Origin of the sequence: Oscillatoria nigro-viridis PCC 7112, assembly GCF_000317475.1 — a bacterium.
Lineage (GTDB): Bacteria > Cyanobacteriota > Cyanobacteriia > Cyanobacteriales > Microcoleaceae > Microcoleus > Microcoleus nigroviridis.
This window is the reverse complement of record NC_019763.1, coordinates 115,344-173,014: the sequence shown is the minus strand read 5'-3', so window position 1 is coordinate 173,014 and position 57,671 is coordinate 115,344. Positions and strand designations below refer to the sequence as shown.

At 45.7% G+C, this 57,671-nt stretch carries 33 protein-coding genes and 2 pseudogenes (2 of these 35 cut by a window edge); 11 read left to right on the top strand and 24 right to left on the bottom strand.

Features of this window, described 5'->3' with window-relative positions; genetic code table 11:
• The 3 genes from drmD to OSC7112_RS31650 form a co-directional block, all read left to right on the top strand.
• Nucleotides 1-1,658, top strand: the 3' portion of a protein-coding gene (drmD, locus tag OSC7112_RS31660; RefSeq protein WP_015211716.1) for a DISARM system SNF2-like helicase DrmD. The gene continues 1,495 nt to the left of window position 1, outside the view; 1,658 of the gene's 3,153 nt are visible here — the last part of the coding sequence; the start codon falls outside the window, past its left edge; the stop codon is at nt 1,656-1,658.
• A gap of 51 nt (nt 1,659-1,709) precedes the next feature.
• Nucleotides 1,710-2,312: a hypothetical protein gene (locus OSC7112_RS31655; protein WP_041623850.1), complete on the top strand. Its 603-nt coding sequence runs from the start codon at nt 1,710-1,712 to the stop codon at nt 2,310-2,312.
• 194 nt (nt 2,313-2,506) lie between these two features.
• A complete protein-coding gene (locus OSC7112_RS31650; protein ID WP_015211714.1) occupies nt 2,507-6,709 on the top strand; it encodes an Eco57I restriction-modification methylase domain-containing protein in 4,203 nt (1,400 codons plus the stop codon).
• Nucleotides 6,710-6,790: 81 nt separating this feature from the next.
• On the opposite strand, the gene OSC7112_RS31645 is transcribed toward OSC7112_RS31650, so the two are convergent.
• Nucleotides 6,791-7,138: a XisI protein gene (locus tag OSC7112_RS31645; RefSeq protein WP_015211713.1), complete on the bottom strand. Its 348-nt coding sequence runs from the start codon at nt 7,136-7,138 to the stop codon at nt 6,791-6,793.
• A complete protein-coding gene (locus OSC7112_RS31640; RefSeq protein ID WP_015211712.1) occupies nt 7,126-7,542 on the bottom strand; it encodes an element excision factor XisH family protein in 417 nt (138 codons plus the stop codon). The genes OSC7112_RS31645 and OSC7112_RS31640 overlap by 13 nt, the downstream gene beginning before the upstream one ends.
• A gap of 158 nt (nt 7,543-7,700) precedes the next feature.
• Here OSC7112_RS31640 and drmA point away from each other — a divergent pair, with 158 nt between their 5' ends.
• The 6 genes from drmA to OSC7112_RS31610 all read left to right on the top strand — a co-directional run bounded on the left by drmA (nt 7,701) and on the right by OSC7112_RS31610 (nt 19,486).
• Nucleotides 7,701-11,525, top strand: a complete 3,825-nt coding sequence (gene drmA, locus OSC7112_RS31635) for a DISARM system helicase DrmA (protein ID WP_041623848.1) — start codon at nt 7,701-7,703, stop codon at nt 11,523-11,525.
• Between the two features lie 118 nt (nt 11,526-11,643).
• On the top strand, nt 11,644-13,512 hold the full coding sequence (gene drmB / locus OSC7112_RS31630; RefSeq protein WP_015211710.1) for an MrfA Zn-binding domain-containing protein: 1,869 nt from the start codon (nt 11,644-11,646) through the stop codon (nt 13,510-13,512).
• A 96-nt stretch (nt 13,513-13,608) separates the two neighbouring features.
• Nucleotides 13,609-15,045 (top strand): DNA polymerase III subunit beta, encoded by a 1,437-nt coding sequence (gene dnaN, locus OSC7112_RS31625; protein WP_015211709.1) that lies wholly within the window; start codon nt 13,609-13,611, stop codon nt 15,043-15,045.
• Entirely contained in the window at nt 15,042-16,586 is a 1,545-nt protein-coding gene (dnaX, locus tag OSC7112_RS31620; RefSeq protein ID WP_015211708.1) for a DNA polymerase III subunit gamma/tau, read from the top strand. The genes dnaN and dnaX overlap by 4 nt, the downstream gene beginning before the upstream one ends.
• A complete protein-coding gene (gene holA / locus OSC7112_RS31615) occupies nt 16,583-17,569 on the top strand; it encodes a DNA polymerase III subunit delta (protein WP_015211707.1) in 987 nt (328 codons plus the stop codon). Before dnaX ends, holA begins: the two co-directional genes overlap by 4 nt.
• A gap of 618 nt (nt 17,570-18,187) precedes the next feature.
• Nucleotides 18,188-19,486 carry a ParB/RepB/Spo0J family partition protein gene (locus OSC7112_RS31610; protein WP_015211706.1) on the top strand — a complete coding sequence of 433 codons (1,299 nt, stop codon included), beginning with the start codon at nt 18,188-18,190 and terminating at the stop codon, nt 19,484-19,486.
• A 175-nt stretch (nt 19,487-19,661) separates the two neighbouring features.
• Here OSC7112_RS31610 and OSC7112_RS31605 read toward each other — a convergent pair whose 3' ends face one another.
• The 11 genes and pseudogenes from OSC7112_RS31605 to OSC7112_RS31560 all read right to left on the bottom strand — a co-directional run bounded on the left by OSC7112_RS31605 (nt 19,662) and on the right by OSC7112_RS31560 (nt 47,815).
• Nucleotides 19,662-20,369, bottom strand: a complete 708-nt coding sequence (locus OSC7112_RS31605) for a hypothetical protein (protein WP_015211705.1) — start codon at nt 20,367-20,369, stop codon at nt 19,662-19,664.
• 198 nt (nt 20,370-20,567) lie between these two features.
• A complete protein-coding gene (locus OSC7112_RS31600; RefSeq protein WP_015211704.1) occupies nt 20,568-21,032 on the bottom strand; it encodes a hypothetical protein in 465 nt (154 codons plus the stop codon).
• 14 nt (nt 21,033-21,046) lie between these two features.
• Nucleotides 21,047-21,733, bottom strand: coding sequence for a polymorphic toxin-type HINT domain-containing protein (locus tag OSC7112_RS41405; RefSeq protein WP_263053640.1), 687 nt, complete (start codon nt 21,731-21,733; stop codon nt 21,047-21,049).
• Between the two features lie 109 nt (nt 21,734-21,842).
• On the bottom strand, nt 21,843-22,442 hold the full coding sequence (locus OSC7112_RS31590; RefSeq protein ID WP_015211702.1) for an imm11 family protein: 600 nt from the start codon (nt 22,440-22,442) through the stop codon (nt 21,843-21,845).
• Nucleotides 22,443-22,655: 213 nt separating this feature from the next.
• Nucleotides 22,656-23,027, bottom strand: coding sequence for an AHH domain-containing protein (locus tag OSC7112_RS42035; RefSeq protein WP_263053639.1), 372 nt, complete (start codon nt 23,025-23,027; stop codon nt 22,656-22,658).
• Between the two features lie 51 nt (nt 23,028-23,078).
• Nucleotides 23,079-23,435: pseudogene (locus OSC7112_RS42030) on the bottom strand (polymorphic toxin-type HINT domain-containing protein); the annotation flags it as partial.
• Nucleotides 23,436-23,526: 91 nt separating this feature from the next.
• Nucleotides 23,527-24,129: an Imm5 family immunity protein gene (locus OSC7112_RS31580; RefSeq protein WP_015211700.1), complete on the bottom strand. Its 603-nt coding sequence runs from the start codon at nt 24,127-24,129 to the stop codon at nt 23,527-23,529.
• Between the two features lie 19 nt (nt 24,130-24,148).
• Nucleotides 24,149-24,952 (bottom strand): polymorphic toxin-type HINT domain-containing protein, encoded by an 804-nt coding sequence (locus OSC7112_RS41395; RefSeq protein WP_051041627.1) that lies wholly within the window; start codon nt 24,950-24,952, stop codon nt 24,149-24,151.
• A gap of 63 nt (nt 24,953-25,015) precedes the next feature.
• Complete coding sequence (locus OSC7112_RS31570; protein ID WP_150111727.1) at nt 25,016-25,234, bottom strand: hypothetical protein; 219 nt, start codon at nt 25,232-25,234, stop codon at nt 25,016-25,018.
• Between the two features lie 41 nt (nt 25,235-25,275).
• Nucleotides 25,276-25,653: a hypothetical protein gene (locus OSC7112_RS31565; RefSeq protein WP_015211698.1), complete on the bottom strand. Its 378-nt coding sequence runs from the start codon at nt 25,651-25,653 to the stop codon at nt 25,276-25,278.
• 19 nt (nt 25,654-25,672) lie between these two features.
• Nucleotides 25,673-47,815, bottom strand: a complete 22,143-nt coding sequence (locus OSC7112_RS31560; protein WP_015211697.1) for a putative Ig domain-containing protein — start codon at nt 47,813-47,815, stop codon at nt 25,673-25,675.
• 325 nt (nt 47,816-48,140) lie between these two features.
• Here OSC7112_RS31560 and OSC7112_RS38900 point away from each other — a divergent pair, with 325 nt between their 5' ends.
• A complete protein-coding gene (locus OSC7112_RS38900) occupies nt 48,141-48,320 on the top strand; it encodes a hypothetical protein (RefSeq protein ID WP_041623812.1) in 180 nt (59 codons plus the stop codon).
• Between the two features lie 304 nt (nt 48,321-48,624).
• Nucleotides 48,625-48,840, top strand: a complete 216-nt coding sequence (locus OSC7112_RS40450; RefSeq protein ID WP_190274466.1) for a hypothetical protein — start codon at nt 48,625-48,627, stop codon at nt 48,838-48,840.
• Between the two features lie 48 nt (nt 48,841-48,888).
• Here the strand turns inward: OSC7112_RS40450 and OSC7112_RS38895 are convergent, their stop codons facing one another.
• The 11 genes and pseudogenes from OSC7112_RS38895 to OSC7112_RS31520 form a co-directional block, all read right to left on the bottom strand.
• Nucleotides 48,889-49,092 (bottom strand): hypothetical protein, encoded by a 204-nt coding sequence (locus OSC7112_RS38895; RefSeq protein ID WP_150111726.1) that lies wholly within the window; start codon nt 49,090-49,092, stop codon nt 48,889-48,891.
• Nucleotides 49,093-49,769: 677 nt separating this feature from the next.
• Nucleotides 49,770-49,895, bottom strand: coding sequence for a hypothetical protein (locus tag OSC7112_RS42025; RefSeq protein WP_015211696.1), 126 nt, complete (start codon nt 49,893-49,895; stop codon nt 49,770-49,772).
• Nucleotides 49,896-50,041: 146 nt separating this feature from the next.
• Nucleotides 50,042-50,288, bottom strand: a pseudogene (locus OSC7112_RS31545) (hypothetical protein); the annotation flags it as partial.
• A 5-nt stretch (nt 50,289-50,293) separates the two neighbouring features.
• The gene (locus tag OSC7112_RS37445; RefSeq protein WP_190274465.1) at nt 50,294-50,578 is read right to left on the bottom strand and encodes a hypothetical protein; all 285 of its coding nucleotides are present in this window, start codon (nt 50,576-50,578) and stop codon (nt 50,294-50,296) included.
• Between the two features lie 70 nt (nt 50,579-50,648).
• Nucleotides 50,649-50,789, bottom strand: coding sequence for a hypothetical protein (locus OSC7112_RS40445; protein WP_015211694.1), 141 nt, complete (start codon nt 50,787-50,789; stop codon nt 50,649-50,651).
• Between the two features lie 1,069 nt (nt 50,790-51,858).
• Nucleotides 51,859-52,065: a hypothetical protein gene (locus tag OSC7112_RS31540; protein WP_041623820.1), complete on the bottom strand. Its 207-nt coding sequence runs from the start codon at nt 52,063-52,065 to the stop codon at nt 51,859-51,861.
• Nucleotides 52,066-52,684: 619 nt separating this feature from the next.
• The gene (locus tag OSC7112_RS42510; protein ID WP_071884050.1) at nt 52,685-52,795 is read right to left on the bottom strand and encodes a Tn3 family transposase; all 111 of its coding nucleotides are present in this window, start codon (nt 52,793-52,795) and stop codon (nt 52,685-52,687) included.
• Between the two features lie 392 nt (nt 52,796-53,187).
• Nucleotides 53,188-53,322, bottom strand: a complete 135-nt coding sequence (locus tag OSC7112_RS42020; protein ID WP_255513216.1) for a hypothetical protein — start codon at nt 53,320-53,322, stop codon at nt 53,188-53,190.
• Nucleotides 53,316-56,159 (bottom strand): DUF3854 domain-containing protein, encoded by a 2,844-nt coding sequence (locus OSC7112_RS31535; protein WP_015211692.1) that lies wholly within the window; start codon nt 56,157-56,159, stop codon nt 53,316-53,318. Before OSC7112_RS31535 ends, OSC7112_RS42020 begins: the two co-directional genes overlap by 7 nt.
• A gap of 367 nt (nt 56,160-56,526) precedes the next feature.
• Complete coding sequence (locus tag OSC7112_RS31525) at nt 56,527-56,730, bottom strand: ribbon-helix-helix domain-containing protein (RefSeq protein ID WP_015211691.1); 204 nt, start codon at nt 56,728-56,730, stop codon at nt 56,527-56,529.
• A gap of 526 nt (nt 56,731-57,256) precedes the next feature.
• Nucleotides 57,257-57,671 carry the 3' portion of a hypothetical protein gene (locus tag OSC7112_RS31520; RefSeq protein WP_015211690.1) on the bottom strand. It continues 125 nt past the right edge of the window, so the window shows 415 of its 540 coding nt (coding positions 126-540); its start codon lies off the right edge, out of view — the gene reads right to left on this strand; its stop codon occupies nt 57,257-57,259.

The window sequence follows — 57,671 nt, the reverse complement described above, 5'->3', positions numbered from 1 at the left end:
GACCGGATGCCAAAGCTCAAGAGTTATTGAATTGGATTCATACTCAGATCAAACCTAATGGGAAATGGTCAAATCAACGGGTTATTATTTTTACCGAATATCGCGCTACTCAAAAATGGTTGTATAATTTATTAGCAGCCGAAAGATTAATCGAAGGAGACAGATTGATGACTCTTTATGGCGGCATGGTTTCGGAAGATAGGGAAAAAGTCAAAGCAGCTTTTCAAACCGACCCTGATATTTCGCCTGTGCGGATTTTACTCGCAACTGATGCAGCTTCGGAAGGGTTAGATTTACAGAATTATTGTTCTAAGTTGATTCATTATGAAATTCCTTGGAATCCGAATCGGATGGAACAGCGGAATGGCAGAATAGACCGTCACGGACAAAAAGCTCGGGAGGTTTTAGTTTATCATTTTGTCGGCAAAGATTATAAACAAAATTCGGTAACGGGAACTAAACCGGGTGATTTAGAAGGTGATTTAGAATTTTTAATGCGGGCGGCATTAAAAGTTAATAATATCAGAGAAGATTTGGGTAAAGTGGGTATGGTAATTGCCCAGCAAGTAGAAGAAGCAATGTTAGGCTATCGGACTACTTTAGATACTAGCAAATCTGAACGGGAATCGGAACCTGTGCGACGGATGTTAAAGTTTGAGCGCAAAGTGAGAGAACAGATTGATAAATTGCGGGAACAATTAAACGAAACTCGCCAAAATTTGCGGTTGACTCCTGATAATATAGAATCAGTAGTAAAAATTGGGCTAGAGTTAGCAGAACAACCGCCACTGATAGAAACTCAGATAGCAGGTGTAAAGGGAAAAGCTTTTTATTTACCAGCCCTAAAAAGCAGTTGGGCGATGTGTAGCGAAGGGTTAGCCCATCCCCATACCAAGGCGATTCGCCCCATTGTTTTTGACCCGGAATTAGCCCAGGGTAAAGATAATGTGGTGTTAGCACATTTGAATCATCGGTTAGTACAAATGTGTTTGCGCTTGTTGCGGGCTGAGGTGTGGTCTGGGGAGGAAAGAAAATGCTTGCATCGCGTGACGGCGAGGTTAGTTTCTGCTAGTTCGGGGTTGGAAACTCCGGCGGTGGTTGCTTATGGTAGATTGGTGATTTTAGGAACCGACCAACAACGGTTACATGAAGAGGTGATTACGGCGGGGGGAATCTTGAAGGATGGGAAATTTACCCGGTTAAAAGTGATGCAATTGCAAGGGGCGTTAAATGCAGTTTTACCAGACGCAGCGCCAGATAGCGTTCAACAAAAATTAGCAAATTTTTGGCCGAATTATGCCGATGAATTGCTGAAAACTTTGCAGGCGCGGATGAATGATAGAACTGCTAGTTTACAGCGGGATTTGCAGAACAGGGCTGATAAAGAGGTGGCGGATATTACGGCTATTTTAACTGAGTTAAAGCTTAGTATTGAAAAAGAGTTTGTTGAACCGGAGTTTAAGCAATTGGAGTTATTTAATACGGAGGAAAAGGCACAGTTTGAGCGAAATGTCAATAGTTTAAAGTTGAGAATTGAGCAAATTCCTCGCGAGATTGAACAGGAAACGGATCTGATTAGGGCGAGGTTTGCTAATCCAACGCCGCGATTGTTTCCTTTGGCGGTTACTTATTTAGTTCCGCAGAAACTTGTGAGGTAAATTATCATGTTGATTGAGACAATTTATCATCAATTTTTAGGAGTGAGGCAAATGGCGTACAGCGATTTTAAGTTAAATGAAGTAAGTCAACGGTTTGGATTGACGGTGAATGAAGCGTCGGGAATGTTTGCGGATGTACCGGAAGCAGAATGTAGCGATTTACTGGCGACAATTCTCGGTGAAAATGTTGATTTGGCGGTGGCGATTAATACGGAAAAAGCCCGTTCAGAAATGATTATTAGTCCTGTTTTGTTAGAGATTAGGCGCAAATTTAAGGGTCAAATTAGCTTATTTTCGGGGGTGGACTTTACGGTTGATGTCCAACAAGGTTTAAATGGCTTTTGTGATTTTATCATTAGTTCATCGAAAGAACAGTTATTTGTTCGCGCCCCGGTAATTACGCTGGTGGAGACGAAGAATGAAAACTTGAAATCGGGGTTGGCGCAGTGTATTGCGGAAATGGTAGCAGCACAGTTATTTAACGAACAACAAGGAAATCAAATTAAAAGTATTTATGGAGTAATCACTATCGGCACGATTTGGCAATTTTTAAAGTTACAGGATAAAGTAATTTCGATCGATTTAAGCGAATATTATATTAAGGATATCAAGAAAATTTTAGGTATCTTAGTCAGTGCCATTCAACAGCAATAAAAACCCCACTTCCTACTCCCCACTCCCTACTCCCGGTAGTCCTGCATAAGTAATGATGAAACTCGATATAACCCTATCTGTGTAGGGATTGAGGGAGCAAAAATCCTAACTCTTGCACCACTACCCCGACTCCCGACTCCCGACTCCCGACTCCCGACTCCCGACTCCCGACTCCCCATTCCCCATTACCCATCATGTCTACCGCACGTCACCACGCTGAATGGTTATCTCTGGTTGAAGCTTCCGGGCCTTTTTTAAGTTTACCGGTATTGCTGAAAGTGTTTCCCAGTGGGTTAGATGCCCATGACTCGGAACATTTTAAGCTGTTACGGTTAGCCTATGAAGAATGGCAGGATAATCAACTGGGGGCGCGTCCTGAAAAAGCGATTCATCGCGCTTGGGTGGAATTTGTTTTGCGGCAGACTTTGGAATTGCCGGAGGAGGTATTGTTAGAAGGGCAGCGCATTCCGCCTGGGTTGCAAACCACTGTTGCACAACAGGGCGAAACTCTCCGGCCAGATTGGGTAATTGTTAATCCTCAAGAAACACCTAATGCAGGGACACCCCGGCTATTAGTTCAGATTGTACCTGCCCAACAGGATTTAGAGAAACCTTTGGCAGGACAACGCTGGAAAGCAAGTCCCGCGACTCGGATGATGGAATTATTGCACGCTGCTAATGTGCGGTTGGGGTTAGTAACTAATGGCGAACATTGGATGTTAGTCAATGCGCCTAGAGGTGAAACCACGGGTTTTATTTCTTGGTATGGGACGCTGTGGTTGGAAGAACATTTGACGTTGCGGGCGTTTCGCAGTTTGTTGGGGGTGAGGCGGTTTTTTGGGGTGGATGACTCCGAAATCTTGGAAACTTTGCTAACTCAAAGTATTAGTGACCAGCAAGAAGTTACTGACCAATTGGGTTATCAGGTACGGCGGGCGGTGGAGGTGCTAGTACAGGCATTAGACCGCATTGACCAAGATAGAAATCGCACTCTTTTGCAAGATATTTCGGAACCTCAGCTTTACGAAGCGGCGCTGACGGTGATGATGCGTCTGGTGTTTCTGTTTTCAGCGGAGGAACGGAAGTTGATTCCTTCGGCGGGGGGAGAAGCGCTTTATCACGAATATTATGCGGTTTCTACCATTTCCGCTAAGTTACGCAGCGATGCAGATAAGTTTGGCGAAGAGGTGTTGGAACGCCGCAGCGATGCCTGGTGTCGGTTGTTGGCGACGTTTCGCGCTGTGCATGGGGGAATTCGCCACGATTTGCTGGATATTCCGGCCTATGGCGGCAGTTTGTTCGACCCGGACAGATTCCCGTTTTTGGAGGGGCGAGGGCAGGGAAGTCGCTGGCAGGAGATTTCTGCTGAACCTATCCCGGTGAACAATCGGATTGTGTTGCATTTGTTGGAAGCGTTGCAAATTTTGCAAATCCGAGTGGGCGGGACGCTGGAACCGCGCCGACTTTCGTTTCGGGCGCTGGATATTGAGCAAATCGGTCATGTCTATGAAGGCTTGCTCGACCATACGGCAGTCCGGGCAACGTCTCCAGTTTTAGGATTGATTGGGACGCGGGAACGGGAACCAGAGGTGGCGCTTTTGGAGTTGGAGCGGCTGCAAGCCAAGGGCGAGGAGGATTTGGTCAAATTTGTCAAAGAACAGTCGAATAAGTCCCCTGCTGCGCTGCGTAAGGCTCTCTCACAGGAGATTTTGCCAAGGGTGCAGGAGCGGTTGCGGGCGGCTTGCAACAATGATGGGGAATTGTATCAGCGCGTTTTGCCGTTTGCTGGATTGATTCGCCTGGACACGCTGGAGTACCCAATGGTGATTCCAGAGGGCAGTGTCTACGTCACCCAAGGTTCAAATCGTCGGGAAACGGGGACGCATTATACACCGCGCAGTTTAACTGAGCCGATCGTGCAATATACCCTGGAACCGTTGGTTTATGAAGGGGTGGCTGAGGGGAAGCCGAAGGAACAGTGGCGGCTCAAGTCAGCGAAGGAGTTACTGCAACTCAAAGTCTGCGATATGGCGATGGGGAGTGGGGCGTTTTTGGTGCAGACTTGTCGCTATTTGGCGGAACGTTTGGTGGAGGCGTGGGAAGCGGCGGAACGGGAAAATCCGGGTCAGGTAGTGATTGCGCCGGAGGGGACTTTATCTAAGTTTCGTCCTGATGAGTGTCCGATTCCGAAAGATAGTGATGAACGGTTGACGGTGGCGCGGCGGATTGTGGCGGAACGCTGTCTTTATGGTGTTGATAAAAATCCTTTGGCGGCGGAGATGGCGAAGTTATCTTTGTGGTTGATAACTTTGGCAAAGGGGCGACCGTTTACGTTTTTAGATCATGCTTTGAAATGGGGTGATTCGCTGTTGGGGGTGACGGATGCCCAACAAATTGAGTTTTTCCACCTTAATCCGAAAGAGGGAAATCAATTACCGATTATTTCGACGATTTGTAGACCTTTGTTGCAAGAAGCTATTGCTAAACGTCAAGAGTTAGAAGGTTTTTCGGTTAATGATATTCTGGATTTGCAGCGGAAGGATGAGTTATTGAAGGAAGCGGAAACAGCTTTAAATCAGGTGCGGTTTATTGGTGATTTGCTGGTTGGAGAAGCGTTGATGCAAGCGGGTAAAACTGGTAATTTGGTGGCTGAGGATTTGGCGGTTTTATCTCAGCAGGTGGCGGGTGTATTGGTGGAGAAGGGCGAGGAGAGAGAGCGACGAATTAAGGTTTTATATGCTAAGGCGCAAAGAATGTTAGATATTGGGAAACCTGTGGAACAACCGCCTAGAAAAACGTTTCATTGGGCGTTGGAGTTTCCAGAAGTGTTTTTGATTGGAGGCACTGAAGTGCCTACTACGATCGAGGGAAAAAATGTTCGTAGTAAGCACTTTAGTGCTTCAAAGTTGGGGTTTGATGCGTTGGTGGGGAATCCACCATTTCAGGGAGGGCAAAAGATTACTGGTGTACTCGGTACGGATTATCGAGATTTTCTAGTAGAAAGGATTGCAGGTGGAAAAAGAGGAAGTGCTGATTTATGTGCTTACTTTTTCTTGAAAGCGCAACAACTACTTAATTCTAATGGTGGATTTGGTTTAGTTGCCACAAACACGATTGCCCAAGGGGATACCCGTGAAGTAGGTTTAGATCAGTTAGTTGGCAGTGGCTGTGTGATTCCCCGTGCTGTCCCTAGTCGCAAATGGGAAGGAACTGCTAGTTTGGAAGTCGCTCATGTTTGGTTACGGAAAGGAAATTGGCAGGGGAAGTTTATTTTAGATGAAAACCCTGTCGCTGGAATTACATCCTTTCTGATAACACCAGGAAAAGCTGTTGGTAAACCTCATCGTTTAGCAGCTAATCAAGATAAATCTTTTCAAGGCTCGATTGTGCTGGGTATGGGTTTTGTCTTGACTCCAGAAGAAGCCCAAGCACTGATTGAAAAAGACCATTGCAATAAAGATGTTTTATTTCCCTATCTAAATGGTCAGGATTTGAATTCTAACCCCGACCAATCACCGAATCGCTGGGTAATTAACTTTAAGGATTGGGCTTTGGATGCTGAACATGACGATCCAAAAAAGCCCAAAGGCGCACCTTATGCTGCTGATTATCCTGATTGTTTGGCAATTGTAGAAGAGAAGGTTAAGCCTGAAAGGGACAAGAATAACCGTAAAGAAAGGCGCGATAAATGGTGGCAATATGCAGAAAAAGCACCTGCACTCTATGATGCGATCGCAAATATGGAGCGGGTGCTAGTCTTTGCCCAGACAAGTAAGACAAAGTATCCCGCTTTTACCTCAACAGGAATCGTTTTTGACCAAAAAGTCGTTATTATTGCATCTGATGATGATGGTTGCTTTAGTATTCTCTGTTCTCACCTTCACTATTGGTGGGTTTTAGTTCAAGGAAGTTCTCTTAGAACAGATGCAGTCTATACACCTACTGATTGTTTTGAAACCTTTCCCTTCCCGTCACCAACCTCAAACCTAGAAGAAATTGGCGAAAAATATCACACCCACCGCCAAACCATCATGCAAACTCGCCAAGAAGGATTAACCAAAACCTACAACCGCTTCCACAACCCCGACGAAACCGCCGCCGATATTCAACAACTGCGAGAATTGCACCTAGAAATGGATAACGCCGTTGCCGCCGCTTATGGTTGGCAAGACATAGACTTAGGGCATGACTTTCACGAAACCAAACAAGGATTGCGCTACACCATCAGCGAAACCGCACGGCGGGAAGTGCTAGATAGACTCTTGTTGCTGAATCACGAACGCTACGACGAAGAAGAGGCCCAAGGGTTGCACGATAAAGGGAAGAAAAAGGGGAAAAGTGGAGGTAAAAATGCGAAAAAACAGGTATCATCTGAGGGACAGTTAAGCTTATTTTGATTAGCAAATGAAACAAATGTTCGTAGTAGGGACTTCAGTCCCTTTAGCACTAAAGTGCTTACTACGAAATTTATTCTACTTTTAGCCCACTGCATAATCACTCATTTCCCGCATGAAAGGAGGATAGAAACCTAACACAATATCTTGTTTTGGTACACCCAAATTGACTAAATCTGCTGCAATATCATGTTCTGTTGAATTGTAAAAAATCCAGATTTTCTCATTGCGAATATCAAGATGTATTATACAATCATGTACCCAGCGTTTATGCTGCCAACCCAGATGCACAATTTGATAGTGATTTCGCTGTGTATCAAAGATAGTTTCAACTTCAATATCACCATAAGCTGGCTTAATTTCTGCGTAATCCATCAATAATTGCTGTACAATTTGCTGATAGTTGGTTAATTGATCCGTTAGTTTTTCCATTGTGAAATTTGCTCCAGTTCAAGGTCGTAAATAATCAATTTTACGGAATTTTCTTGCAGCATTGATGCTGGAAAATCACGTTGAAAGAAGCTGTTATAGATTAAATCGGGTATGGCTAAATAGAGAATGCGATCGGGTTCTTCACGACGCAATGCAGCCCGATAGTTAATAAACTGCCCCAGTGCTGTATGAAACTCAGAAATTGCCGATGCACTAGCTAAAAAACTTTTGACTTCCACCGCAATTTTCTCATTTCCTCGCTCTGCTGCCAGTAATCGTTCTGCCCCCAAGTCAATTTCCATATCTACACCGCCCACTTTAATTTTAAGTGGATCGTGAGTAACATTCCACCCATCCTTAGTAAGAGCAGTCTTAACAACTTGATGAAAACGATCCTTAGCCACAATAGACGATTTGATATAAAGGTGCAATTTAAAACTATCACATTTAGTGAAAGATGGTGCGTTAAGCGTAGCCGTGACGCACCCTATGTATTTAAATGTGGTATTATGCTAAAATGCTAAATTGCTAATTTATGAATATTACGAAATATTGCAATATTATGAATATTATCCAACTCCCTGCTATACTACCTGGCAACTTAGACCTCGCAGCGATTAACGAACAGTTAAAAAATCGCGCCGCCCAACTAGATTGGAGTAGCGTCATTTCGGCCAACGAACAACATTTAGCAGTTTTATTAAAGGGCCTTAGCTTAGATGATAGCGATGTCATTGACTTAGAAAATCCTACAATGTCCGATAACATTGCTCAAAAAGTTGTACATTATTTCAATACCCATCCAAATATTGAAAACAATACCCATCCAAATATTGAAGACAATACCCATCCAAATATTGAAGACAATCCTCCTTCTATTTTACCAACCATAAGTTATTATCAAATTCGGGAAAAATTAGAAAAAGCAATATTAAATGATTTACTCGGCCCAGCGGGGGGAGACTATGAAGAAATAGACGAAATGCGAGTTAGCGATCGCTATCTCGTCGGATTAATCGCACCTAGCGATCGGCATATTGTACCCGAAGAACTCGAAGAAACCCCCGAACAAATGGATGAATTAGCCATTTCCGGTAGCGGTACTTTAGAAGAAGGCACAACCGAAAGTAACATTCTCCCCGCCGAAAAAATGTTTCCCTCGGCAATTGGCATGACTTTTTGTGTTGATGGAAAAGCCAAAGCAATTAAAGTAAAAGCAGGGTGGGGACAATACGAAAAAGGGAAAAGCGAAAGCGCCCAAACTTCGACTGGCGAAGCAAAAACCTTGTGGCGGCGCTACCCGATTCGAGGAACCTCACCGGATATTATCTTAAAAGTAGGTACGATTAATCCTTGGCAAATCGATCCAGAAAAAGCAGTATTTGTTCAAGGTCAAATTCGCCAACAGCATCAAGATTGGATTGTGACTCTCTTCCTAGTTAACGGACAAAAAGAACCGAAAATGAGACGCGATAGCGCTTGGTTATTTCAACCAGAATTAAGCGTAGAATCTGCCGACCCCAAATATCCCGATATTTTCATTAAACGGCGACTGAAACGCCAACTCGGTAAACTCAACCCCGTCTTATTTGCCGAAGAACAAGCAATGGCGATGCAGTACCGCGACTGCATAGAATTTGCCGTCGGACACGGGACAGGCGTACACGCGGAACTTTTAGGCGGAAAGTGCGATCGCGAAGCCAGCCAAAGGCATCGGGCTATCCGCCTTGCTACTAAAGTCGTTCCCGCTTACGAAATACCCCAAACTACGCCGCCAACTATTGAGGAAATACCGGGACTGGCGGGATTAATTTTAGATATGAAAGAACTAGCAGAAATTCCCGATTTATCAACTGCTTTAAGTTCTTTAACTATTGCTTATAGTGAATGGATTACCCAACAAACTGCAAAAATTACCGACCCCGCAGCCGATTTAGCCGATTATCAGGATGCGGCAAAATCTGCCTTGGCAAATTGTCAAATAACTTGCGATCGTATTCAAGCAGGAATCACATTATTACAAACAGATTCTCAGGCTGCTGAAGCGTTCCAATTTATGAATCTCGCCATGTGGAAGCAGCGGATTCACTCAATTCATGCAGAAAATAAACGGCGCGGCGAAGCCAGCGAATGGGATAATATTGATATTCCCAAGAATCGCACCTGGCGACCGTTTCAGTTAGCTTTTATCCTGCTAAATCTTCCCAGTATCACCGAATTAGACCACCCAGATCGATGTCATCCCACAGATGCGATCGCAGATTTACTTTGGTTCCCCACCGGCGGCGGTAAAACCGAAGCCTATCTAGGATTAACAGCCTACACCATTGGACTGAGAAGATTGCAAGGAGATATTGCCGGACGTTCCGGCGCAGCAGGGGTTGCTGTCCTCATGCGCTACACCCTCCGCCTCTTAACATTACAACAATTTCAACGCGCCACAACCTTAATTTGTGCCTGCGAAGAAATCCGCCGCCAAGATGAAAATAAATGGGGAAAAGAACCGTTTAGAATTGGGTTATGGGTAGGGATGAAAACCACACCAAACCGAACCGAACAAAGCAATGAATTTCTCAAACAAAAACTCGGACAATACCAACCCACTAGCAGCGGTTCCCCCCATCAATTAACTAACTGTCCTTGGTGTGGTTCTCAAATTGACCCCGGCAAACAACATATTAAAGTAGAATCCTTTGCCAAAGGACAAGGACGCACTTTAATTTACTGTGGTGATGCTTTAGGCAAATGTTTATTTACCCAAAAACAATCTCCCACCGAAGGTTTACCCATTGTAGTTGTAGATGAAGAAATCTATCGTCGTTTGCCAACATTAGTGATAGCAACTGTTGACAAATTTGCCCAAATGCCCTGGAATGGTGCTGTACAAATGCTATTCGGACAAGTAGAGGGATATTGCACCCGTCACGGTTTTCGTTCTCCTGAAATCGAAGACACAGACTCTCATCCCAGTAAATACGGACTCCCTACTGCCAAAACTATTTCGACTAATGCCTTGAGGCCGCCAGATTTAATTATTCAAGACGAATTGCATTTAATTAGTGGCGCTTTGGGAACCCTAGTCGGACTGTATGAAACCGCCGTAGATCAACTGGCATCGTGGGAAGTCAACGGTAAAATAGTCCGTCCCAAAGTAATCGCTTCCACTGCGACAATTAGACAAGCCCGCGACCAAGTGCATAACCTATTTTTGCGCCAAGTGCAAGTTTTTCCACCCCAAGGATTAGATATTGAAGATAACTTCTTTTCCTGTCAGCGTCCGCCTTCAGAGGATTATCCCGGTAGGCGATATTTGGGGATTTGTGCCACAGGAAGGCGATTAAAAGCAGCATTAATTCGCGTTTATACGGCAGTATTGGCAGCCTCTCAAGATTTGTTTGAAGACTATGGCGATGTGGTTGACCCTTGGATGACCTTAGTGGGTTATTTTAATTCAATGCGGGAACTAGGAGGAACCAGGCGTTTAGTGGATGATGACATTCAATCTCGCTTAGCAAAAACCGATCGCAGAGGGTTAGCCAAACGTCTGAGACTGGAAGTAGAAGAATTGACCTCGCGTAAAAATTCTACCGATATTCCCATCGTATTAAATTGGTTAGAAACTCCTTTTTCCTCAGAGAAGTCCACCAAAAATAACAATCGTAAACCGTTAGATGTTTTACTAGCTACTAACATGATTTCTGTTGGCGTAGACGTAAAACGTTTAGGCGTAATGGTAGTGACAGGTCAACCCAAAAACACTGCTGAATACATCCAAGCAACCTCGCGGGTAGGGCGAAGTTTCCCCGGTTTAGTATTTACTGTTTATAACTGGGCACGACCGAGAGATTTATCTCATTATGAGCAATTTGAACATTATCATGCTACCTTCTATCAGCACGTTGAAGCCCTCTCAATTACTCCTTTTGCTCCCCGCGCCATTGACCGAGGGTTAGCTGCTTTATTCGTTTCTTTAGTGCGTTTGGCAGGTAGCGAATTAAACGCGAATGATAAAGCCGGTAGGATTTCTCGCCATCATCCTTATGTGGAAGCTGCTATTAATGCGATTTGCGATCGGGCTTTGGCAGTAGGAGATACTAAGACCCGCGATTTAGTAAAACAAGAATTAGAAGCTAAATTAGACTATTGGTTAGCAGAAGCGGATACAACGGGAGGAAAAGTATTAGGATATCAGACTAAAAAAGATGGGGTGACAATGGGATTATTAGAACAACCAGGACAAAGCAATTGGCAATCATTTACTTGTTTAAATTCCTTGCGAAATGTTGAACCGAATATTGGCTTAATTTTAGACGATCGCATCCCCGATGATGACGATCGTCCAACCCAATCAATGAGTGAAACTACCCAAATTGATTTAGACTCGTAGTAGAAGCAATCCATCGCTGGTTTGTAGTAAGGACTTCAGTCCTTCTTCGGCCAAGGACTAAAGTCCTCACTACAAACATTATGGATTCATTTAGGTTCGCCATATATTAGTTAATACAATGACAACAAATCAATCTTCTTCTAAGACCAAAGTCGGCGAACTCCGACCCAGCCAAATTTTATTCTCTTCAGGCATTGGTTCTATTGTAGATTTACCCAACTTATCAACAATGGTAATGGGATTAGATGATTGGGAGCTCACTCATGCCTCAGAATTAGGAGAAGCCCGATTACTAGCAGCAGTGCAAAAAAAAGAAAACCTTAATCAAGTCAAAAAACTGCTAACGCCACCTATATCTGAATCAAACAACCTCATCCCTAACTTATTTGATGAAAGCGCCCAAGTAGGAATTCCCGTCTCACCTTTCCCCACCTGGGTAGTTTGTCCCCAATGTCGATTACTTGCACCTTTAAAATCGGGACTATTTGAGTTAAAAACCGACCGCCATCGACCCGACCAAAATCGCTATATTCATAGTAATTGTCGCAAATTTTCTCCAACAGTCATCCCTGCCAGATTTTTAGTAGCTTGTCAACACGGACACTTAGATGATTTTCCCTGGCGCTACTTCGTTCATAAAGGTAATAGTAATTGCAAAGGTTCTCTGCGTCTCTATGAACAGGGCATCTCTGGTTCTGCCACCGATATTGAAGTAAAATGCGATGGTTGCAGTAAATCTCGTCGGCTGTCCGATGCCTTTGGCGAACTTGGTAAAATGAATATGCCTCAATGTCGCGGCCGCCATCCCCATTTACGCAACTTTGCAGAAGACGGATGTACCGAACAAATGAAAAGTATCTTACTCGGTGCATCAAATAGCTGGTTTCCCATCACCCTTTCCGTGCTCTCGATTCCTACTACTATTAATCAACTTGGGCAACTGATTGATAAACATTGGACGGTGTTAGAAAAAGCTATTACAATTGACATTTTAGCTGCTTTCCGCCAAATCGGTCAACTCAAAGAATTTGCTAAATATTCAGATGCTGAAATCTGGCAAGAAATCGCACAAAAACGTCAGGGGGCTGATGAAGCCCCCCTTCTGGATGTGAAAGATATCAAAACTCCAGAATGGCAAGTTTTTTCTAACGTAAACACCAGTTTAAATAACGCTGATTTTCGGTTAACATCTGTCGCCGCCCCTGATAGTTACGAAGCTTATTTTGAAAAAGTTGTCTTAGTAGAACGCTTGCGAGAAGTTCGTGCTTTAGTTGGTTTTACACGCATCGAATCTCCTAATGACTATGCTGAAACAGGAGAATTACCCGAAGAATACTGGGCTCCTTTGAGTCGTTCTAAACCTACATGGGTGCCAGCTTGTGAAGTGCGCGGCGAAGGTATTTTTATGCAATTTCAAGAGCAAATATTACAAAAATGGTTATCCAGTACACCTCGATTAAAAACATACGAACAACAAAGCTTAGAAGCGCATCGTCGTTGGCGCAGGGCGCGTTCCTTAGATCCTGATACTAATTTTCCCGGTATTCGTTATATTTTACTTCATTCCTTCGCTCATGCTTTGATGCGACAATTAGTAATAGAATGTGGTTACAATGCTGCTAGTTTGCGGGAACGCATTTACTCAAAAGATCCTAATGAAGATAATGGCCCCATGGCTGGTGTATTGATTTATACAGCCGCCCCAGACAGCGAAGGTACGCTAGGAGGATTAGTCAGTTTAGGTGAACCGGGTCTTTTGGGTCGTCATATTGACCAAGCTTTAGAACAAATTGGTTTATGTGCTTCTGACCCTTTATGTGCAGAACATAGCCCTTTACAAAATACAACTTCTTTGCATTGGGCGGCTTGTCATGCTTGTTTGTTTAGTCCTGAAACATCCTGCGAACGGGGCAATAAATATCTCGATCGCACTTTGTTAATTCCTACTATGAATGCTGATTTATCAGAATTAGCTTTCTTTCAATAATCTTATATCTAAAGTCGAGTGAGAAGCTGAGTCGTGCGAGCTATTCTCTGGGCAGCTAGCGCTGCCCCCGCTTAGCAGCTATTTTAACGCACAAAGATGCAAACCAAATCCCACACCGCGACAGCTAAAAGCCGAAAAAAAGAAAGCGGATTTTCCAAAATCAAACCCAAGGCAAGTGTTCCCTTAGAACAAACCGAACCTTTGGTCGAAGATGAACCAAAACTTGAAGAAAAACCCGAGCGCAATTCCTCCAATAGCGCAGGCGATTCTCCCCAGCTTTTGCCAGCAGAAATTAAGCTCGTCTGCACGCAAGACAATTTAGCCAACCATCTCGAACTTGTCAGCAAAGCTGTCCCAGCAAAACCCACCCACCCTGTGTTAGGAAATGTCCTCTTAGTCGCTTGCAAAAAAACGCAGCGAGTCCAACTCAGCGTTTTCGACATGAGCTTGGCCATTCAAACATCCTTTGATGCCAAAGTTCAATCTCCCGGCGACATGACCATTCCTGTCGGGCTACTTAGCGATATTGTCGGAAAATTCTCGCCCGGAGATATCACTTTGGTCAGTCGCGAAGCCTTGAATCGCGAAGGTGAAGATAGCGAAGATAGCGGGAATAGCGCTACCTTGCCAGAGGCTGTTAGCAACAGTCCAGTTGCTACCCTAATCGCTGCTTGCGGTCGCTATCAAGTTCGAGGGCTTTCGAGTGAAGAATTCCCTGCCATTCCTGAAGTAAAAACAGCGCAAACAATTTGCATCCCCGCTGAAACGTTGAAAGAAGGCCTGAAAGGGTCACTGTTTGCCACCGCTACCGATGAAGGCAAGCACATCCTGACAGGTGTTTACTTCAAAATCGGCCAAGATAGCCTCGAATTTGCTGCCACAGACGGCCACCGTTTGGTTGTCCTCAATACTTCAATTCAAGGTTTTTCTAAGAAGAAACAAGCGGAAATTGCACAGCCTCTAGAGCTTACAGTCCCAGCTAAATCGCTCGCCGAACTGGAGCGAATTTTATCGAGCAGGACATCCGCTGACCCAGTAGAGCTTTCTTACAGCACTGAGAGCGCTTTGATAGAATTCCGGTGGGGAGCGCAGCGCTTAGTAACGCGCTGTTTAGAAGGCACATACCCAGCTTATCCCGATTTATTGCAGCAGGATTTCCAACATCAGGTAACGCTGGAAAAAGCACCTTTCATCAAAGCTATAGAGAGAATTGCTGTGCTGGCAGACAAGAAAGAAAAAACGCTCAGCATCCGCATTAATAGCGAAGCACAGCAAGTGTCACTGTCGCTTTTCAGAGAATTTGGAAACGGCTTGGAACAGATGGCGGCGCACGTTAACTCAGACGGCAATTTGTCAATTTCATTCAACATAAAATACCTGTTGGAAGGTGCAAAAGCGATCGCTAGTTCCCAACTCCAAATGCACCTCACTCAGCGCGACGGCCCCGCTATTTTAGTTCCTGCTGGCAACCCCTCCAAGCCCAACATCCTAATGGATGCCAAATACTTGTTAATGCCGATTTTCAAAGAATGATGTCTTTTGCAAAAAATGCTCGCTTGGCAGAAGTAAAAATATTGAGTTTTTTACTTCTCTCTTCTTCTGAGTGCAAACTCCGCAAATATGACTCTAATTCTCAGCAAACAATTACACCTAACCATTCAATCATGTACGCAGCATTGCCTCAAAAATACCGCCCTCGTAGCTTGTCTGAACTGGCCGGACAGGAGTACATCCAAAGGACACTTTCCAATGCGGTCAAAACTAATAAAATTGCTCCGGCTTACTTGTTCGCCGGCGAACGGGGAACGGGCAAAACTTCAACGGCCCGCATTTTAGCTAAATCTCTCAACTGCACCAGTGCAGACAAACCCACAGTAAAGCCGTGCGGCAAGTGCCAGTCCTGCCGCTCGATTGAAAAAGGCAGCAGCTTAGACGTTGCTGAAATTGACGCGGCTTCCCACAACGGTGTAGATGACGCTCGCGGCCTGATCGAGCGATCGCACTTCGCACCAGCTATCAGCCGCTACCGAGTGTTTATTTTAGATGAAGTTCACTGCCTGAGTTCCCAAGCTTTTAACGCTCTTCTAAAATGTTTGGAAGAACCTCCGCATCATGTAGTGTTCATCTTGTGTACAACAGAGCAACACAAAGTGCTGCCAACAATTAACAGCCGCTGCCAAACGTTTCTGTTTCGATCGCTGCCAATCCCAGCCATTGTCAAACAGCTAACAATGGTAGCCCAGAAAGAGTCAATTGCAATTGCCGAAGAAGCTAAAATTGCGATCGCCCGCGCCGCGAATGGCGGGATGAGGGACGCCTTGCAGTTGCTCGATCAGTTGAGCTTATTAGGAGAGGAAATTACTAGCTCTCACGTATTGGAGCTGTCGGGGCGGATACCGGAGTCGGATTTAATTGCAATTTTGAAATCGGCCCGCACCGGCAACGCGCTGAAGCTGCTGCAACTGTCCCGCGAACTCATTGACAGCGGGAAAAGCCCTAAAATGCTGCTGGCGTCGCTGCTAGCCTGCTACCGGGACTTGTTGCTTGCAACGAGCGTGTCAGACTGTTCGCTGATGCTAGTTAGCGGCATTTCGCACTCAGCCCTGATGGAAATTGCCTCTGCTTGGGACTGCAATGCGATCGCTGCTGGCCTCGAACAGTTGCGGGCTTCGGAATGGCAGCTCAGCAAGAGCGCTCACCCAACGCTGTGGCTGGAACTCTGCTTGCTGGGATTGGCAAAGGTGCCACAATTAAAACCCCACGTCGCTCTTGGCGCTCTTGCTAACCCCAGGCAGCCCGATCGCACCCAGAAGCTGCCCAGTACCTCCAAGTTGCGATCGCCCCGTTCCAAAGAGCGAGCCATTTGGGAAAAAGTGCTCTCAGCAACTTCTGAGAAGAACCGCGCTTTACTCTGTGCTGCTTCCCTGGTAGCACTGACGGAAAAGAAAGCGGTGCTGGCTGTGCCCGCCCAATACCTGGACAAGTTCAACCGGAACGCAGCTAAGGTGCAGAAGATATTTCTGGCGGCAACGGGCGTCCGCTATCAAGTGTCGTTCGAGGAGAAGAACCCATGATTAGCTTGCTGATAGGGGATGACCTCCACGCGATTCACAAAAAGCTTTCTGCCTTTAAAAAGAACCTCGATCCTGCTTGGATGAGTTTCAATTATCACCGCTTTGATGCTTCGGCATTGAATGAGGCGGTTGACTGCGCCCTGACTCCCGCCTTGGGAACGGAAAAAGCAAAGTTAGTGGTGGTAGAAGGGTGTAATTTCAAACAGTTTACTGAAGAGGCGCTGGAGGTTCTTCAGGTGCTCCCGCAGATACCGCAAAAGACGCACCTGGTTTTTGTAGCGCCTTCCATTGACAAACGCCTGAAGGTGGCAAAATTCCTGCTTTCTCAAGCTAAGCTGTTTGAGTTCGACCTTATTCCCCCCTGGCGAACGGATCTCATTGCCCGATCGATCCGAACTCAAGCTTTGGCAATAGGGCTGTCGCTGAACTCAAATGCTATTGATTACTTGGCGGTTGCGATCGGGAACAATCCTGCTCGCGCTGAATCAGAACTGCACAAGTTGGCGACCCTGAGCAGCGGCGCTTCCCTCACTTTAAACTCTGTGCGATCGCTGGTTCCTTCAACCACTCAAAATAGCCTCCAGCTTGCCGAAGCGCTGAGGGAAAATAACTCTAAGAGAGCAGTTTGTTTGCTGCTTTACCTTTTGGCAATAGAAACTTTCCCGCTGGCGATTTGTGCGACGCTGATTGCTCAATTTAGAACTTGGTTGTGGGTAAAAGCGGCGATAGTTGGAGGAGTTAAGCAAGACGCTGAAATTGCCCGGATTTGTCAAATTGCTAACCCGAAGCGAGTGTACTTTCTGAGAAAAGAAGTAGCTGCTGTTTCTCTAACATCTCTTGCGGCTGCGATGTCCCTGCTGCTTGATTTAGAGGGTTCGCTGAAGCTTGGGCGTAAAGGGGATTCCATGTTGCCTGCAATTCTGGCGATCGCCCAACTGTTTCCTTCTAAGAAAGCAAGGAAGCGCTCAGTAGAAGCGATGTAGAAGTGATGTAGGGGCGATGTAGAAGTGATGTAGGGGCGATATAGGGGCGAGCGCGAGTGTTCATTCCCCTTGTTTAACTAATGCAAGAAGTTAAACGGGGGAATTTTTTATTTTTTTACCAAAACACCTTATAAAACTTATTAATTAAACTAAAATCACTCCAATGTTAATGCTTGCTACTCAAAAAATAAAACCCTCACACAGATGCCCGAAATGTGGAAAAATTCGTAATGAATGGGCTAAACTCTCCCACAAACATTATGTTTGTAGTAATTGTAAATTTGAAATACAACGTGATAAAGGCTCTGTTATAATTAATTTTAATTACTTCTCCATTTTTTATCAGAAACGCTATCCTAATAATCAATAATTATTAAAAAATATTTTAAACATAATAGTCTTTTGTTATACCATAATGTAGCGCATTGCTAGTTTAAGAAATATGCTATTCTAAGAATGTAAAAGCAGGGAACCTTTTGACAGTGAAGGCGACCTGCCGATACAGCCCGCGCCGCCTCGACAGAGAATAACCCCAACTTTCTGTTAGGAAACCTTATTGGGTTTAGCAGGCAAAGGTACAAAGCCCCAATCCCCAAATAAACAACCAGGGCTATCCAAATGAATAAAAATGAAACTGTGTCGCTCTCAGTCAGCGACGCGATTCAGTATATTGGCCTTGACCAACTCAAGCCTCACCCTCGCAATGAGGAAATTTACGGGTGCACCGAAAGTATTGCTGACCTGGTAGAGTTGATCCAACTCAAAGGCTACGTCCAACCCCTGACCGTCAAAACAGATGGCACGATCGTCAGCGGTCATCGGCGGTGGAGGGCGCTGGCAGCGCTGGGCTGGAAGTCTGTCCCAGTTATTGTCTGCCACTTCCAGACTGAAGATGACGAGCTGTTCGTCTTGGTGGCAGAAAACCGCCACCGCCACCAAAGTCCAGTACAGAGAATTCGGGAAGGAATTGTTGTGGAGCCTATAGCTAGAGAGCTGAGGAACAGACACGCTGCTAAGAAAGCTCGCCACGAAGCTGCTGGCTCAGCAGAGCTGCCGTCGGACAACCAGCAACCGCTGATGGAAAATTTTCCATTGAACCCGATCGACTTAGGTCTGACTCCAAGGGAAATGGAACTGACGGAAAATATTGTGGCAGCTATAGTCGGCTTGGGGTGCGGCAGGAACTACAGGAAAGGGCGCATTGCCGTCAAAGCTGCCGACGAGCTCAAGAAAGACCGCCCCGAATTGGCTGCAAAGTGGTTGGACATTATTAATGACAACAGCATAGATGTGGGGTATCAACTTGCGAAGATGCAGGAGGACAAGCGAGTAGTGGCGTTGGCTGCGATCTCGTCGGGAGCAGCGAAAACCCCGAAACAAGCTAAAGCTATGATTAAGGCTGCTTTGAGAAAATCCTCCGCCTCGAAGGAAATCGAGGGCAGCATTAGTAGCGAGCCGGTTCAAGAAGGCGATTGCGGTGGAGAATGTAAAACTTGCACTCCTTGCGAACCAATTACGGGTGAGGGAGTCAAAACGCGCTTTGGTCCAGACAGCGCTCTTTCGTGGGTTATTGTCAAAATCCCTTTTATTCCTAAACAAAAAATAGCGGAAAGGAAGTGGAATGGATTTTGGGGCCGGATTGTGGAAGTTGGAGCGACTTTGAAAGTCGATATGGGTTCAGAGGTGGTGTCGCTCCTTCACTCGGATGTGGTGGCGATATTGAACCCAACGCCGAGTTTTTGCTCTAGGGCTGAGCGAATTCTCAGGCTGCAAAGCTTCGGCACGGTGTACGAGTTTGGGAAAATAGTCTTGAACAGGATGCAGAGAAAAGTGGTTTGGGATGCAGCAGCGCTAGCTTATCTGGATGCTGTGGAACAGGTGGAATTGGCGCGGCGGGCGATCGAGCAGGCTTTATAATGAGGCTCTCGTTTACTGGCACTAAATTCGGAATTAGCGATCGGTTTCTTTAATTCCGAATTATTTGGCCATTAGCTTGTACCTTTAATTACGAATTATTCAGTCACCCCTCGTTCGGGCGATCGCACAACTAGAATTTGTTTGCGTCGTGCGATCGCCCCCACAGTCTTATCCTTTACGCGGCAGACGGTAACTCTTCAACTTCTTTCCCCAAAAACCGTTCGTTGACGATTTCCCTGTAAGCCTCTAAATCCGGCTGCCAATTTTCCAACAGCTTGTACAAGTGTTGCAGTTTTTCTCCTTCTAATTCCCCTGCAATTTCGTATTGAAAGCTTCCCGAAAACAATACTGCGGGAGTTGGTTCGGCTTCTTGCAGTTGCAGCATAGCTTCGGCAACGCTCAAGTTAAGTTCTCCCTGTTCGAGAGAGTACACTAAATTGACAGCAGCTTTTACGGGAGCTTTCCCAACATCAGACCAAGTACCTTTCGAGAGTAAAGTGGAGGTGATGAACTCCGAGGCAGCATTATCGTCTCCTGCTTCAAAGGTGATGAAGCTTCTGGGATTGATGCTTAAAGTTTGATAGTCGGTGCGGGGTAGCGCTTCAACGTATTTGCGGATGATGTCGGGAATTTTTACGTCTTCTGTTGACTTTGTAGAGAGAGATTCGATGAAGGTGATGGCGTTCGATTGGGCGACGATGTTGATACCGTTGGTGAAGGCCACTTGAGAGATTTGGGGGCTGAAAATGGGGGGGCGGGCGAGTTCCCAATCGGCGGGGACGATGCCGCTGTATTTGAGGAAGTCCGAGTTGAGGAGCGTGGGAGAGTGGTTTTTGGCTGTTAGAGCTAAGGCTAGTTCTTGGATGGTTACTGTGGGTGTCATGGCTGTTTGTAGAGCGATATTATGTTAAATTTTATACTGTGCAGGTTGTCTTTGTACAGGGGGAAGTTCGTTTGCGATCGATGTTGGGTTTTTGGTAGCGAGAGAGGATTAGCAGCAGTTGCGAGGGAACTTTCTGAAAGTCGATATGAGAGTAAAATTTTGCCCCCCGACGGATGATAGTTTGAACTGCTCACACGCCTAGTTTTGTGATTCGTATTCTTCACAAATTCTTACAGCAGCTTCTAAGTATTGATCTAATAGACGATGATTGGATGTATCAGGTAATACTAATTCGACTGCCATAGTGGTTTCCATTACTCCACCATGCTCTTCTCCATCTTTAAAAGCTGCGATAGAACCCCACAATCGAGCTATGGCGGTTTGAATTTCTTCCCTCTCAGGCAAATACCATATCTCTTGACTAATTTCATCACACTGTAAAGGTGTTAAAACATTTTGCTCATCCATTGCTTGCTGAATATATTTATTAAGTTGGGAGAATTTATTTGATTTAATGTCTGATGAATATATTTGTATGCATTCTACTGCCCATTGGATTGCCAAACTATAGTGATATTTTTGTAGTTTGAGTGCAATTGGATAAGCCCAAAGTATTGTTTTGTGTGCTATAGTTCGTCTGACATTTTCTATTATTTTTTTCATGATTGCAAGTATATTTACTCGTCTAGCAATTTAATTACTGGTGGCTCCCCTACAACTGGTTCTGTAACACTCCATTCCCTAGTAATTCTAGCTCCATCTGTATTGGGAGGAATCCACGCTGTAACTCCTGGTCTACCACATGGATCGACGCGCAAACCTTCTTCCGGGACATCGATTTCAGTAACAAAATCAAGAAAGCCTTGTCCCCGTCGTTTACTACTGGGTGGCACATTCCTGCTTATGTGTTGGTATAGTGTTGCGGGTTCTGTAATATTCTGTCGTGTAACGTATGTACCTTCAGGGCGATTTAAATCAACCCGACTATTTGTGGTAGTGTAAACACAAACATTATGAACCAGAATCCCTAAATCCGAAACAAAATAAGTATGAAACCCTTCAACATTAAAATTATAAACCTCAAAATTACCTTCTCGCTTCTGGACCCGATCGACATCAACAATCCTACCATCCCCAGTCTGCAACAGCGACCCAACAGTTAAATCGGCCGCTTCCACCCAACCGCGATCGGGCACCCAGAAAGGATGCTCCCCAGTAGTAGAAATCACCTCCCCATCCACATACAAATCAACCAGCGCATCAGTTTCCCGTACAAAAGTATCCAAAACCTGTTTCGCCTCAATCCCCCCCGGAGTAGTCGGGTCGTCAGCAATCACCCAATCCCCAACTTGAATATCCTCAATATTCTTTTTAGCAAAGGTGAGTGAGGTCTGCGATGATGTTTGCGATGATAGGAAGAGTGCTTTAACTCATCCTATGATAAATGGAAGAGCTGACTACCATTCATACTTATCAGTAAGCTTCTGAAGGGTCTACAAATTTTACGCCTGTAGCACCCGCTTCAGTTATTTTATCTGCAATAAAGCTGTCGATGCAAATGATGAAAAATCCAACTTCTCCTACTATGAACACTTTGTATTTTGATGTATCTACAGGTAGTAAAGAAAGTTTCGTTATGGAATCTATATATGTAGCTCCACTGGACTGTACTTGATGAGACTTATATTCTGAATTTTCAAAATCAAAGCAGTCTAACTCGTCAAGAATGTGCATAAGAAAATAACTTTTTTCTAAATATTCTTCACCTTCATAAATAACTGTAACTGGAAAAAACTCCACTTTGATATTATCAATAGAATCTAGTATTTCTTTAATTTTACTAGAAATTATCCGAAGTGAACCAGTTGTAAAAAAATCATTTGGTGGGTATGTTGGTGGATATTCTGAGTATATTTCTAAAACTATATTAGATGTTAAAATTGTATTTTTCAGGGATTGGCATCTTGAAATGTAAGGACTTATCTTTGCTGCAATTTCTCGATTAAGCATTCTTGCTTCTGTATAAGTCTCCCACGAAGTTGTATCAGCTTTCCAGATTTTTATCGTAGTCATAATATCTTTTATTGTTGACTAAATTTTGCGCTCAGACAATTTTTGTCGGAAGCTTTGCACAGTAATGTCTACAATTTTACAACGGTTTTTGCTCTTATGAGTAGTAGCAAAAATTAACTTTCCCAATTTCTTAAATGTTGAGGATTCATTAAGTGTACCGCATTACAGTGGGAACCGCTGTAATTTGGACATTATGGGAACAGAACCTCAACATCACGGCCTGGGGTCATTTCTTTGAAGTCTAATTCTGTCATCTAGTAAATCGGATCTTATCTGATTCTCAACATTAGCAATCTCGTTCACCAAATCACTGTCACTCACTAAACCTCTATCGTATCGTCTCTGAAGATTGTCCAGATACCCTCTAGCAAGGTCGTTGTATTCTGGTGTGTGCCTACCACCATGATACGGTAATCCTGTGCTAAGAGATTCCGCTGGTGTTCCTGGTAAAGCAATACCATTATTACCCCTATTAATATTATACCCCAAGTTATCAGCAGCTTCTTGCATTACTGGAAATTCCTGGGCAACCTTCACCGGAATTAAGTGATGTCCTTGATATCCCGAAGGTACGCCACCAGCTATGTTTTGGTTAATATTACCTCTTTCAAGACCTCCATAACCAGCATTATGAACCAGAATCCCTAAATCAGAGACATAGTAAGTATGAAATCCCTCAACATTAAAATTATAAACCGGAAACTGCCCTTCACGCTTCTCAATTTTATCAACATCAACAATCCTCCCATCCCCAGTCTGCAACAACGACCCAACAACTAAATCCTTTGCCTCAACCCACCCTTGATCCGCCACCCAGAAAGGATGCTCCCCAGTAGTAGAAATCACCTCCCCATCCACATACAAATCGTACAGCGCATCAGTTTCCCGTACAAACGTATCCAAAACCTGTTTTGCCTCAATCCCTCCAGGAGTAGTAGGATCGTCAGCAATCACCCAATCTCCGACTTGAATATCCTCAATATTCTTGATTCCCTTAGTGCTGTGTAGGACTTGTAATTATGGGTCTCGCGCCTCAATCGATTCTAGAGAAAGAGTGGCTATCCTTAGCCCTGTTTAGTATTTACTATATTTGCCATAAGGCAGGTACTGCATCATTCAGGAACCACTCCCAAAATTCTCTTCTCTTCAAATCATCTCCAACTCCTTCTTCCCATGTTGCCCCTCCACAGTACGCTAAAGAAGCATTAAAGCAAGCTGTCCAATCGTCAGGATCAATCTCTATTTCCGATCGATATAATGTATCAAAGTTAATATCATACAGCACTGTACTAATAGCTGAAGAAGACGCATATCCTGCGTAGGCTGCTATAAAATACTCTTGCCCATTATCCATTAAATTCTCTAATTTATCGTAAAAGAAATTGTCAAATGTTTCTAATGTTTTTCTGTCACCTTTATTCCGTAAAAAATTCTCAGCCATCTCTAGTAACTTTCTTGCTGAGTCATCTGTCAACTCGCAAGACTCCCAAATCCCCAGCACTTTCCACGCACAACTTAGCTCTAATCTCGATCTAATAACATGAGCATTCTGAGAATTGTTATCAAAGCAATCACCAATTACTTTATATATTTTCCCTCGGTAGGAGGCAGGTAGTTCACCCTTTGAATCGAGATGAGAATGGCACTCTTCTAAAACTTGTTTGACAGATATTGGCAAGGTATTCATTGTTTGTCGGTATTATTTTCTAATCAACAGATCCATCTGGGTTGAAAGTTTTGCTACCGTTCGTATCTATAACTCTTATCGATCTATTCTGTGCTCTTGCTTCCTTTTGAAAGAATCCCTGACAGCTTGGACACATAGCTCTGGGAGCAATCTCAATATTATTTGCACTGGGATTACCAACTATTAATTGTACTTCTGCATGGCTGGCTTTTGCTTGACCTGGAATGCCTCGATCTCGAGAGCCTAAGTTAGGAAATTCATGTCCAATTTGTTGACCTCTACGAATAACCTCAGTAGCAGGAACGTGTGAAAAATTAGGGGGCTTCAAATTTGGGTTATAGCCACTGATAGTTTCGATCTGTCCATCTGTAGCAACTGTCTTCTCCTTCCTAAGACTATTGGGAAGGTTGTTGTGTATTTCCTGAGCTGCACTGGGATAATCGGCATTATGAACCAGAATCCCCCACTCAGAAACGAAGTAAGTCGGAATTCCCTCAACATTAAAATTATAAACCTCAAACTTACCTTCCCGCTTCTCAATTTTATCGACATCAACAATCCTACCATCTTGCGTCTGCAACAACGACCCAACAACCAAATCTTTCGCCTCAACCCACCCCTTATCCGCTACCCAGAAAGGATGCTCCCCAGTAGTAGAAATCACCTCCCCATCCACATAAAGGTCAACCAGCGCATCAGTTTCCCGTACAAAAGTATCCAAAACCTGTTTTGCCTCAATCCCCCCCGGAGTAGTAGGGTCGTCAGCAATCACCCAATCTCCAACTTGAATATCCTCAACATTCTTAATCCCATCAACAGTCAAAATCTCCGTACCAGCAACAAAACAGACCCCTATTCTCTTTGGTATGAGTTCCTGTAACTCAAATTATGTGCTAGGTTTTACAAATTTTACCTTGAGGCTGAAGCCAGTAATAGCCAGATGAACAATGCCGTCCTCTTTTTGAATCTGTTGTGTCAGGGTTCCAACTGGCTCAATAGCTGTAATATTGGCTCCATTTTTTAACAACTCATTAATTTCTTCTAAACCGAAGAAAGTTAAGCCTTTGGCTGACTCTATGCGTAATCCAATTTCTAGTTCTTCCATAGAATTTAATTCCCCCAAAAACATTAGCAACGTCTTACTTTTTAGTCTGCATTAAAAGATTTCAGTTTATTTGTTTGAAACTGTAAATGCCAAATATCTCGGTTTTGTGCTTGGATTATATCAATCTTTCCCACCAAATGCTCAATTTCCTCGAACATTCTATATGTAGCAAAAATTAGTTCGTCTTCCCACCCCCACCTTTCAGTTGTGACAGAGATTGCAAGATTGTTTCCTTCTCTCATTACCACACGAATATCAAAATCTTCGTGAGATAATAACTTAGAAATATTTTCAAGATTTATCGATTCAGGGATTGCTTGTTTGAGTGTAATTTCCCAAATGCGATTCCATCTTCCATCAGGCATTTGTCTCAAATTAGCCCAGTTACGAACTACAACATCATCTACATTATACTTCATTGAATTTACCTAATCTTCTTTAAAATTTAAGAACTTGAGGAAATGTTGCATGTTGATTTAAAATATCATATGATTCGGGTCTAAAAATTGTTTCGGTAAAATTCTCGGCTCCAGGTATCCGTCTGATGGTGACTTTTTGACTCGCCTCAAGTTCGCGAAAAATATCATCGGGAAGTTGCATAATTACAACAGATGGTTTCTCGCCAAGCACGTCGGCGTGGCGACGACCAAATTCATAAGCTAATGTTAGTTTCTCACTAACAGAAGGACCACCTTCCCCCGTTAATTCAACTGTGAAAAACGAACCAGGTTTATTAACCCTTCCACCTAGTGAGGCATTTTCGGCATTAGCTTTATTAAATCCTTGAGTAACGATCTTATCAATATTTTCTTGTGAAGAACCATGAGCAAAGTCTCTGTAACCGTTTGCATTATGAACCAGCACCCCCAACTCAGAAACAAAGTAAGTCGGAATTCCCTCAACCTTAAAATTATAAACCGGAAACTTACCTTCCCGCTTCTCAACTTTATCGACATCAACAACCCGACCATCCCCAGTCTGCAACAACGACCCAACAACTAAATCCTTCGCCTCAACCCATCCCTTATCCGATACCCAGAAAGGATGCTCCCCAGTAGTAGAAATCACCTCCCCATCCACATACAAATCGTACAGCGCATCAGTTTCCCTGATAAACGTATCCAAAACCTGCTTTGCCTCAATCCCCCCCGGAGTAGTAGGATCATCAGCAATCACCCAATCCCCAACCTGAATATCCTCAATACTCTTAATCCCATCAACCGTCAGAATCTCCGTACCAGCAACAAAACAATTCCCCGCTTTTGTTACTGTCCTTTGAGTAGATTGCAAGACATTATCAACACCCTCAGCACCGCCCTTAATTGCCTTATTAGCAGCCATAAAAGTCTTGATACCACCCAGCGCCGCCCCAGCAAAAGGCACATAAGCCAACAAATTCCAAGCATCCTCAACCTCAAACTTACCATTATCTTGATAACTCTGATAAAGATTAGAAGTAGCCTTACCAGCCCCATAACCATCCAATCCCGTATTCACAGCAGCAACCCACTTCAAAGGCCCACTTGCAGTAGTAGCCCAAGTAGCTGCCTTCATTCCTGTTATAAAAGAAACCCCAATGCCAGTCACATTCCCAGCATTGTAGAGCATCGCATGATTCGGCTCTACCTTATTGCCAGTAGTGTATTCATAAACATCAGTTAAAAAACCACCCGACACACCGCTAGCAAAACCAGCACCCCATTCTCCAAACATTCCTAAAACTTCTTCACCACTTGCACCCGTAGCAGCAGCCCCACCAATATATCCCAGACCGAAACCAACCCCACCAATCGCAGCTAGCGCAGAAACCCCACTCAGCGTAGCCATCACATCACCCATTGTGAAATAGCCGCTGGGGTCAGTATTGCTAACCGGATTAGCATGAGCGTATTGATAATCGTGCTGACTCATCGGGTCATCTAAATACCCAGGAAAAGCATCCTTAGAAATAAACCTTCCCAAACTAGGGTCATAATACCTTGCACGTAAATAATCCAATCCAGTAGCGCTATCCCGCTGTTCCCCAGCAAACTGAAAAGAATTACCAAAAGTCCCCGTTTGGTTTAACAATCCTCCAAACGCATCGTAAGTATAGCGGTCAGTTACCAAACCAACATTATCCGTAATCGCCCTCGTAGAACCCAATCCATCAGTATGAACAAACCCTTCCCGACCATCATAACGCGACCTGACCAATCCCACACCCTGAGTATAATCAGCCTTAACCGCTCCATTAGCGTCGTACTCCATCAACACTTCAGGTAAACCCCAAATCGGAGCAGTCAAATAATTCGTTTTCACACCATTATTAATAGCTGCGACGCGGCTGCCAAAAGCATCGTAAACAAACTGCGACCCTGACGTACCGTTATTCACCCCAACCAAGCGATTCTCACCATCATTAATCCAATCATAAGAAACAGTCTCAGTACCCGACGACCGAGTTTTGAGAGAACCATTATTATCGTAAGTAAAGTTTGTCAGCTTGCTACCTTCCGTTGTCCGATTGAGGCGATTGTTGTTATCGTAAGTATAGGTAGTTGACCCTGACAAAGTATCGGTTTTAGTTAAGCGATTCCCCACCAAGTCATAGCCATAGCCCGTAGTCCGATTTCCCACAGCAGCATCAACAATCTTTTCCTCCGTCAATCGATTGAGTGCATCGTAGCTGTAATCGACAGTGCGACCGTTATATTCTTCAACTTTCTTGCGATTGCCAGCAGCATCAAGAGTGTAGTTAAAACCAGAGAAAGGAGTACCCGTGACATTTTTAGCAGTTAACTCAGTTAATCGGTCGCGCGTATCGTATTTGCGCGTTTCTACCGAACTGTCAGCAAATTTAGTTTGAATTAAATTGCCAACTTTATCGTAATCGTAATCAGCTAAAGTGCGATTTCCCTCCTTGACCGTATCCAAACGATTCAGCTTGTCGTAACCGTAAGAAGTCGTTCCCGCTTGAGTCGTCAGAGAGGTAATATTGTTTAACAGGTCGTAGCCGTAACCGACAGTTTTCAAATCTGGCGTAGTAGTTGTTTTTAACCGGTCGCGAGTATCGTAAGCGTATTGCGTTACGCCGCGTCCGTCTGTCACAGTCCGCAATTGCGATGTAACGGGGTCGTAGGTATAGGAAACGGGCGAGATTCTGGGGTCTGTGAATGTTTTTTGATTTAAACGTCCGAGGGTGTCGTAGGTATAGTTAATCGTGGATCCATTAAAATCAGTTTCGCTGACGATTTGCCCTAATTTATCGTAAACTGTTTGATTGCGCTGTCCCATTGGCAGAATGGTTGCTGTGGGGCGGAAAAATGCGTCGTATTCAAACTTGGTGACGTTTTGGTTGGCATCTTTAATCTCGGTTAATCGGGCTAAATTGTCGTAGGTGTATTTGGTTTTGGCTTGATTTGCTTGTTCGATTTCGGTTAACTGACTGAGATTGTCGTAAGCGTATTTGGTTGCGTGTAAATTCTCATCAGTGACGCTGGTTATGCGACCGAACTGGTCGTAACCCATCAATATTTTATCGCCATTTTGGAAAGTTGTTTCTACTTTCTGTCCGTATTCATCGTATTTATAACGAATGCTGCGACCGAGTGCATCGGTAACTCGAACTAAATGGCGACGCTTGTCGTATTCAAATTCGGTGCGTTCGTTTAGGGCGTTAATAACCGCTTTGATTTGGCTGTAAGCATCGTATTCGTAGGTGGTGGTTTGATTGAGTTCGTTGGTTTCGGTTTTCAGCCGTCCCTGTGAGTCGTAGGTCAGCGATAAGCGGGAGTTATCGAAGTAAATTGTTTCTTTAATTCGGGCTTTGTCATCGTAAATATAGCGGGTTGTACGATTTCTGGAGTCGGTGACTGACTCAACTTGTCCGCCTGGGTTGTAGGTGTAGGTGGTGTCATTACCAAGAACATCTTTTGAACGAATTAATTGACCGATGTCGTTGTAGAAATACGCCTCTTGATTGGCATAAATATCTGTTTGAGATTTGATGCGACTGGCTGCTGAATATTCGGTTTTGACTCTCTTGTTGTCATCCCAAGTCGGCGTAGAATCCGGTAGAATTGTTTCTGCTAAACGGCCTAATTCATCGTAAGTATAACGGGTTTCTAATCCAGTAGTCGAGACTTCTGCAATCAGATTATTGGCTTGGTCGTATTTTTTGATGACTTTCGGATTATCGCTGCTGTCATTGGGTGTATTGTCGGGTAAGGTAATTTCATCAATGCGAGTTACAACTGAACCAACAGACGGTGGAGTTGAATTGTTATTTTGTCCCGATGTTTCTGGCAATTCGTAGCGGTAAGAAGTGACATTGCCAAATACATCTGTCATTGATGTAACCCGTCCCAATTTATCGTAAATCATCGATTGATTGTTGCCTTGGGAGGTTCTGCTAGCAATGGTTTTACCTTCGGAGTCGTAGTCATACTCCATCCATTGGGTATAAGTTTGACCGTTGAGGTTAAATGTGGTTGTTGCCTTCTTGATTCTGTTGTTGAGGTCGTAATCAGTTTTAACCTCATTACCTCGGCTATCCACCATGCGATTGATGTTACCAAAACGGTCGTAGTCAAATTCTGTTACTTGACCGTCTGGTGCGGTTTGGAAACGCAGTTGACCTTGTGCGTTGTAGCTGTAGGTTGTTTTTAGTCCATCTGTATCAATGCTTTCGATTAAATTGCCGCGGCTGTCGTATTTAGCATTAGTTTTTAGACCTGTGGGTGAAACAATGGATGTAGCGCGACCGCGATTGTCGTAGGTCATGCGGGTGGTGTTACCCTGTTCGTCTTTTATGGTTAGCAGGTTGTTGTTGCTATCATAGGTATAGAGAGTTGTAACACCATCTGCATCGGTTTCACTTAATAGGTTGTTATCGGAGTCGTAGGTGCGGGTAATAGTGCCTGCTTTGGCATCTATTTCTTGCAGGACGTTACCGTGCGAGTCATAAATATAGGTGGTAGAATACCCGCGTGTATCTTTGACAGTTTGTTTAGAATTGTTGGGGTCGTAGGTCATTTCAACGGCTTTACCGTTGACATCTACCATTTGTTTCAGCCGTCCAGTTACTTGGTCGTATTCTGCTTTTGTTCCAGTCCTTCCCAAGGGGTCGATAACCTCAGTCAAAAAGTGCGGTCTGTCCTCATCTCCATACTTAAAAGTCGTAGTATTATTCTCCCTATCCTTAACAGCAACCAAATCCCCTTTAGCATCGTATTCGTACTTAACCTTCTTCCCATCCGGGTCAACAACACCGACAATCCTCCCAGCAACATCCCTCTCAAAAGTCACCGACTTACCCGTACTGCTAGCAATCCCCGCATCGCTAAAAGTCAACTTATTCCCATTCGCATCAGTAGCAGTCAGCAAATCCCCAGATGCCGCATCAATCTCGTAAACCAATCCTTCCTTCGTCGTCAACACATAAACCCCACCAAACGCCGGATTTTCGGGATTGAAGGGCTGCCCGTTCACCCCGTAATACTCGCCGTACTCATTCCGTATCAAATTCGCATCCTTAACCGTCAGAGTCACCGTCGAACCCTTCTGAGACTCAAAAGCAGGCTTGTACATCGCAGCCCCCGGCCCAGCAGCCCCTAAATACTGATTCAGATGACTCGGAGTCGGCTTAAAAGTAAAGGTTTCCCGCTTACCTCCGGGTAGGGTGATGAATACCTTAGTCTTGCTATCAAATGCTACGGTATTGATGCCCAACTCCTCATAAGTCGGGTCAGCCTTCAAAGAAGTCTTCAAATCAGTATCCCGGAACTCCATCCGCCAGCCGTAGCCGAAATCATCGCTATTATTCGCATTCAAAGAATCGTAAGTCCGAGTCACGTTAATCGGAATACCCGCCACCGGAACCGTTAAATCGGTAAAGGATAAGCGGAAATTCCCCAACTTCAAATCACCAGCAACATTCACCGTTCTTTCAGTAGTCGAACCGTTGCCGTTAGCGTCGAATGCAGTGAACTTGAGAACGTAAGCGCCGTTAGCCAAAACAGTCGGGTCAAATGTCGCAACCGTTCCGTTGCTGACAGCAGCAGTTCCCCGATAAACCTCCTTAAACCCTCCGCCATCGCCCGGAATTTGCCCGCCACCAACCGGGGCTACTTCCAATGTATAGTAAGCTAAATTGCTGTCACTAATCGTGCCGGTGATGTTGAAGGGCGCGGTGATTTCTGCATCATCTTCCAGGGCGATATTTATAACAGGCGCGTTGACATCGGTGGGGTCAATTGCTGCTACTGTTTGAGTCGCAGTTCCGGCATTTCCAGCACTATCTTTAGCTGTTGCAATTGCCGTGAAATTGCCTAAATTATTTACCTTGACAGATGCTTGACCTTGTGCATCCAAAACTACAGGAGTGCCGTTGATAGTCAAACCCAAAGATTCAACTTTCACGTTATCGACAGCATTGACGGTAAACGTGACCGAATCTCCGAGATTAGCTGTATTTTTGCTGGCAACAATATTGACTTTAGGTGCGGAAGTATCCGCGACAACACTTAAATTGTAAGAAACAGAAACAGTCTTGCCAAAAGTATCGGTGATAGCAACTTGCACCGGCCCCGTCGTACCGACATCAGTTGCTTGAGGCATCCAACTAATGCGGCCGAATTCATCAACAGTCATTCCAGACGGCGACTGTATCAGAGAATAAGCAAGCAAATCCCCCTCAGCATCAGTCGCCCTTAAATCGTAACGATAGGTAGAACCAACAACCGCCGACTGAACAACAGGAACAGCAGGAACAATCGGTGTAGAATTTGCCCTTGCAGTTAATGTAAAACCTTGCGCCGCCCCCAAACCTCCAGCATCCGCAGCGCCTACAACTATTTGATGGTTTCCAGCAGTCGGGTTATCCCAAGTCAGCAATCCAGTTGCGGCATTAATTGCCATCCCCATCGGGGCTTTTAATAACTGATAAGTTAAACTGCCACTTTCCGGGTCAGTTGCTTGTACCGGATAGCTGTACTGAGAACCCAAAGATGCTGCAAATACAGGAGTTGAAACTACTGTTGGAGGCAGGTTGATTGCAGCAGTTCCCACAGACACCGCAAACTTCTGATTCCCTACCCCACCTTGGGTGTCAGTTGCTAAAACTTCAACAGTATGAGAACCTACAAAATTAGCACCCGGAGTCCATTCAATTAAACCAGTTCTGGCATCAATCTTCATGCCATCCGGTTTGGTTCCCAAACTGTAGCGCAGGGTATCGTTTTCTGGGTCAGTTCCAAATACTTGATATTTGTATGTTCCGTTGACTCCAGCAATCGTGACTGGAATGGATACAATCGCAGGCGGCGTATTAATTCCCGTTACTTTTAAGCTGAATTCTTGACCTGTATAGGAACCCAAACTATCAGTTACCCGGACGGCGACTGTATGTTCTCCTATTTGTTCGCTGGTTGGTTGCCAACTCAAACCCCCTGTTTTTGTGTCGATTACCATACCATTGGGCGCACTGTCAAGACTCCAGAGCAAGTAATCTCCATCGGGGTCGGTTCCTGTTAGCTGGTAGCGGTAAACTTTTTCTAAGTTGGTAACGGTATCCGGTACTGAAGTAATGCTGGGAAGTCGGTTGGCGGTGGAATTCGATACGTTGACAGTCCATGATTGGGTGTCGGTTCCACCTTGTCCGTCGCTAACCGAAACAGACACTGTTTGCGGGCCTGTTTGGGCAGCAGTCGGAGTCCAAGCTACCAAACCTTCTGAGTCAACGGTCATCCCAGCGGGTTTGGAAACTAATGTAAAGCTGATGGGGTTGCCGTCGGGGTCAGTTACAGCGAGTTTGTAGAAATAACCGCTGCCGGTGCGGGCTGAAGTGCGGGGGTCAGAAGTAATGTCCGGCGGGCGGTTGGGAATCGCCTCAATTACCCGCAGCGGCACTTCTAGCTTGGATTCGCCACCCTTTCCATCCGTGGCTTTAACTGTGAAAGAATTCGTTCCCAATTGTCCGGCTGTCGGCGTCCAAGTTACCAATCCGGTAGTTGGGTTGACTGTGATACCAGCAGGCGCGTTCGGTAACAGCGCGTAGGTAATAATGTCGCCGTCGGCATCCGCGGCTACTGCGCGATACTCGAATCGCTTACCGATTTGAGGTTGCAAGTCCGACGGCGGTATGGAGGCAAACAGCGGGGGATTGTTGGGCGGTATCAATTCTACTTCGACGTACTGCAAAGCTTGACCGCCTTTGCCGTCAGTGGCGCGCAAAACGACATTGAATTTCACCGTAGAGGGTGCCGCTTCCGGGCGACCGAAAGCAATCAAGCGATCGCGCGTCGCCCGCAGTTCTTTATAATATTCTTCGACCTGCGCTGCTGTCGGAGTCCAAACTACAGTGCCGTTTTTCGGGTCAACGCTCATTCCTGGAGGGTTGAGAACTAAGCTGTAAGTCACTTCGTCGGCATCGGGGTCGGAGGCCAAAGCCCTGTAAACTAGGGGTTCCCCGGCTTTGAGCCCGAAGGGAGGCGCTACTGTCAGGAAGGTGGGGTCGGAATTCACAGGTTCTTGCGAATCTTTGTGGACGCCGAATAAATGAGTGAATGTTTGTCCCGCAGCCGTGACTGTATCTGTAAAAACTGAGGAACTGGGTGCAGTTTGTATGTAGTCGCTTGGCGCTACAGCCCGCACTTTGTAGGTACCGGGCACTAAGTTGTCAAAGGTAAACTGATAGTTTGTTTGACCCAAAATTGACTCGGAATCGTCCTTTTTGGTCAATTGCTTCGGTTCGTCTGGATCTAGCACTCCGTTGTTGTTAAGATCCAGATAGACTGGCACGTTTTCCATTAAGGGCTCGATGGTGTAGCGGGGGTCGAAACCGCCGAAAACGCTGCTTAACTGGTCTATATCGCTCAGTATTACTGCTTCTGGGTCGAGTTTTTTGATGGTATCCAGGGTTGAATATTGGCCGATACCGAAGGCTGTCAAGCCGATGCCTTTGGTTGTGAGGTCTGCCCTTACGGTCGCGGAGACTGTGGCATCGAGGGCGCCGTAGCCGTCGGACATGAAGATAATATTTTTGTCTCCCGGCATATAGGGGACTAATTGGTCGATAGCTTCTACGGCACGAGTAAAATCGTTGTGACCGTTGGGAATGGTGTAAGTGTCACTTGCCAGGATTTCCCGGATATCGGGGATGCCGTTGTTGTTTTTATCTGCCAGGGGCGTCGTGTAGGGCTGAACCCCAGGCGTTGCGGGGTCCATATCTTGAATTTGGGCGGTGTATTGATGGGGAATCAAGCCGATATTGACTCTATCGCCCAAACCTTGAGCTATTAATGTATCGATAAGAGTCAGGGTAGCGGCGACTTGAGCTTTGAGAACGTCATCAACCCCAGCAGGGCCGGCAAACGGGGCTGCGGTACTGCCAGAAACATCGATCGCCACTATAATAGCTGGATTGTTGCCCTTAACTAATTTAGAATCGCGGAAGCCGTTGCCGTTTAAGTCGTCAAATACGGCCCCTTGAATTTTACCCAAAGCGCCGTAAGCATCCACGGTAAACTTTTGCAAGCCCTTGCCGCCGCGCGGGTCTGCCACCTCCACGGTAAAGTCAGCTTTGCTCCCGGCCGCAATATTTTCCGGGAACCACAGCAACTCTCCGCTATCGCCGTTAATCAATGCTCCCAGCGGGCCGTCCACCAAGCGGTATTTGAGTCGGTCGCCGTCCGGGTCAACCGCAGCTAACTGATAGCGGTAAATTTTATCGTCCAGTCCGAAGCGGACTACGGGGTCGCTGACGATAACCGGATTGCTGTTGGTCGGGTCGGGCCACACCCGGATGCTGTATTCTTGCAAGTCTTTGCCGCCCTGACCGTCTGACGCTTCCAACTTCACGGGATACAAACCGGACGAACCAAGAGAATTGCTGCCCGTTTCTCCCGTCCCCGGAGTCACGATATCGGCTGCCGTTTTCTCGTAGCGCAGAGCCCGGAATTGGTAATTGACCGGAGCGCTCGAAGTCCCGCCCTCTATTAACAGAGCGTACTCTCCAGTAGCCGGCAGTTCCACTGGCAAATCGCTGCCGAGCCAATTATAAGTAACCTGCTTGTTGTCAGGACCGATTAGCTTCCAGTAATTTGAATAATTACCGACAATAGAATCGAAGAACAAGCGATCGCCCTTATTGCCCTCAAACTTGTAGAATTTGCTTTGCTGCCCGGATGCTAAAGTACCGGTCACCGGCAAGTTGAACGGCATGAAGCTGGCTCCTGACAGTTCTAGGAGTTGGAACGAGTAGTTTTGGTTGGTTGCTTGCTGGCCTTCGATTACCAGTTGGTACAAACCGTTCTGAGTCAGAGTAAGCGGTTCGACATCGGTGTACTGGAAGTTGGGTTTAGTAAATACTGCTTTCCCGGTCGGGTCGTATAAAGTTGCAGAAACATTAGTTCCCACCATGCCGTTGAAAGCTACCCGCAGGCCTTCCACGCCGTCAAAAGTGTAAACTTTAGCTTCAGCCCCCGAAAGCGTTCCAGATACAGGACTGCCTATTTCTAAGTAGTTAGTTATCGGGCTTCTGAGGCTGTTGGGTAACTCAGCAACGCGCAACTGATAGCTGCCAGTTGAAGAGGTGTAATAGCCGTATATTTGTAGAGTGTATTCTCCTGTTTGCGGCAATACTTTTGGCAGGGTATTTAGGCTAGTATCTTCGTTATCGAATACTCTGCTGCCGTCAGGGGCTATCAGCCTTGCTCTGATTTGCCAGTTATTATTGTTGATGCTGTCCAAGAAAATTTGAGTGCCAGCCGACGCGGTGAATGTGTGATTTGTAACGCCCCCGGCCGTCAGCGTACCGCTAATTATAGAATTGAGTCCGGCGCTAGTTTGTGGTGCTGGCGTGTTATCAGTCGCGCTAAAATTATAGCTGACGGGTGAAGAGTTGTTTCCGGTAATAGCTAGGGTGTACAAACCTGCTGTCGGCAGCGCCACCTTAAAGTCTGGTGAGTTCCAAGGCGGAGAAACTATTGCTTTGTTATCGGGTCCGTAGAGCACCCAATTTCCACCGTTGCTCCACGCAGCAGCGCTTAAATCGAAGTTTAATACTTGACCCTGACGGCCGGTAATTTTATACAAGTCAACTTCTCCTATTTCAGCAGTGCCGATATTGGGCGCGGTCAAATTTAGAGGAGAAGAGTCGGCTAAATCGCTCAATTTAAAACTGTAATTGCCCGTGTTATTGTTGGTGGCATCAACTACCAGGCGATAAGTTCCGCTGGCATTCAAAGTTGGCGGCTGCCAGTCAGCGCTCGTATTAACACTCGAATAGCCCGACGTGCCAACAACTGCGTTGCCAAAAGGATCGTAGAGTTGCGCCGACAAATTGCTGTTCCCAGTTAAACCGTCAAAAAACAGCTTTTGTCCGACCTTACCATCAAAAGTATAGGTATCTTTTTCGCCTGCTTTGTCGATGCTTTGACTGACAGTTTGACCGAGAGTTAAAGGCACTGTTGTTAACTCGGGCCTTACCACTTTAAACTCGTAATTGTTATTAGGTCTGTCCTGACCTGATAAAACTAACGAGTATTCGCCAGTAACGGACAAAGGTTGTTCGGGATCGTTCGTCAAGCCTCCAGAGGTCAGGCGCTTGCCGTATGGGTCGTAAAGGTAGTAGTAATTGTACGGATCTCCGGCAGTCATATCGAAGTAGAAAGAGCTGCCTGCTGCACCTTGAAATTTGTAGGTTTTAGCTTCGCGCTTGCTGGTGCCGAAGTTGCCAGAAATCGGAGCATCTAAAGTCAAAGTTTCGCCTTCTGCCAAATCGAGCAATCGGAAACTGTAAGTATTTCCCGCACTGTCAGCAGAACCATCTACAATTAGCTTGTAATTGCCTTCTTTGGTAAGGATTACAGGTTCTCGATCGTATGAGGCATATTGACCGTTATACCACTCGCCAAAAACCGTTACTCCATCCGGGTCTACCAATTTTACTGTCAGAAAAGTTGATGAATTTTCCAAGCTGTCAAACCACAGCTTTTGACCTATAGTTCCTCGAAAAGCATAGATATCCTGTTCCCCAGCTTCGCCAATCGTACCGCTAACTGTATCGCCCACAGTGTAAGGTGTCGTAACGATATCCGGCGTTACTATCCGCAGGTTGTAGTTGTTGTTGGTAGCGTTTTTGCCCGACAAAATTAGAGTGTATTCGCCCGAAAAAGGCAGCGCTGTTTTCTCATTGTCAGAACTCAAACCCGCGTAATCAAAAATCTGCTTTCCGTAGGGGTCGTAGAGAAAATAATTGTTAGCAGCATCGCCAACCGTAGAATCAAAATAAAGAGGCTGACCTTGAGTGCCGTTAAAGCGATAGGCAATCGCTTCCCGCTTGAAAGTGCCGAAGTTCCCCGCAATCGGAGTATCTAAAGAAGTAACAGTTGCCGCTGCCGAGTCGAGGAAGCGGAATTGGTAAGCACCCGTATAATCGTAGGAACCGTCTACTTTTAAGGTGTAAGTTCCAGCCTCAGTTAAAGTCAATAAATCTGAGGAATTTCTATCGTCGCCAAGATTGTGACCGTTCAACAGAAGTTTGCCTGTTGGCGAATACAAGTAAGCGGTAATGTTGCTGCTGGGGAACAAGCTATCCAACCACAACTGTTGACCGGGAGTTCCAGTAAAAGTGTAGGTATCTTGTTCTCCTGGTTCGCCAATCGCACCCATTATTGTATTTCCAATTGTGTGAGGTTGGGTGACGAGATCGGGCGTTACCATCCGCAAATTATAATTGTTATTAGTTTGACCCGTCCCGTTAAAAACAAGAGTGTACTCGCCAGAACTAGGCAGCTTTGTCGGTTCAACGCCGTAATCGTAGGAGTAAGGATAGGGAGGGTCATAAGACAAGTCCTGATAGAAAAAGCGCTGCCCGTCGGGACTGTAGACGGAGTAGTTAGACCCGCCTCCCTCAATGCGATCGAAATAGACATATTGACCCCCAGTACCCGTGAATTTATACACGACCGCATCGCGCTTGCTCGTGCCAAAATTGCCGGTAGTATTTGTATCTAAAAAGGTGGTTTGTGCGGCAGCAGCCAAATCGAGAAGGCGGAAGCTGTAGCTGCCGGTAGCGTCACCAGAACCATCTACTACAAAGCGGTAATTACCCGTTTCTTTAAGGGTAGTAAGAGCAGCGGGTTCGAGATCGCTTCCCAAATTTTGACTGTTCCAGATTATAGCGTTGGTGGGGCTGTACAAAGTGCCATTAATATTACCCGCAGCCAGGAGGCTGTCGAACCACAAACGCTGACCTTCCGTACCCGCAAAAGTATAAGTATTTTGCTGGCCGGCTTTGCTAATTTCCCCATTCACGGTATTGCCGATTGTCAAGGAAAATGCACCATCTGTTGGTGTGACGAGCCGCACGCCGTAATTGTTATTAGTTTGGTTGTCACCATCAAAAGCGAGCACGTACTCGCCGGAGCTTGGCAGTTTTTGTTCGTAATCAGAGACACCGTATTGATAGAAAAGCTGCTGGCCGTTGGGACTGTAGAGCCTGTAGTAGTTGTAAAAATCCCCATCAAGGCGATCGAAATAGAGGGTCTGGTTTTCTGAGCCTTGAAACTTGTACAAAACAGTTTCTCGCTTGCTCGTACCGAAATTGCCGGATACAGTTGTATTATCCAAGCTGGTTAAAGTTGTTGCGCCCGTATCCGTATTGTCGAGCAGTCGGAAGTTGGCTGTAGTTTGCGATGTATTATTTGATTGCAGCACCAAATAGTATTCGCCGTCAGCTTCTAAAGTCTGCAATTCAATATCGTTTGATAAATCTCCGGTATAAGCAACTTGCAGCCCGCTCGAATTCAACAACTTTGCCGTAACGTTGGTACCGCTAGTATTTAAACCGTCCAACCAAACTTTTTGACCGACTGTCCCCGTGAATTTGTATGCTTTCGTTTCCCGAGGATTTAAGGATACATTGATGGGGGCATTTAAGGCGAGCGTTGGCGATGCTTTGAGGTCAACCAATTGGAAGCTGTAATTGCCCGTGGTAGTGGCAGGGTAACCGTAAACTTCCAGCTTGTAGGGGCCTGTTTGCGTTAGTTGATAGGCGCCGCCGTCGCTCTGGCTGTCAAGATTGTTAAAGACAAAATCATTAGTGCTGTTTGGCTTTAAAAGTCTCACCCACCGCCCTGGAGCGTTGCTTTGACCGTCAAAATAAATTAGCGTCCCGGCCTTGGCTGTGAAGGAGTTTTCATCCACTTCACCCGGTGCTGACAGCGTACCGCCGTAGGGCATCCCCAACCCGCTGTTGGTTGTAGCTGGCGGTAGGGTACTGTTGGCTTGGATGTTGCTGTAGCTGACCGAATTTGCCGAAGGATTCCGCAGCGCCAGGATGTAAGTGCCGTCAGCGGGCAGGGTGGAGGTGAAGCCAGTGTTAAGGTTGGCCGAGCCGACCCTGTTGTTTTCGTAGTAGTAGCTTTCAGGGTTCAGCAGGTTTTGAGGAGCGTACAGCACCCACTCTGCACCGGAACTCGCGCTAGAGCCAGCGAACGTCAATTGCTGTCCTGCCGTGCCGTTTATTTTATACAGGACGGTTTCTTTTGCAGCCAGAGATCCGCTTAGCGGGGTTCCCAACGGCAGTAGCGGCGCTGCGTCAGAGAGAATGAAGCTGTAATCTCCAGTTTTACCGTAAAGGCCGTCAACTGTCACCTTGTAAGTGCCCGCTTCGGTGAGGGTGAAGGGCGGGCGGTCTGTACCCGTGTTGCCATTCAAAACCTCTTTACCGCTGGGACTGTAAATTTTAACGGTGATATCGCTGTTGCCGATGCGGGGGTCGAAGTACAGCGTTTGACCGACATTACCCGTAAAGGTGTAGGCATCTTGTTCTCCCAGCTTGCTGATGCTGCTGGTAACGGGGGCAGAAAGCGTCATCGGGGCGGGGGGTGAAGTCGTGGTAATTAGCTGAATTTGGTAGTTGACGGGCGTGCTGTTTTCTCCCCTCAGCATCAGGTAGTAAGTTCCGTCTCCCTCCAGGGGGTATTCAAAATCGGTGGAAAGATTTACGTTGTTAACAAGTACGCCATTGTTGGAGTTGTAGAGGCTCCAGGCGGCAGTGCCTGAGTTTTCTTGACTGTCGAAGTAAACGCGATCGCCTTTGGCTCCTGTAAATTGATAGAACTGTATCGCTCTCCCAGGATTTAGCGTGCCGGAGGTCGGGCTGGTGGCGTCTTTTTGCAAGACTGGCACGTTGCTGGCATCTACCAGGCGGAAGCTGTAAGGGTCAGTTGTTTGGTTGTCACCATCCACAGTCAGCGAGTAGGTCCCGTTCTCCGGCAAAATGACAGGACTCCGCCAATAAGAGTCTGACTCCATCGGCGAGTTGTTGATGACTTTGGTGCCGCTGGGGCTAACTAATGTGGCTCGGTTATTGGGCGTCTCCATCAGCGTATCGAGGAACACCCGCTGTCCTTTGGTGCCAGTAAAGGTGTAAACGTCCTGCTCGCCTTTTTCGCCGATGGAACTCGAAACAGGGACATTAAATGCCAGCGTCCCGGCTTGCACGTCGGGAGTAATTACTTTGAACGAGTAGTTGACCGGGGTGTTGTTGTTGTAGCCCCTGATTGCCAGCGTGTAAGTGCCGGAGTTCGGCAGTACCACTTCCATGTCGGTATTCTGGGAAGCGTCACCGCCGGGAACCACGTTATTCCCAGAATCGTAAAGAGTCCAGTTTGTATTTACAGTTCCCCCCGGCGTATCGAAAAAGAGGCGCTGGCTTTTCGAGCCTGTAAACTGATATAAATGCGTTTCCTGCCCTGGGTTGAGGGTGCCGCTGATGTCGGTATCCAAGTTCAGGAGTGCTGCCAGTCCCAAGTCGAGAACGCTAAAGCTGTAAGTACCCGTGTTTTCTTCAGTCCCGTCAATTTCTATGCGGTAAGTGCCGCTTTCTTTTAAAGTAATCGGATTTCCGTCATAGTTGTATTCGAGATTGTAAATCGGCAGAGCGGCACCGCTGGGACCGATCAGTTTTGCTGTGTGCGGCCAGTAGCCGTTCGGGATATCTTGCTTGTAGAACAGCCGATCGAAGTAAATGCGCTGTCCGACTTCTCCGGTAAAGGTGTAGTAATCTGTTTCGCCTTTTTCCTTGAGTTCCCCGTAAACGCTGTTGGGCTCCGCGTTGCTGCCGGGGACGATGGGTACTGTGATGTCGTCGGGCGTGACAATCTCGAACGAGTAATCGACGGTGCTGGTAAAGCTGGAGTTGCCCCTGATGGCGAGCACGTACTCGCCGTCCTTCGGCAAGTACAGTTCCATATCTGCTTCCGAGCCGCGATACTTGGCTTCTTTGCTGTCGGCCGAGTAGAGTATCCAGTTGAAGCCGCCGCTGTTGGTTTTGTTGTCGAAGAACAGCTTTTGACCTTTGCTGCCGGTGAAGCGGAATAAGTCGTCTTCCGAACCGGGGCTGAGAGTGCCTTTGATGGTTGTATCGAAGGGAACGGCGGGTACTAAGCCGAGGTCGATAACGCTGAAGCCGTAGCTGCCGGTGGCGTCGCCGTTGGTTGACGTTACGATGCGGTAATTGCCGGTTTCTGTCAGGTTGAGGATTTTGTTGCTGTCTAAGTTCGTTGATACAGTCTCGCCGCTGGGACTTTGGATGTCGAATTTCCAATTCCCAGCAGCACCGCTGTATTGCAGCGGGTCTATGTAAATGCGCTGTCCGGCCGTGCCGCTGAAGGTGAATTCGTCTCTTTCCCCTGGCAAGCTGATTTTACCCAGTACCGTATCTCCCAGCACGAGAACGGCCGGCGGCGTCCATTCCACCAGTCCCGTATTGGGGTTAACTTTCATGCCTTCAGGGCCGAGAATCAGTTTGTAGCCGATTGTATCGCTGTCGGGGTCGGTGGCGTCACTGTCGTAGCGGTAGGGTGTATTTATCCAAGCATCCACCACGGGTGTCGAAGTGAAAATCGGCGGCCTGTTCGGCGGTTGGCTGAGGGCCGACAGGGTGTAGGTAAGTGTGGTAATTCCCCCGTTCCCATCATCCGCTTGCACCGTCACCGCGTGGTTGCCGATATCTCCCGCCACCGTCGGCCAAGCAATCCTTCCCGTTACGGAATCTATCTCCATTCCGTTCGGTTTTTCTAACAGGGAATAGGTAATTGCATCTCCATCCGGGTCAACAGCAGCAGCGGTATAAACGTAAGGTTTTCCAATTACTACTTCCGTATCTAAAGTTCCCGAAAACTCGGGCGGTCGGTTCAATTCGCTCAAAAATACTAAATCGTAACTGAATAGAACGGACGAGGGATTGTAGAATTTTAACGTGCCTGGAAGCGTCGTTTCTCCCGGTTTTAACAGGCCGTCCCTGGAGAGTGAAGTTGCGTCGTAATAAACAATTCCATCCGGCGTAATTCCCGAGGCATCCAACAGCCTGACTGTCGGGTCGCTAATGTTAGTTACTCCCACCAACAACCTGTCGCGCAGCGGGTATTGTCCGATATTTTTTAATGCTAAATCGGCGTGCAGAACTTTGGTTGTAGAGTTGAACGATGTCTGCCCGTACTCGGTTTCCACGCCCCCGGAAACATCCCTCAAAGCAGCGAAGTCAATCGGGGTGTTATCGGGGATTGTTCCGGAGGGTGTTGTCGGTGTTGGTGGCGGTGCTGCACCGGCTTGAACGTTAATCGAGGCGATGCCGACTTTGGTTGCCGCGTCGCCGTCGTTGTTGACCAATCGCACTTGCAGAGTAGCGGCGGTTCCGGGCGCGATTTGCGACAAGTCTATGCTGATTTTGCCACCGTTAAAAGTGACGCCCGGTGCTAGTTGGGGCGGCAGACCTTCAGTAATGTTAAAGGAGGCGTTTTTGCCGCTGGCAATGGTGCCGATTAAGGATTTCCCAGTCCCATCCACTAACGATATTTCAAAGGCGTCGTTAATCGATTTTGGGTTGGTATCAGAGGTATCGAAATTGAGTCCGACAATGCCAATATCGAGGGTTGAAGGAGATGCTGGGATTGTTAAGGTTTGCGAGTAAGTGTTGGCAAATGTCGTTCCTTCTACCAACCAAATTGTATCGGGGTTCGGTTCAGTTGGCTCTACCAAACTGTTGGCGTATTCTATCAGTTGCTGTCCTAAAGCTGTATTGCGCCATTCTCTGTCAGGGTCGATGACGGAATCCAGCAGCGGTGCGTTTCCTGTTGCCCCAAGCACTGTGAAGATAAGGTCATTGTAGTCGCTGTCAGAGTTAGCGGCCGACATATCTTCCATCGCAAAAGTGTTCCCCGTTCCGGTTGTGTCGGCTAGAGGCAACACGTAAGATGTATCGTTGGGATTGGCATTCGCAATACTGAATAAGGGGCGACTGCCGGAATACACGTTTTCCGAATAAAAGGAATCGAGCGATGACTGTACTGTATCGTCGGGGACTAACATGACGGCAAAGGTGTCGCCTGGGGTCATATTGAAAGTTTTGATACCTTGATATTCGCCGCTGTTCCGCGAACCGTCGAACGGCATCGCACCGGTGAATTTTGCTCCTTCTGTAGCATCGCTGATGACAACGTGTCCCTCGGTGGAATTGCTTAAAACTCTACGCAATGCTTCGGTAATGAATTCTGGAGTTCCTGGTGTAAGCCCGGACATTCCTGCCAGGCTGAAAATTCCGAGTTCGCCTTCAAAGGAACCGCCGTCAAATACATAGTCAAATCTGACTTGTCCTTGGTTATCTACAAGAAAAGTACCGGGGATTGGTGGTAAATTGGCTGTTGTTGTTATTGATAAATTTGTTGGGGGATTTGTATTGCTTTGGAAGTCGCCCGTACGCTGTGTTGAATTGGGTTGACTGTCTGCAATACCGTCCGAAAATTGAGCCGGTTCTTCTGCCTCTAACGGCAACAAACCGCTTGTTATATCTGCTCCTTGGGGCGCAATTTCGGTATCTGAATATGCGGGCTGGGCGGCGGCGGTTTCTGTTTGAGTTGAATTGCTATTATAAGTGTTTGAATTTGGTTCGGGTGGGGATTTAAGAGTTGAGGGTGAAATGCTGGTTTCGACTGAGGCTATCTGTGCCGTACCTGCTGCTGTTTCTGATGGAGTTGAGAAAAGTGCCGGTATAGGAGAATCGGTTTGTACGCTAGAGTTTGAGGGAGAAATTAGCGGGTCGGGTTCGAGAGAATTAACGACAGTTGCCGGGGAGTTTTCAGTCTCTAATTCTGCGGTGAAGGTGACAGCGATGTCCGTATCAATTGTATCCGCAGCGAATTCTGCAAAAGCGAAATCGTCTGTTTTTGATGGCAATTGTTGGCTTTCAACTTCGGCTGTTATTTCAGCAACAGGGAGTTCGCGTTCAACCGTATCATCCGCTTCTGGTGTATAAACAATTGATTCGGTTTTTGTCACCAATTGTTTTGTTTCAAATTCGGCTGTTATTTCAGGGAAGGCGGTGTCATCTTCAATTAAATCGGCAACCTTTTCTGTTTCTGTAGCAATAATCTCAGCGGTTGTTGTGGGAAATTGTTCTGTTTCAAATTCGGCTGCGGTTTCGGTAACATCCCGGTCATTTTCTTGGGTATCAACAGCCTTGGATGCGGGAATAACCTCAGTAATTTGGACCGGCAATTGTGACGCAGCATTAGGAAGATTGTCGTCGGTTTCTCTTGGCAATTCTTCGCCCAAATTATCGGCAATCTCAGATGTTTTTGCAGGAGGCTGTGACGCGATGGGAGTGGGAATTAGCAGAGTTTCAGCGGTTGGTGGAGAAGCAGCATTATTTACAGCATAGTCGGCTGAAGCCGGCAATTGAGGAATGCGATTAGTTGCAGTTGTGTCGGTTTTAATTGATTCAGTATCTGCTGACTGGCTGACAATAAATTCTGCTGATACTGGCAGTTCACTTTCTGAATTTAATTCATTAGGGATAACACTGGGTGTCTCTGGGGGAGAGGCTGTTTGTTCTATTTGTTGCGATTCTTGAGTATCTGATTTGCCAACTGTTGATGTTGCTGTTGGTTGCGCTTCTTCAGTATCGGATTGGCCAACTATTGATGTTTCTGTGGCTGGTGATTCTTGACTATCAGATTTATCAACTGTTGATGTTGCTGTTGGTGGCGATTCTTGAGTATCTGATTTGCCAACTGTTGATGTTGCTGTTGGTGGCGATTCTTGAGTATCTGATTTGCCAACTGTTGATGTTTCTATTTGTTGCGATTCTTGAGTATCTGATTTGCCAACTGTTGATGTTGCTGTTGGTAGTGATTCTTGAGTATCTGATTTGCCAACTGTTGATGTTGCTGTTGGTGGTGATTCTTGAGTATCTGATTTGCCAAATGTTGATGTTGCTGTTGGTTGCGCTTCTTCAGTATCGGATTTGCCAACTGTTGATGTTTCTGTTGGTTGCGATTCTTGAGTATCTGATTTGACAGCAATTGATGTTGCTGTTGGTAGTGATTCTTGAGTATCTGATTTGCCAACTGTTGATGTTTCTGTTGGTAGTGATTCTTGAGTATCTGATTTGCCAACTATTGATGTTTCTATTTGTTGCGATTCTTGAGTATCTGATTTGTCAACTGTTGATGTTTCTGTTGGTTGCGCTTCAGGGCTGTCTGAGTTAGCAACTGTTGATGTTGCTGTTGGCTGAGGTTTTTGTTGGTCGTTATCAGCAGTTATCGATGGTGTTTCTCCCTGGGATTTATCGCCGGAATTAGTAACAGTTGATTCAGCGGTAAATTTCGGTTCTGATTTATCCGATTCACCCTTCAGTTTTTGAACTAACTGGGAGTGAATTGATGCTGATAAGGGGTCAACTAATTGACTGAGGGGAACGATTTTAGATGTAGCGCCCGTGACTCGGAATGTGATATCATCGTAATCGCGATCGCTTCCTTGAATCAGCCCCATGTCTTCCATGACGAAAAGTTTGCCTTCGCCTGTAATATCGGCAATTTGACCGATACTGAAGCCGTCGCTGGGATTGTCTGTAGCTATTGAAAATAGGGGTTTTTTGTCGCCGCCGATTGCGGGGTTGTCGTATACTTGCTGTACGGTGCCGTTGGGGACTAGCATGAAGAAGAATTTGTCCCCAGGCGTCATGGCAAATGTTTTTGTGCCGAGATATTGCCCGGAATTGAGGTTTTCTGAGCTGTTAGGGTCGGTGTAATATGCGGATTCTAAATCGTCATTTATTGCGATGTAGCCCTTTGTCGAGTTGCTTAAAGCTCGACTGGCTGCTTCAAAGATGAAGGCTTCGGAACCGGGAACGAATTTTTCCATTCCGAGTAGGCTGACGATGGCTAGTTGTCCGCTATACCAGCCGCCGTCGGATGTGAATTGTATGCCGATTATTCCTTTTTCATCGACAGTGAATGCGTTTGAGTCAAAGTTGATGTTGGTTGGGGGAGTTGAGGTTCGATCTGGTTCTGGGGTTGAGGTTTTATTTGGTTCTAAATTAGTGGCGGTCTCTAAGTTGTTGGTGGTGGAGATTTCGGTAGGTGAGGTTTTGTTGGATTCTGATTTGTCAGGAGTTGATGCAGTTGCAGGTAATGTTCGATCTAGTTCAGGGTTTTCAGCGGCTGATGCAGTTGCAGGTGATGTTGGATCTGGTTCTGATTTGTCAGGAGTTGATGTAGTTGCAGGTGATGTTTTGTTGGATTCTGATTTATCAGTCGTTAATACAGTTGCAGGTGATGTTTGATCTGGTTCTGATTTGTCAGGAGTTGATGCAGTTGCAGGTAATGTTCGATCTGGTTCAGGGTTTTCAGCGGCTGATGCAGTTGCAGGTGATGTTTTGTTGGATTCTGATTTGTCAGGAGTTGATGTAGTTGCAGGTGATGTTTTGTTGGATTCTGATTTATCAGTCGTTAATACAGTTGCAGGTGATGTTGGATCTGGTTCTGATTTGTCCGACGTTGATGCAGTTGCAGGTGATATTTTGTTTGGTGATGACTCGAAGAAGAGTGTAGTCCCTGATGATAAGGGCGTTTGGTGTTCTTCAGGTTTGGAAGTCGTTTCAGCGGTAGCGGGTAATGGCGTTTTCTCCGAATCTTTTTCGCTTGCGGTAGATGCAGTTGCAACGGGTAATGTTTTGTCCGAATCTTTTTCTGATTTTGTGGAGGCGGTTGGCGATAATTGTGTTTTATTTTCCACCAATTCATCTGAAACCGCGGTTGTAGCTGCTGTGGTTTTATTTAGTTCTGAGTTGCTGATTGAGGAGTTGAGAGGTATGTCAGTCGCAGATTTATTAGAATCATCAGAAACGTTATTTGATGCAATTTGATTCGGGTTTATTAGGGGGTCTCCTAAGTCGGAGTCGAGTTTACCAATTAGGGGATCAACTTCAGAATTTGTTGTATCCCTGAGAGTGCTGTTAGTTATCAGAAGGCTGGTGTTTGCAGAAGATATGCTGTTAAGATCGGAGGGTTTATTAATAATAAAAGCATCAGTTTCTGTTAGACTGAATTCGGATGCGGGTTCGCTTGCTGGTTCTATTAAGTTTAAGTTAAGCTGTTCGGATTCGGATGATTCTGCCGGAGCTTGATATAATAAAGGTTTTGAGGTTTGAATTCCCGGCAGCAGAGGGGGCTTTGTCGGGGCAAGTCCGGGAATTAAGGATTCCTGTTTTTCTATTAAAGGTTCTCCAATCGGGTCTGTTAAAGGCACTCGCTTGCACTCCTGATTTGAGGGTTAAATTATAGTTTTGGTAAGCTTGGATGCGTCACTTATTTTTTTGAGGAGATGCGAGTTGCAATTATGTTACCCGCTTTGGTCGAGACGCCTGTTTGAATGGAGTTATAAGGCGAATCCGTACTCCTTAAGCGACTGTAGCCCGCCTTCGCTATTGTTACTCGCTTTCGCTATTTATTGAGTCAAGGACTCAATTTATTCAGTCAAGGGCTCAATTTATTCAGTCCTCGATTCAACGGGTCAATTTTGACACTATCTGTAGCGGTAAGGCGGGGAGCGGCGCATCATACAAGTAGAGTCTATGCGTCCAGGACTATTATTATTGATTGTTTTGCTTGATGTTCGAGCTCTCAAACTGTCTGTTGTAGGATTGACAGTCAAGGTAGGGGTTGCCAAATTTGTGCTTTTGCTACTTTTTTGGGGAAAAGGCAATCGAAACGGCTTTGTTAAAGTCATGGCTGCACCCTGGATTTTTAATTGATTGATTTGGCGTTGAGCAAGTTCGAGGAATCTTTACTTACGCTTATTCCTACGACTGCGCTCGACTTGTTGCTCGTCCTTATTATCGGCTAGACTCGATTATAAATATATTAGTTACAATACTGAACTTTATAGTTTTTGCTGCTGCGAGTCAGAAAATAATTCTGTATATTTACTGAGAGTTGTTTGACTTATGTTAAGTCTTTATAAAAGTAACTGTTTTCCTGCGAGAAAATACTTAAATCAGGCAGGAAAATACTTAAATTAACGAATCCACTCCAAGCTTCCTAAGCGCCCGTTTCCTCTTGCTCGGCAGCACCGCTTGGAAAGTCATTCACTGCTCGGACACCCGACTCGACTCCGGGCAAATCCAGCAGTGGCGGCGGTGTCAGCAACCTGACTCTCAACTAGAGCCAATTTTCTACCCGGGAGCTCGCTTGTTCAAAGAGAAACATCCTCGGTTCGTGGAGAGCGGGTGTCGGAAGAATGCAGCATACCGAACGGCGCTCTACGATCTCTAGCTACAAACACTTTCCTCAGAGAGCGGTATTTGGGAAATTTGGCGATCGCTATTTTTGAGGAGCGATATCAGCGTACTCTCCTGGCAACTGATGGGGCGTTAACAGATGTTGAAGAGCAATGCAGTAATGCAGTTTGAACCGGGCAAATTCTGCCGCGCCGACAACCGCCACCACATCGGCTGTTGTGACAGTTGTCGGCGTCGATCGCCTCCACAAAAGTCGCCACAACAACTGCCTGAGCAATGTGAGCAATCGGCACAGTCTCAGAGCGGGTAAAAATCAAGCGCCTTGATACCTAAGATTCCCCATTCATAAGGGTGCATTATTTCTATTTCTGCACGTAAAAGTTAGGTTTGCGATCGCAAAAACATTGCTTGCTACCGTCCATCTCTGCTTTTTGTGCAAGCTTTCTACCTTGCATAAATTTGCATAAATTTGCATAAATTTGAGTTTTTATGAGTTTTTTGTTGCTAATTAAGCCAAAAACAGCGAACACTTCAATTTGCAGCTTGCACAAATTTATTCAAAAAAACTCAAATTTATGCAGAAAAACTCAAAAAAACTCACTTGAGAAAAGTGAATTTTGAGGGTTTTTTCCGTCCTGGTACGCTTAAGAATTATTTAAGATTTTTACAACAAACTCTGCAATTATGAATTGAAGCAATGGAAATTGCAATTGATTCAAAACAGGCTCAAGATTGATAATTTAATCTCAATCTCTCGCTGAGCCGAACTAATTGAATAGGTTGTTTCTCGCTGAGCCGAATTAATCGAATAGACTGTCTTGAGTAAGCCGAATTAATCGAATAGACTGTCTTGAGTAAGCCGAACTAATTGAATAGACTGTTAAGATTGCCTAAAATATTGCCCCCCAGTTATTCGCTATGCAGCTATTCGTATCAATCTTCGGAACAAGGGCGGTAGCCATTTTATAGCAAGAGTTGTAGTTCAGTTGGCTTGTGCGTGACCGTTGCTCTTGCAGCCATCCACCAAGCCTGTTGGTGTTCTATTACATTGGGTACGACTGTTTCCAGCATAGATATCTGCGGGTTCATACAGTGCAATACTTCGGACACTTTTTAATGGGCAACGGTAGAATGCGGGTTTTGGACTCCAAGTTCGCCGCGCTCGCCAACGGTATAATGAGGGTTTGGGCCGTTTCTCTAAAAACTGTCCAGGGTATTGACAGTGAGGAGCCTGTTTTAAGTTCGCCTTCTGCCAAACGTTGCTCCCGCACTCGACCTACTCTCAGTGCGTCAATCAAGCTAAGCAATGTGTAGAGTTCTGGATCGTTTTTAGCAGCTTGGGGGACTGAACGGTACAGAGGCGCGATCGCCTGCCCTCTGACGACACCAGCCAGGGTCAGGCCAGACATAAACCTCAGACGGTGAGGCAATTAGCTTGCTTTTCAACGGTTCAGCAGAATGCGCTGTTGGCAGTCCCCGACTTTAATTTAATGTTCGGCGCTCGTTGAAGGGCGTGAGCTATTTCGGGAGTACAGCGATCGCTTGTGTCTGAATTGCGGTTGTAGGAGCGATCGCACCATAAGTTTCATCCATTCGGCGGTTAATTTCTTTAGCAGTATAAATATATCGCTGAACATTGCTGTTGCTACTGCCCATACCCGCTTTTCGTATGTGCGCCTGTAGAAGTTTATGCTAATCCGCTTACAAGGACAAGCGCGATCGTATTGCATGGGAGTCAGTACCGATTGATGCAGTTGTTTTGCAGCCTGCATTAGTTTGAGCGCCAGAACGCACAAGCCTTGCTGTTTTAAAGCCAATTTGTGATCACAAAAACATTGCTTGCTATCGCTCATCTCTGCTTTTTTCCTTGGTTTCCCAGCTTGCATAAATTTGAGTTTTTGTGAGTTTTTGTGAGTTTTTTGCTGCAAATACTGCTTCGACTTCAGCTAATAGTTCAAGCTGAGCTTGCATAGTTTTACTCATGAAAACTCACAAAAACTCAAATTTATGCAAAAAAAATCATGAAAAGCCAGTCTCAAAAAGTTAATTTTCAGGTTTTTTACCGTTCCGGTACGCTTAAGATTTATTTAACAATTTAACAGCAAACTCTGCACTCCCAAAATTAAGTGATTGTAGCAGAGGCAAGCTACCAACTGTAGCAGTTATAGCAAGCTGTACTTTCATAATTGAGCAAACCGAACTAAACGAATAGACTGTTAAAGTTGCCTAAAAGATAGCGGCCTCGTTATTAGCCATTCAGCTATTGCATATTAATGTATCGGAACAATAGCGGTAGCGTTTTTCTCTTCTTGAGTTGCAGTACAGGGAGGCGAGTTTGATTGAATGCAGTGCTAACGCACTTTTGTATAAGAGAAGTGAAGTGGAAGAGTATTTTTTTCGGGCTGCCACAATGCTCATGCAGAGTGTTCGCTATCTTCATCTGCTCTGTTGCCTCGCTGATTCAGGTACTAATGCCAGTGATGTTACGACTACTACAAAGGTCAGGTTCTTCTAAGAAGTAATGCCTGCCAGCAATAAGCGCGAGTTGCATTCTCCACACAGAGGGTGCAACTTTTTGTAAGAAGAAATAACACCACAATTGTTACTGAAGGCAATAAAAAGCTTTATATTTTAACCCTTATATTTCCTCTTTTTTCCTCTTTTTTCCTAAGATCTCCTACTTGTCCCTAATATTTCCTAATATTTCCTCCAAAATTCACAAAATTTAATTAAGTTAAATTAAGTTTCGCTGCTTTTTAATTGATTTTTTGTACTCCGACACCTCTTGAATCCTCCTAGTTAGTGCGCTAGTCGCATAGCAAGCCATGTCAAATAGACGTAAGAGGGGGGTAAAAATGATCAATTTATGGTTTTCATGGTTTTTGCAAAGTGCCATAGGAATTGTTGCAATTTGGAGTTTAGCTCACGCTCACTCTGGGAAGCCTTGAAGAGAAAGTTTGACTCGCTCGCTGTTTGGATTTTGACGCCCGCTGTACACTCGCTCTTGGCTTCAATATCGACTCACGCGAGCGAGTGTACAGGACAGCCGCCTTTACGATGGAGCGTCGCCGGGCACGACACAAGCTAATTGGTGCAGTTCGGCATTAGCGATGGATGCCCGACGCGATCGCGCCTTGCCCTCCTGTTTGCAAGCGAAGCAACCGGCTGATGTCGATGATGGCGAGAGAATCGTTCGTCCGATAGCCAGCAAGAGCGCGATCGCCTTGACACCTAGGATGCCCCATTCATCAGGGTGCATCGTTTTTATTTAAAAGTAATAAATAAGGTTTTGTACGGACAAAACCATTGCTTGCTACCGATAGAGAACAGCCCTAACTAACCTCAACAGGTAAAGACACGAACAGCACAAAAAGGCAGTAATTTGACCGAAAAAGTCAGGCATTTGCAGGATATTTTCAGGTAAATGCAGGTAAAGTGCACCCCCTGCACTTTACCTGCACTTGCCTGACTTTATACTGCAAACGCCTGACTTTATACTGCAAATCCCTGATTTTAGCTGACGCAACAATTAGCTAATTTTTTAGCCTTTTTAACAAAATCCGAATTGATTTAATAGTCAAGTTACAGTATTTAAGTTGAATTAAGAATCAAGTTGAGCAAGTGCGAGAAAAGTGGAAGCGCAGCAGCCGTTATCTAAATTGAATAAAAAATCAAATTTAAGGAGTATGAGAAAATTGGCACCACAGCAGCCGTTATGTCAGCCTTGACAGTCGCGTAAATTGCTGTTGTCGGACTCGCGCTTTGCAATGGGCTAAACTGTTGTTGTCTAACAAAACTTGACAGTCGGATAAAAATTTACCGCCTGACTCGGTTTACAGCAGTCGGTCGGTTTACAGCAGTCGCTCAACTTCCACCTATTAATGGCGGTTATAATTCTCCACGTTATGAGTACAAGCAGTAATCTCTTGCCGTAAGGAGCGATCGCTAATATATTCCAACAAAAACATAATTCGCAGTGCCTGTCCCATACCTTACCGCTCTTATTGAGGCATGGACGCTTCAGTCGCGACTCGCGAGTCGTTCCTTATTCCATATCAATAAGGTTTGAACTGTGGGTAAGCAGTATGCTCAATATTGATGGGGCGGATTATTTTTATGTCTGCACACATTAGTCATGGTTTGTGATCACAAAAACATTGCTTGCTACCGAGAAAGAACAGCCATAAACAGTCTCAACAGGTCAAGACACGAACAGCACAAAAAAGCAGCAATTTGACCTACAAAGTCAGGCGGAAAGCAGGATATTTACAGGCATTTGCAGGTAAAGTGCATCCCCTGCAAATGCCTGCATTCTCACTAACTTTGTACAGCACTTGCCCGACTTTATACGGCACTTGCCTGACTTTTGGGCACACAAAAATTAGCTATTTTTTTGGTAGCGGCTTCGATCGGCTTCGGCTATTGCCGATCGGATGAACTCGACACATTCGGCGTGGGCATCTTGGGCGATCGAGGACGGGGAGGGCGATCGGGACTGCTGCTTAGTTTCTAGCATGGTGTGCCTTCCTCGGCCTTCAATTGCATCAAGACGGGCGCGTGTGAGATTTTTGGAACCGCAACTGTAATCACTTCCAGATTGTGCGATGCTTTGTCGAGCTTGATTCGATAATCCGTCTCTCTACTGCCGTAGCTAACGCAAATCACCTCTCCCTTCTGCCCGTGGTGTAGGTGGCCGACCTCGGTTATAACTACGCGGTCGCCCTCTTTAAATTCCTTATGCTTTGAACCGACTGCACCACTTGAGGGGGTATCCTGCACCACTTCTGCACCAGTTGCTGCACCAGTTGAAATGTTTGCAGGCAGGGAGTTTGCACCACTTGCACCACTTGGGGGGGGATTTTCTTTTGCTTGTACAGGAATTTCTGTAATTGCCTCTTGATTACAAGCTGTTTCCGGTGATGAAAATTGATTGTTTGAGTTTTCTTGGTAAGGTTTATCTTCTAAGTGGTGCAAGTGGTGCAAACCCTTGCTGGGTATATTCTCAAGTGGTGCATCAAGTGGTGTAGAAGTGGTGCAAAGTGGTGTAGCAAGTGGTGCAAGGCTTTCTAGGGATTGTGAGTAAGTGGGATGCTCATCATGTTCCGATCGCAGTCGCAATCCCTCAAACGTTGATGTTCGAGCCTTGCACCACTTGGCGGGTAGTCTCTGATCGGTCAGCAGTTCGCTTAGGTGGCGGGGGAACTTGGTCAGACTAAAAGGCTTCAGCCCGCTATTCTCACACCAAGTTTTGTAGGCCTCATATAGCTTTGAGGTCGGAGTCGTTGTTGAGTCGGCAAGCACCAGCTCTGTATCGAAAAATGCTGCGATAGAATCTGTCTCGATTTTCATTTCCCATTCTTTCAGCTTGAATTCCATAATCTGGTTTGCTCCAGTGCCGCGTATTGCTTGGGTAACAGCAGAATCGAGCAATGAGAGGGCGATGGTGATTAGTGCAGGTATTTCGGCATCAAGCTCTGCTTCGAGGCTGTGATCGCGCTTATCCTCATGTACGGGATTATCGAAGTCAACTAGGCATAATCGGCGCTCTAATCCAGTGGTATCGCCAATAAAGATGGGTTTATTGGAGCAAATCAGCAGGCTCCCGTAGAAGTAAGCACTAGCTGCCGGAGTGTGCAGTTCCCGGTAGCTAATTACGTCGCCCCCGGTCAAGCTTAGGATGCTATTAATTCCTACTGGTTTGCGTTCGTCGGGAAAAACTACCAATTGCTTATCAATTAAGGAAGCTTTAGTCGAGCCGTCGATTAGGCGCTCAAGCTGGCATCCGATAGAATTATCCTTGCCTACCAACTTCTGGCAGAGCCGAGCAAATTTACCCTTACCGCTACCAGGCTTTCCTATTAGGTGAACGAACATTTGCAAGTCAAAAAAACGGCGCTTGAGTAGGGCATTGATGATAGCCAAAAGCTTTAGCATTTTGCGCTTGTCGGCATTCATTGCCTCGTGAAAAAATTTATAAATTTTTGGACAATTTACCGATAGAGCCTCAAGACCATCTCCCAAGTCGCCTTGTAATGGCTTATAATCATACGGCAAGTATGAAATAAATCCCATGCCCGGAGAGTGTTCTAGGGCTTTATTCTTATTGCCTTCGAGTACGCAATTGCTGAAATTGATGTATTGCGTATTGTCCCATGCCAGCCAGCGAACTTGGCGCAAATCATGCTCCAATAGTTTCTTAACATCCTCAATGTATGCGCTCCCACGGTAGTTTATATTTCTTGCATCTAGCGTGGTTTTGACCAAACTGGTAAACGCCCCTATTTCAATCTTCTCCCAGCACTTACCGTTCCATACACGCCACGTTTTTTGCTCGTTATCGTATTTCCATTGATGCCCGTAATCCTCTTTTATTTGGGCTGCTACCTTGCGAGGTGTAGGAGGTTTTTTGTCGGGGCGTTCTCCCGCCTCATCATTCTCTTTCTCGCCGAATAGCTTGGCTTTGGTGAGGATTGCTCGGAATTCTTCAATCCCTTTATGCTGAATAAAATCATCCATACCTTTTGTATTTTTCACCTCGCCTCCCTCAATCACTGAGGCGGGGGCCCAATCTCCGGTAATAGTCCGCACTGGCACACCGAATTTACCCAATTGCTTAGCCAATTTTCGCTCGGCCTCGCAGATATTGGAATTTGTGAGGGCATCGGCATCGAAGGCAATGATAAAGCCGAAGCCAGCCTCTGCATATTTTCGCAAAGTCGGTATCAGGAATCGCTGTTTTTCGGGGTCGCTTTTTTTGCCCGTCAAACCCATCTCGACACCTAGCAATCCAATCGTGGGAATGCCATTTGAGCAACCAGAAATCGCTTTGTAGCCCCCTTCAGTAACGAGAAGGTAGGGCACATCGTTAATGTGGTAGCACTCCTTTCTCAGATTTGCTTCATCCCAGTAATCTGGGGTGTAGGGGCTTGTGGGGAGAATAGCATCGAAAGCCTCCCCCGATTTGGTTTCGTACTTTATGATGTCGCCGTTGCTCTTTTTCCTTGGCTTGTCGGGCCGGAGTTGCTCTTGCCCATTCGCTCCTTTGAACAAGATTCCTGCCGATTTCACCGAGAACCCTGCCAAAGAAGCTTGAGCCTTACTTATAGAGCAGCAAGTCGCACGAGCCCAGTCGTTGAGTAAGCCTCTATCTGCGATTTTTTGCTCGTGTTCGGGGGTGAGGGAAAATTTTTCGTTAAGGCTGCACAATACCCCGAAGCCGCTTAAATCCGGCGTGGCTTGTGCCACCACTACATCACCCCGATCGATGTCGGCTTCGATGTGGGCTTGATGTTCCGGTGTAGGTTGCGCGGTATCAAGCTCGTGGCTTTCTTGCGTAGATTGTGGGGTATTCATGCTGCACCCCCGATCGCTTCAAAGGTAGGTGCAGAGAATCCCCGGTTTGCTTGCGTATTTACAAGGGATTGTGGTAGAATTGAGCGATATCCAGGGTTTCCAGATTTAAAGAAGTTTTTTTGACTAGACGCATTTTTGAAGAATCTCGCAAAGCAAGCAATAGCACCGCGTCTAGCGTTTTGGGGAAAAGAATTCCACCTTTTGATTATACGCACTGCATAATCAAAGCCGTTATAGTTCATAATTAGACTATTAGCCACATCTCTGATGTGGAAGAGTCCAACTTTGTTGCTAGTCTTGCCCGATAATCAACAAAGTTGGGAGTGTATTTCAAACAATTTCAAACAATTTAAATCCCTAGAAGCCCTTAGACTACTAGGGATTCTTCGTTTGATGTGTTGATTTTGTGAGCTTGTGCGTGAAAGTATTTGAGATAGGTTGTTAGGGCTTCCCGAACAAATTCCGATCTATTTACCCGATGTTCGTAGCAAATCTTGTCTATGTCGTGCAGTAATTCATTGCTGAGGCTGCACGTCATTCGGGGGAATACTTTTTGAGTTTCTTGCGACATACGAACTTAAAAAAGAGCGTTGTTTCCTCATATCTTACACTACAAAAGTTTATTGCGATCGAACACTCAAACTAATTTTCCAAACGTCTGGAGTGATTGGCTCAAAACTAGGGAGTAGGTGTCATGCCAAGGTTGGCAAAATCTAAACCCGAAAATCCTCCAGACCGCGCAGATTCGATCGGACAGCCATCGCGCCTTTGTCTAAAAAATTAGCTACCCGCGTAGATAGACGACTATATATCAGTCGAGCGTTTATTGATTTTTTTAGAGATATGGTGTATTTTGACAGCCTTATAATCCACCAAAAAATACCAGAGAATTGGATCGAGAAACCAGTAGGCATCGGTGATTTAGCGTATTTACCACTTTACATAAAGTGGTATTCTCACCCCTAATAAAACCGTAAACGATCTATTTAATAGGTAGCTGATCACTCCCACAGTCGCGATGCCCACGGGCGATCAGCTGGGAGAACCTTGATAGCAACTCAACCAGACTCATCGCTTGTCCCCGGAATGCCCAAGGGTCACTCCTCATCGCCCTCTGGGTAATACAAGTCATCGCCCGGTAGCCGCAACTGTTCTAGCTCAGCCCGATTTTCAGCTAATGCCTCAAGAAACTCCTCAAAAGTCAGGCCAAAGAACCGCCGCTTTTCATCCGGTGTCCGCTGCTGTACTCCAAAAGCATCTCGGAACCGAGAGTCCAGTCCTTCTAGGGTGAAGGCCGCTTGAAGTGCGATCGCTCGTTTGTTGCCAGCAAGCGCCTCAACCGTTATTAGCGTGGTGAGGTCTTTGAGGCTGATAGTTCGAGCTTTGTTACTTCCGCCTCTACCAGCCCTTTGAACTGGTATCAGACTCGTGCCTCTATAACCTTTGTCTGATAACGCTTTTAGCTTATCTGGGGACTTATCCTCGATCTCCAAAAGCCAGTTACGTTTGTAA

Coding starts and splice junctions, on each gene's coding strand:
- OSC7112_RS31655 (WP_041623850.1), top strand. CDS start 1,710: ATGGCGTACAGCGATTTTAAGTTAAATGAAGTAAGTCAACGGTTTGGA.
- OSC7112_RS31650 (WP_015211714.1), top strand. CDS start 2,507: ATGTCTACCGCACGTCACCACGCTGAATGGTTATCTCTGGTTGAAGCT.
- OSC7112_RS31645 (WP_015211713.1), bottom strand. CDS start 7,138: ATGGAAAAACTAACGGATCAATTAACCAACTATCAGCAAATTGTACAG.
- drmA (WP_041623848.1), top strand. CDS start 7,701: ATGAATATTATCCAACTCCCTGCTATACTACCTGGCAACTTAGACCTC.
- drmB (WP_015211710.1), top strand. CDS start 11,644: ATGACAACAAATCAATCTTCTTCTAAGACCAAAGTCGGCGAACTCCGA.
- dnaN (WP_015211709.1), top strand. CDS start 13,609: ATGCAAACCAAATCCCACACCGCGACAGCTAAAAGCCGAAAAAAAGAA.
- dnaX (WP_015211708.1), top strand. CDS start 15,042: ATGATGTCTTTTGCAAAAAATGCTCGCTTGGCAGAAGTAAAAATATTG.
- holA (WP_015211707.1), top strand. CDS start 16,583: ATGATTAGCTTGCTGATAGGGGATGACCTCCACGCGATTCACAAAAAG.
- OSC7112_RS31610 (WP_015211706.1), top strand. CDS start 18,188: ATGAATAAAAATGAAACTGTGTCGCTCTCAGTCAGCGACGCGATTCAG.
- OSC7112_RS31605 (WP_015211705.1), bottom strand. CDS start 20,369: ATGACACCCACAGTAACCATCCAAGAACTAGCCTTAGCTCTAACAGCC.
- OSC7112_RS31600 (WP_015211704.1), bottom strand. CDS start 21,032: ATGAAAAAAATAATAGAAAATGTCAGACGAACTATAGCACACAAAACA.
- OSC7112_RS31590 (WP_015211702.1), bottom strand. CDS start 22,442: ATGACTACGATAAAAATCTGGAAAGCTGATACAACTTCGTGGGAGACT.
- OSC7112_RS31580 (WP_015211700.1), bottom strand. CDS start 24,129: ATGAATACCTTGCCAATATCTGTCAAACAAGTTTTAGAAGAGTGCCAT.
- OSC7112_RS31570 (WP_150111727.1), bottom strand. CDS start 25,234: ATGGAAGAACTAGAAATTGGATTACGCATAGAGTCAGCCAAAGGCTTA.
- OSC7112_RS31565 (WP_015211698.1), bottom strand. CDS start 25,653: ATGAAGTATAATGTAGATGATGTTGTAGTTCGTAACTGGGCTAATTTG.
- OSC7112_RS38900 (WP_041623812.1), top strand. CDS start 48,141: ATGCGTCCAGGACTATTATTATTGATTGTTTTGCTTGATGTTCGAGCT.
- OSC7112_RS42025 (WP_015211696.1), bottom strand. CDS start 49,895: ATGAACCCGCAGATATCTATGCTGGAAACAGTCGTACCCAATGTAATA.
- OSC7112_RS37445 (WP_190274465.1), bottom strand. CDS start 50,578: ATGCAGGCTGCAAAACAACTGCATCAATCGGTACTGACTCCCATGCAA.
- OSC7112_RS40445 (WP_015211694.1), bottom strand. CDS start 50,789: ATGAGTAAAACTATGCAAGCTCAGCTTGAACTATTAGCTGAAGTCGAA.
- OSC7112_RS31540 (WP_041623820.1), bottom strand. CDS start 52,065: ATGCACCCTGATGAATGGGGCATCCTAGGTGTCAAGGCGATCGCGCTC.
- OSC7112_RS42510 (WP_071884050.1), bottom strand. CDS start 52,795: ATGGGACAGGCACTGCGAATTATGTTTTTGTTGGAATATATTAGCGAT.
- OSC7112_RS42020 (WP_255513216.1), bottom strand. CDS start 53,322: ATGCTAGAAACTAAGCAGCAGTCCCGATCGCCCTCCCCGTCCTCGATC.
- OSC7112_RS31535 (WP_015211692.1), bottom strand. CDS start 56,159: ATGAATACCCCACAATCTACGCAAGAAAGCCACGAGCTTGATACCGCG.
- OSC7112_RS31525 (WP_015211691.1), bottom strand. CDS start 56,730: ATGTCGCAAGAAACTCAAAAAGTATTCCCCCGAATGACGTGCAGCCTC.